The sequence below is a fragment of the Burkholderia perseverans genome (assembly GCF_022870505.1).
Classification (GTDB): Bacteria; Pseudomonadota; Gammaproteobacteria; order Burkholderiales; family Burkholderiaceae; genus Burkholderia; species Burkholderia plantarii.
The window spans coordinates 2995192-3051763 of the sequence record NZ_CP045093.1 but is presented as its reverse complement, the minus strand read 5'-3'; the positions used below and the strand labels follow the sequence as shown (position 1 = coordinate 3051763).

The following is a 56572-nucleotide window of genomic DNA, read 5'->3' as shown; positions in this document are numbered from 1 at the left end:
CCGAATTGTCGGAGCGGATGCAGCGCGGCGTGCTGCAGGCCAACGGCACGACCGCGAGCGAGCCGATGTTCGACGTCGCGCACGTGGCGGACGCGGTGGGCTACATGGCGAGCCTGCCGCTCTCGGCGAACGTGCTGAACATGACGGTGATGGCGAGCGGGATGCCGTTCGTCGGCCGCGGCTGAGGGTGTCGGCGGCGCGTGTGCCTGCTGCCGATGCCGGCCGGCAGGCAGATTGAAAGCCATACGCGCCGCATGATCCGGAAAGCCACCTCGATATTGCTTAATATCCGAAACGCCGTTCAATTATCTCCTGTCAGGAGTTAAATCGAATGAAATTCGTTCGATCGGGTTTCGGATCGAATTCGATTTAGTCTGATACCGAAGATTCTGATTTAGAATCGCCGTCGCGCGTTGCGAACCACGTTTTCTGCATTTCACGGGGATCTGCTGTCACTCGCTGGCGCCGCCCGCGCATGACATCGGAACAGAATTACAACATCGAGGCCAAGGTGAAATTCATTAAGTGGCTGATCGGCGACGCGATCAGGGATTTTCGCTTGAAAAAATTGAAAGCCGATTTCGACCGGCACTGCCCGAACGAGCGGATGGCCGGCACCATCGACGGCTACTGCGGCATCGGCATGATGATCGGGCGCGCCGAGCGCGACGCCGGGCAGGCCGCCCATGGCCACGCGAAGCTGCTCGACGTCTACAGCAGCAGCCTGGTGGCCGAGCTGGCGCAGCATCGGGAGTACGCGCGGCGCGCCTACCGGATCGGCGTCGAGAGCGTGCAATATTCGGGACGCAGGCCGTCGCGCGCGCTGCCCGAGGCGCGCCGCGAACGTCGCTGAGTGGAAAAAGATCCGCGCCGCTCGCGGCGCGGACCGTCAAGGCACTGGATAATGCCGCCGGAATACGGGCCGGCGGTATTTCCGTGCGACGTATCCACTACGCCGCGGCGGAATAATCGCACGAATGGAATAAAAAAAGTATGGCCGATTGTAAAATCCACTGCCATGACCGCCAGCCAATAACCACGCCCTACGGTTATTCGCAGTTGCCGGCTTTCTGCAATCGATTGCGCAAACGCTTGCGCCCGGATTAGTGGAGCCGGTCTTCGAAATATTCGCCGATGAACATCGCGGCGGCGCCGGCGCCGGCCCCGGTCCGACTCGAATCGGGCCGGCGCCGCGTTATTGCCCGGCGCGGATTGTCAGCCGGAACGCGGCCGGCGTGCCGCCGCCGGTATCGGGCGGCAGCGGCGAGGCCGCGCGCACGGCGCGCAGCACGGCGTCGTCCCAATCGGCGTTGCCGCTCGACTTCACGATCGCGGCCGACTGCAGCGTGCCGTCGGCCGCGCTGCGGATCTCCAGCTCCGCCGCGTAACGACCGGCCACGCCGTGCCAGGCGATGCGCGGCACGATCCGGCGCTGCACGCGCTCGAGATAGGCGGGCGTGGCGGCGTCGGGCTCGGGCGACGCGGCGGCCGCACCCGGCGTGCCCGGCGCGGGCACGGCAGACGAAGAGGATGAAGCGGACGGCGAGGACGAAGAGGGTGCGGCCGGCGCGGCCGTCGCGTCATCGGCGTGCAGCCGCGCGATCGCGTCGGTCTGGATCGAGATGAGCAGCCAGTCGCGCTGCGGCTGCGGCATCGCCATCACGGCGTGCTGCATGGTGCGCATGTTGTGGCACCAGGCGGCGGGCGGCGTGTTCTCCGGATCGGCGGCGGCGATCGCGAGCGAGCGCATCGCCTCGGGGTCGCGCTGCAGTTGGGCGGCGATCGCCGCCGACAGCGCCTGCTTGCCCTGGTTGCGCTGCTCGGGGTTGATGGTGGCGATCGGCGTCTTCAGCGCGGTGCGCTTCAGCGATTCATAGGTGATGCGGAAGTAGTCGTCGATCTCGTGCTCGGAGAGGTTCGCGAGCGACAGGTAGCGCAGCACCACGGCGTTCATGTTCTTCAGGCCGCCGCAGTCGGCGGGTGCGGCGTCGAGCACGCGCGTGCCGAGCGCGATGAAGGTCGAGCGGTCGGCCTGCGAGACGCGCAGCGAGCCCTCGCTGAACAGCTCGGTGCGCTGCATCGCGATCGAGCGGCCGAGTTCGTTGGGCCCGGCGTTGCCGAACAGGCGGCGGATGTCGGGGTCGTCGAGCATCATCTGGCGCCAGTGCGCGAGGATCGCGGCTTTCGGCGAATCGGGATCGATGCCGTATTGCGCGACGAACGCATCGGTGTTGGCGTGTTCGAGCGTGAGCGGCGCGGCGCCGGACAGCGGCGTGGCCGGTGCCTTGGGCGCGCTCGCGGTGGCCGGCGCGGCGGCGCCGCTGGTCGGGTGGCCGCCCTGCGCGCAGGCGGCGAGCAGCGCGAGCGCGGCGGCGCCGGCGGCATGGCGGGCGAAGCGAGCGATGCGGGCGATGCGAACGACGGAGCCGGGGAGAGTCGGCATGGCGGCCTCGGTGGATGCGGTGCAGGCAATCTAGCACGCCACCGGGGCGGCACGCAGGACTACGGCATCATCGTCACGCGGACGGTTTCGCCGGGGCAGGTCCGGGTGTTGGCCGCGGCGATCGTCTTCGGCAGCCGGTGCTTGTCGGCCGCGACGTTGGTGTAGTAGCGCATCGCGGCGGGCGCGGGCGGCGCGCCCGCTTCCCAGACGGCGGCCCACAGCCGGCCGCGGTCGTCGCTCATCAGCACCGACTTGGTATCGCAGGCGATGCCCTGCACGAACATCGAGGTGACGCGCGCGCCGTTGCCGTCGAGGTTGTCGGCCTGCGTATCGACGGCGCCGGCGGTGGCCACCATCGTCGCGTAATCCTTGCCGAGCAGCCGGTGCAGCGCCTCGTCCTCGGCGGCGCTGCGCGCCACGCCGAGCGAGAGCAGCGTGGGCGTGGCGTTCGGGTCCTTCGCGGCAGCCACGTAATCGCCGCTGTAGTAGACGCCCACGCCGGCGCCGCAGGCGAACGCGTCGCCCTGCTGGTCCACGTGCAGGCGGTTCAGCACGCGCCGGAACGTCAGCGTGCAGCCGCGCGTGTCCATCTTCGCGTTGCCGACGTAGCGCGCGAGGTCCGGCGACGAGAACGTGGCGGTCTCGGACAGCGCGCCCGAGTTCGCGCCCGTGACGGCGTCGAAGCTGAACGAGAAGTGCTGCGCGTCCACGTGCGAGATGTCGAGCTGAGCGCCGGCATGGCCGCTCGCGTCCACGCGCTGCCAGCGCGTGTCCCAGCGGAACGGCGTGCTCGCGTGGCGCAGCACCACGAGGCGGTCGGCATAGAGGTTGCGCAGGCAGACGGCGTCGCCGCAGGCGTCGCGCGAGGCCAGCCAGGCGCGCTGGTCGGCGCGCCAGTCGGGCGAATTGCCGACCTGCGCGTAGAGCGCCTGCAGCGCGTCGTCCTGCTTCGAGAGCCGCGGGTCGGCGCAGATGCGCTTTTCGGTCGGCGTCGCGGCCTTCGCGCAGTCGAAGCTCGCGGCCCGGGCGGTGGCGGGCAGCGCGCCGAGGGGCAGGGCGGTGAGGGCGGCGATCAGCAGCGTGCCGAGCGCCGCGGCCCGGTCGGTCGAGGAATTCATACGTCTCCGTGGGATGGGCGGCGCAGGCCGGCGCCGCGGGTCCGCGGGCGGACCGCCGGCTATCCTACGCGAAACCTGCCGCCGCGGGACACGGTAGACAGCGCGGGCAGATTGTTCGTTCAGAACGACGTGCCGATCTGGAACTGGAATTTCTGGTACTGGTCGCCAGTGTGCTTGACGACCGGGAAGCCGAGATCGATCTTGAGCGGGCCGATCGGCGAGATCCATTCGAGGCCGGCGCCGTAGCTGTAGCGCAGGCCGTTCGCGCCGATGCTGTTGCCTTCCGAGCCCCACACGTTGCCGCCGTCCACGAACGTGAACACGCGCAGCGTGCGGTCGTAGCCGGTGCCGGGCAGCGGCACCGTCAGTTCGATGTTGCCCACCACCATCTTCGAGCCGCCGACCGGGTCGCCGGTGGTGGCGTCGCGCGGGCCGAGCGAACTCGATTCGTAGCCGCGCACCGAGCCGATGCCGCCCGCGTAGTAGTTCTTGAAGATCGGATAGGGCTTGCCGCCGAGCCCCTTGCCGTAGCCGCCCTGGAAGTTCAGGCCGAGGATGAAGCCGCGCGCGAACGAGTAGTAGTACTGCGCCTGCAGGTCGCCCTTCGCATAGGTGGTGGTGGCGATCGGCGTGCCGTATTCGGCGTTGGCCTGCAGGAAATAGCCCTTGCTCGGGATCAGCGAGCTGTCGCGGTTGTCGCGCGACCAGCCCACCGTTACCGGCACGTTGTTCGAGACGCGGCCGAACGAGTTCACGTAGTCGATGTAGCTCTGCGGCGTGGTCGAATCCACGTCGAGCCGGTTCTGTTCGAGGCCGGCGCCGAAGAACACCGTGTCGGTCTCCGAGAACGGGATGCCGAACTTCATCGACGCGCCGTAGGTGATCACGCGGAAGCTGGTGTCGGTCGTGCTCGAATAGTAGAGCGGCTCGCTGGTGCGGTAGTAGACGTCGGTGATGCGGCGGATGCCGTCCACGGTGAAGTACGGATCGACCTGCTCGACCGCCAGCGTGCGGTAGGTGGTGGCCGTGTTGAGCGTGACCGAGAGGCTCGTGCCCGAGCCGAACACGTTGTCCTGCGAGACGCCGGCCGAGATGATCGGGCCTTCGCCCGAGCCATAGCCGAGACCAAGCGTGATCGAGCCGGTCGGCTTCTCGGTCACCTTCACGTTCACGTCCACCTGGTCGGTGGTGCCTTCCACCGGCACCGTCGTCACGTCCACGTCGGTGAAGTAGCCGAGGCGGTTGATGCGGTCCTTCGACAGCGCGAGCCGGCCCGAATCGAACCAGGCGCTCTCCATCTGGCGCATCTCGCGGCGCACCACCTCGTCGCGCGTACGCGAGTTGCCGACCACGTTGATGTGGCGCACGTACACACGATGGCCCGGATCGACCACCAGCGTGAGGCCGACCTTGTGCGTGGCCTGGTCGATCTCGGGCTGCGCGTTGACGGTGGCGAACGCGTAGCCGTAGGTACCGAGCCGGTCGACGATCGCCTTGGTGCTCTGCTGCAGCTTCTCGGCCGAGAAGCGCTCGCCGGCCTTCACCTTCACGAGCTTGCGCAGCTCGGCGTCGCGATCGAGCAGGTTGCCCGAGAGCTTCACGCTCGAGAGCGTGTACGGCTCGCCCTCATGGACCGTGAGCGTCAGGTACATGTCCTTGCGGTCGGGCGAGATCGATACCTGCGTGGAGTCGATCGAGAACTCCAGGTAGCCGCGGTTCAGGTAGTACGAGCGCACGTTCTCGAGGTCGCCCGAGAGCTTTTCCTTCGAGTAGAGATCGTTCTTCGTGTACCACGAGAACCAGTTCGGCGTGGACAGCTGCATCTCGTCGAGCAGCGTGCTCGACTTGAACGTGCGGTTGCCGATGAAGTTGATCTGGCGGATCTTCGCGCTCGGGCCTTCGGCCACCGAGAACAGGATCGCCACGCGGTTCGCGTCCACCGGGGTGATGGTGGTGGTGACCTCGGCCGCGTAGTAGCCGCGCGTCAGGTACTGGCGCTTCAGTTCCTGCTCGGCCTTGTCCACCAGCGACTTGTCGTAGTAGCGGCCGTTCGCGAGCCCGACCGCCGTCATCGCCTTGATCAGGTTGTCCTTGTCGAACTCCTTGATGCCGGCGAAATCGATCGAGGCGATGGCCGGGCGCTCCTGCACCTGGACGATCACCACGCTGCCCTCGGTGGCCACCTTCACGTCGTTGAAGAAGCCGGTGGCGTAGAGCTTGCGGATTGATTCGGAGGCCAGATCATCGGTGAACGTGTCGCCCTGCTTGACGGGCAGGTAGGCGAACACCGAGCCCGGCTCGATCCGATGCAGCCCTTCGATCCGGATATCTGTGACCGTGAACGGATCGAGCGCGAACGCGGGGACGGACGTGGCGCCGAGGCTGGCGAACGTCAGGATCCGCACGCGGCGGGACAACAGGGACGAGGCGTTCATGCGCAATGACGAAAGGGCCGCGAGGCCGGGAAAGCGAGGGTGGAAGGGCGCGCGCGCGGCGGGCGGCGCGGGCCGGCGTGCTATGGCGTGTTGTGACGTGTTATTGCAGCGAGCCCGCCGCGCGCGGCAGCGCCGAGGCGGGGCCGGTGGCGAGCGCGAGCACGTCGGCCATCTGGCCCGCCAGTGCGCGGGCCACCTGGAACGACAGCTCGGCGCCGCCGGGCAGGCGGAACGACAGGATCAGGTCGGGCGCGCCGCCGGCGTCGCGACCCACCGTCCAGGCCTCGCACGGCATCACGAACTTGACGCTGCGCTGCTTGTGGCGGATGCGTTCCGACGAGCCGATCGCGTTCGACAGCGCGGCCAGCAGCTCATGCATGACCGAGCAGTGCAGCGCGACGCGGTCCGGCTGGTTGCTGTTGAGCATCAGGTACTGGCCGTCCTCGGTCAGCTCGAAGCCATGCAACGCGTCGATCGAAAAAGCCTGGGGCGGCGCCATCTTCGCGCTCCGGTTGGAAAGCGGGAACGAGTATCACGGCGCGGCCGGAGCGGCGGGTTACCTGCCGATTACTGCATGTTTCTTTCCGCGCGCTGACGGGGCATGCGCGGCGCGAAGGCGGATGTAACGCGCGAGGTGAATGGCGCGAAAACGCGGCGCGCGCTGGCGAGGCAGGCGTTTTTCGCGCGCCGCGAGCGGGCCGTGAAGCGGCCGGTCCGCGCGAAATCGCGCCGTGGCGTGGCGCGATGCCGGCGATGCGGGGCGAATGCGAAGGCGATTCGTTCGGAAGACGAAAGGAACGTCAGCGCAGTGTTTCGCGAATTTTTGCGCCGTGTTACGGCGTGGCGAGCGGCGTGGGGAGAATCCGGACGGGCCGGCCGGCGGCCATGACGCGCCTGCCTTGCGCAGCGACGTTTCACCGGCGAGATATGCCATGAAAAGCATCGCGGTGTTTCAACCGGGCAATGGAAATGATTGAAATGTGCGATTCAAATGGCGTGAAAAATTCGCATGACCGTAATTTGACGGGAGTAGTATGGCGCGCGCCCGGTCGACATGAATCGGTGAACCGCCGGCGGGGATTCCGGCGAGGCCGTCGAAGCGGCGGCGACAGCGCAATTTCATCAACATGGAGCCATGAAAGGCATGCCTCAGGACGTCAGGAAATCCACTACGACCGTAGCGGAAGATCAGCAAGACGCATTGGCGCAATACGCGAAACTCGGACTGAATGTCGAGCCCGCGCCGGATGATTCCCATTCCAGTTCCGATTCCGGTGACGACGCGAAACGTTTGCGGACGAAGAAAAAGGAAGACGAAAACGAGCGGCTCGAAAAGCTGACCGACCAGGATTTCACCTCGAAGCTCGAGCAGCGCGAGCGCGAGACGAAGCAGCGGGGCAAGGAGGCGGCGGACCGCCGCTCGCAGCTGCTGAGCGCGGTGCGCGTGGCCGCGCCCGACATCAGCAAGCCGCTGGTCGAGACCTTCGAGAAGCTCAGCAACGCCGGCCACAGGTTCGCCGACAAGGAACTCGTCAGGCTGATGAAGAGCGACGCGCAGCTGCAGGATTCGCGCGATTTCTTCGACCTGAATCTCGCCGAGCGCGAGGATCTGCTGGATCGCGTGGGCTTCTACAAGGGCATCGTCATCGACCACAGCCTGTCGAATCCGGTCGAAAGCGGCTTTCGCGAGGTACTGAAGCGGCAGGACAGCGTCGGCGAGGAACCCGACGGCGGCCATTGCCAGGCGGCGAAGCTGCTCTATCGAAAGCCGAATTTCACCGGCTATTTCGAAAACTATTTCAGCACCTCGGAATCGCTTCACCAGCTTCAGCAAAACGGTGTGACCGATATCAAGGCGTCGATCGGCGTCGCGGTGGGCGGCTTCGGCGCGAAGGGCGGCGTGGGCGTCAGCGGCTCCTATTTCCAGTCCGAGCAGGAAAACTCGGGAAATATCGGCAAGCAGATCCACACCACGGCGAACTATTTCCTGCCGAAGATCGAATTGTCGTTCGACGATTTCAAGCCCTGCGCCAGCGACGACTTCCTGGAGGCCTGCGAGGCGGCGCTGAACCACCGGCACCTCGATCAGCGCTTCGCGGCGCTGCTCGGCGTGCTAGGCAGCTTCGGCCAATTCGTTTCCACCCAGACGCTGGTCGGCGGGCGCCTGTTCGCGACCGAAACCAAGACGTTCACCGGCAAGGAGAGCGACACCAACGTCACGACGCGTTTCGCCGCGAAGGTCAAGGCGAGCGTCAGCACCTATGCGGTGGACGTCGAGGCCGAGGCGTCGGCGGAGCACGGCAGGCAGACGCAGACCCGCAATAACGCCACCGACGAGCAGCAGCAGTTCACGGTGCAGGCGGTGGGTGGCGAGGGCGCGGTGGCCGAGCAGGCCGGCCGGTGGGCCGAGTCGCTCTACGATTACCGGCGCTGGGCGGCCGTGCAGCGCGAGAAGCTGATCCCCAGCATCAACGTGCTGCCGGTGCCGCTGCGCGAACTCGCGTGGGACACGCTGACGAGCTATGCGCGCCAGCGCAGCGCGATGCACCTGATCGATGAACACCACGCCTACTTCCTGTTCTACGGGTACTACAACCGCCGGGTGGGCAGCCTCACGCAGGCGGACCTGGTGGGAATCCGGCACGTCGACATGAACATGTTCCTCGCGGCCCGCACCGATCGCCGGCCGAACCGTGCCGACCTGTGCATGGAACCGGCGAGGATTCGGGAACTCGGCGAACACCTGCGTTACGTCTGGCGCCTGAGCCCGGATGGCCACATCGTCAGCATGGTCGAGCTGCCGGGAGGCATCGCCGGCCGCCAGAGCAATTCGCCGCTCGTCCTGACCGCGGAGGAAGGGACCCGGCTCGTGCTCGGCACCCAGACACCCTGTCACCCCGTCACGCTGAAGCCGCTCGGCGCCGCGAAGAACCAAACCTGGACCGTGACCGATTACGGCGAGATCCACTGTCATGCGTTCGGGCCGAATCACTTGCTCCAGTTCGAGTCGGACGGGCCGGCGCTGATCGCGCGCGGCGCCCAGAACGTCAAGGAGCCGTCGCTGTGGCAGATCACGCCGATCGTCGCCTCGGATCACCGCAAGCTGGCCGGGCGCGCCGCGATGGGCAGGTTCCGGCACATTGCCAGCGGGCTCGTGATGTCGATCGAAGGAGCCGAGGCCAGGACCGCGTTCAGCCGCTCCGAGCAGCGCCGGATCGTCGTGCAGCGCGACATCGGCGGGCGTCACCAGCTCTGGCGCCTCAACGACGCCGGAGAGGTCATGTCGGTGCTGTCGGCCGTCGAGGGCGTGGATGCCTCGGCGAAATGGGACGTCTACCTGACGGCCGACAACACCAACAAGCTGGTCGCGCAGCCGCCCAACCTGCTGTCGCAGGCGATGCGGTGGGACGACCGCGACCCGCGGCTGATCACCAACGGCTCTGACGGCAAGATCATGGATACGGTGGTGAACGGCGCGGACGGGCCGGCCACCAGCGCGGCCGGCTCCGCGGTCACCCAGTACGAAGGCGTTCGCCGCGACTGGCGGTTCGAGCCGCTCGGCGCCGACGAGCGCGTGATCAGCTATCGCGCGGTGACGGCGCCCGGCGAGCGGACCATGCAGCCGGGCACGCTGCAATCCATCGACGGGCGGGAACTGGTTGTCGACGGCTACCTGACCGGTATCGGCCTGACGTATCTGCACCGCGATGACGGCAGCATTGCGCTGAGCCTGCGGGCCTTGGTGGAGCGATCGCGCGGCGTGGACGAAGTCGACCTGAGGTTCGACGGCGAGCACGGGCCGCATGCGGAGCGCTTCATCGATTGCGACCGGACCGTCGTGGACGAGCGCTTCCTGATCCTGCCCGCCGAATCGATCCACAGCATCCGGCTCAACGTCGACTTCGAAGCGCGCCGCCGTCTCGGCCTCGAATACCGGCTGACGCGGGGCGGCGGATGGTTTGGGCTGTCGTCCGACTACGGCGGCCGCGCGATCGTGATGCGGCCCGACGGCATCGAGATCGGGATGGACATGGCGGAGAACGAGGGCAGCACGCTGCGCGTCACCGCGATCGGTCTCGAGTACAGCGACGGCCCGCAGATCCTCAAGCCGAAGGTGCTGCTGCGGATGCCGGGCTGAGCGCGGGCGGCATGGACGTGATGGCGGCCGGCAGGCCGCGCATCACGCACGATATGGTTGAAAAGAATCGAATATGACTATTTTCGAACAGTTGGGCAGGTTTGAAATCGCGCGGGTATTCCCGGGAGAGGAAGCGGACAAGTTACCGCGAGGTTTCACCGATAAGGTCAGGAACGCGCTGCTGGCGGCGCTCCCCCGCTGCGACGTGAAATTGCAGGTCGAACAGTTCGACTGCCCGTATTGCGGCGTTGCCAAGGGGCGCGCGGCGATGCAGATGGACCACATCATCCCGCGCGATCTCTACATGAAGTATCAGGCGATGAAGCAGTGCAAGACGCTGATCCCGTACCTGAAAAAAGGCACGACGAAGATCCGGACCTTCCTCGAAACCCAGGCGACCGACCTGTCGAATCATGTGCTGGCCTGCGCGAGCTGCAACCGCGAGAAGTCGGATCAGCTTTACAGCCCGAAAAAGTTTCTGGAAATCGCCGAGCGTATCGCTGTCGGCAACCCGGTGCGCGAGAAGATGCTGAAGGCGCGCGAGATTTCCATGGAGATGAGGCGGGTCTTCACCCAGAACCGGCACCTGTACACGTTCATCGTCCGCCAACATAGCTGGAACCTGCGGCGCCCGCCTCCGTACAACCTTTACAGCCAAACCCTGCATCGCGCCGGCCCCGCCAGCGGCGTCGGCCTGGCATTGCGCCAGACGATCGGCGAATTCGTGAACGTGGTCGCCAATTTCATGATCGAGTGGATCCCCCAGACCCCGCCGGAGAGCTGGAACGAACTGCAGGATGCCCAGATGCATACCGTTGAACAGCACCTGAGAGGGTATCTGTGCCTCTACTGCCTGGGGCTGCACGACGACGAAGAAGCGTTCGAAATCGATCATATCCGGCCGCAGCCCAAGCCCGAATTCAGGACCGTCGCGACCAACAACGAGGCCGGCAACCTGATCCCCGTGTGCAAGAGCTGCAACGCGAGCAAGGGTAACCGGTATCGCATGGTGCGTGACTTTTTCCCGATGCGTGTTGCCGAGCGGCTGGACAAGCGGATCGCCGGCATCGAAAGCTTGCGCGACGGCGGGTCTATCGTTGACGCCCTGCGCGCGGCCCATGGCAGGCAATTCGAGGTATTCAAGGGGCACGTCGAGCCGGAGTCCGCGACGCTCCCGCGAAGTTTCGACCGGTGGATACGGATGGGAATGGAAATCGAGGACGCACCGACCTGAGTCGCGGAGTTGCCACGGACAGGACGCTTTTCAAACACGCCGCCGGGCTCACCGATGCACCGGCGGCGCACTGGCTCACCCGCATTCCCGGCGTCGCGTTCAGCCCTGCGCCGCCAGTGCCGCCGCCGGCGTGTTGCGGAAGCTGATCGCGAGCCGGTTGAACGTGTTCATCAGGCCGATGGCGATCGTCAGGTCGGCCAGTTCCTTCTCGCCGAACACGCCGGCGGCGGCCTGATAGTCGCTGTCGGGCACGCCGGTCTGCGCCACGCGCGTGACCGATTCGGCCCAGGCCAGCGCGGCCTGCTCGCGCTCGCTGAACAGGCTCTTCGCCTCGTGCCAGACAGGCACCAGCACGATCTTCTCGATCGCCACGCCGCGCTTGCGCAGGTCGCTCGTGTGCATGTCGATGCAATAGGCGCAGCCGTTGATCAGGCTCACGCGCAGATAGACGAGATCGACGAGCGCGGCGTCGAGCCCGCACTGCGAGACGTAGCCGTACACGCCGACGAGCGTCTTGTAGCCGGCCGGCGCCGCGTGTTGATAGTTGATGCGTTCGCTCATTTCGACACCTTCGGTTGGTCGTTGATGGTCAGGGCTCGATGATCGCTGTCGACGACGAACACCGCGAGCAGCTTGGCGGGTTCGGTGCGGCTCGCGTTGCGGCTCACGACGTGATGCGCGCCCGGCATTTCGTAGAACGATTCGCCGGCGTGATAGACGCGCTCGGGCTGTCCCTCCACCTGGCTCGCCACGCTGCCCGACACGACATAGGCGTAGATGAACGCCGACTGTTCGTGATGGTGCGGCCGCGACGCGCCGTTCGGCGGATACGACACTTCCACGGCCACCAGCGACTTGCCCGGCACGGTCGGGATCGCGTGCGAGAAATTGGGCTTGACGCTGTCGCCGGCGGGGCCGGCTTCCGGGTCCGCGATGGCGGGGCGGCTCAGCACGGCGGCGGTGGCCAGCAGCAGCGGCAGGTAGCGATGCGCGCGTTTCACGGGGTTCTCCTCGACAGATCAGACGGCCATTCTGCGCCGTTCGCGGTCCATGAAAAAGCACCGAAAAGCTGTTTTTTCCTTGTACCATGGCCGCATGTCGAAACCCCTGAACCTCGCGCTGGACCGCTCGGCCGCGCTGCCGCTCACCGAGCAGATCCATCTCGGCATCGCCGCCGCGATCGACAGCGGCGTGCTCGCGCCGGGCGCGCGCCTGCCGTCGTGGCTCGATCTCGCCGCGCAGCTCGGCGTGGCGCGCGGCACCGTCAAGGCCGCCTACGAGCGGCTGGTGGATGCGCAGCTGGTGGTGGCGTCGCGCCCCGGCGGCACGCGCGTGACCGGGCGCCCGGCGCGGCTCGCGAGGCCGGACGCCGCGCTCGGCGCGGCGCAATTGCCGGGGCCGTTCTGGGATTTCTTCCCGTCCGCGCCGACCGTGTTCCAGAACGGCGTGCCGGCCTCCGACTGTTTTCCCGCGGCGCTGTTCGCGCGGCTGCGTTCGCGCGCCGCGCGCGCGGAGGCGACGGCGCCCGCCGTCTATCCCGATCCGCGCGGCGAGCCGGGCCTGCGCCGCGAGATCGCCGCGCATCTGGCGATCGCGCGCGGCATCGAGTGCCGGCCGTCGCAGGTGTTCGTGACGGCCGGCTTCTCGGGCGCGCGCCAGTTCGCGCTGAGCGTGCTGCGCGCCGAGGGCCGGCGCGCCTGGTTCGAGGATCCCGGCTTCGTGCCGAGCCGCCGCGCGTTGTCGCTGGCGCGCATCGAGCCAGTGCCGGTGCCGGTCGACGAGGACGGCATCGACGTCGATTACGGCCTGCGGCACGCGCCCGACGCGACGCTCGCGCTGCTCACGCCGGGCCAGCAGGCGCCGCTCGGCCCGACGCTGTCGCTGGCGCGGCGCCGCCGGCTGCTCGAATGGGCCGGCGACACGGGCGCGTGGATCATCGAGGACGACTATCTCGGCGAGCTGCAGCTGCGGCGCCGCGCGGCCCCGGCGCTGGCCTCGCTCGACACGGCGGGGCGCGTGATCCACATCGGCTCGTTCAGCAAGACCATCAGCCCGGCGCTGCGGCTCGGCTTCCTGGTGGCGCCGGCGCCGCTCGCGGCGCGCTTCGGCGAGGCCGCCGCGTGCTTCGCGCCGGCGCCCGACGTGGCCGTGCAGCTGGCCGCCGAGGCGTTCATGCGCGAGGGCCACTACATGCGCCACCTGCGCCGCATGAAGCGCGTGTATGCCGCGCGCGGCCACGCGCTGCAAACGCGGCTCGAGGCGCTCGGCTATCAGGTGCATCCGGCCGGGCTCGCGATGCTGCTGCGGCTGCCCGACGGCACGCGCGCCGGCGACGTCGAGATCGCGCTCGCAGCCGGCCGCGAGGGGCTCGCGCCCGGGCCGCTGTCGCCGTGGTTCGCCGCGACGGGCGGCGGCGCGACCTCGGGGCTGCTGCTCGGCGTGGCCACCACCAGCGAGGCGCGGCTGGCCGACGCCTGCGGGCGGCTGGACCGGTTGATTCGTACCTATGCCTGAGGCGGCCGGCGACGGCGCCAAATGGAACAGCAAAAGGGAAGCGGGCGAAGGGAATGGGCAAAGGCGCCGTTCGTCGATGCTCGACGGGCGCCGTTTGCGTATCGATAACGTGAGGGCGCGTCGCCGCTCACCGATTGCTCCGCCGTCGGGCACCCGCGAACCGTGCGCAGAACACCTTGACGACGTGCGCGCCGGTGAGTTTGGCGATTTACCTGGTGGCCGGTGGTGACCGATGCACCGGGTCACGCGGTCCCCGCCCAGCGGGGCGACGACCGCCTTGAAGCCGCCCGGGCGCAGTGACCGGCCCGGGCGGCTTCCGTAGCCGCAGCGGTCTCAGCGACCGCGGCGCACGCCGATCTTCAGCCAGCGCAGCCAGTGCATCAGCATCGGTTGGCGCGGGTCGAGCGAGAGCATGGCGTCGTAGTGGGCGCGCGATTCCGCGACGTGCGGGAGTTTCGAAAGCAGAAGGCCGAAGTTCATGAGTTGGCTCCGTGCGGCGGCGCGCGATGCGCTCGCCGCGTAATCGGGCGCGGAGCCGTTCCGGCGGGGCGAGCGGGTCGCGTCAGCAGGCCGGAGCGTCACCGCTGCCCGGATGAATGGGGATCAGGCGGCATACGTTGGATAAGGGATGACTGTCACAGTCGGTCATGCTGGCTCCTGTCTCGGGCATCCCGAGGATGAGTGGCCGCGTGGCCGGACGCGCCGCGCGCGACGGCCCGCAAGCACGGGCGCGCGAACGCGGCGGGACGCCGGATGGCGGCGGACCCGGAGCGCGGATGCGTGACGGCATCGCGCGTTCCGGCGCGAAAGCGGTGCGTGAGGAGCAGGACTGCGGAAAACGTTGCTGCGCGCACCGTCGGCCTGAGCGGCTGACGGTGGCCGGGGAGACGGCGGGTGTCGGTCGTTCAGGCGGGAAGGTTGATCGAAGATCGACTACTGCAAGTGTCCAAGACATTTGCCCCGTTGATGAAGATGCCGGATTTTAGGAAGCGCGCGCGTGTGGCGTCAACCCCGTTTGCCAAGGTTTCCTCATTATTTTTTCAGTATTTTTCATTCCGGCCGCGCGCGGCCCGCGTGGCGGGGTGCGAACCCCGTCTCGGCGCGCCTGGCCGGGGCGTGACGATCGCGCCGGATTGCCTCCGAAGCGGCTGCGTCGCGGCGCCGTCCACGCTTCGTTGACGGACGACCACGATCGCGCGGCGCGAACGCGGTATCCTTCCGGCGCCGCCCGTTTCCGGCGGTGCTCCCGCCCGCTGATTTGCCGATCCGCCGACCCGACATGCCGCCCACGCTTCCCCCCGCCGCCGACCTCGCCGCCCGATCCTCCCCCGACCACGTCACGCGCTACGCGTGGAAGGCGCTCGCCGGCTCGGCGATCGGCTATGCGATGGACGGCTTCGACCTGCTGATCCTCGGCTTCATGCTGCCGGCGATCTCGGCCTCGCTGCGGCTCGACGCGCAGCAGGCCGGCGCGCTCGTCACCTGGACGCTGGTGGGCGCGGTGGCGGGCGGGCTGATCTTCGGCGCGCTCAGCGACCGCTACGGCCGCGTGCGCGTGCTGAGCTGGACGATCCTGCTGTTCGCGGTGTTCACCGGGCTGTGCGCGCTGGCGCGCGGCTTCACCGACCTGCTGGTGTACCGCACCGTGGCCGGCATCGGGCTGGGCGGCGAGTTCGGCATCGGCATGGCGCTGGCCGCCGAGGCGTGGCCCGCCAGCAAGCGCGCGCGCGTGTCGTCCTACGTCGCGCTCGGCTGGCAGGTGGGCGTGCTGCTCGCCGCGCTGCTCACGCCGGCGCTGCTGCAGGCGATCGGCTGGCGCGGCATGTTCGCGGTGGGCGTGCTGCCGGCGCTCGCGGCCTGGGCGATGCGCAACCGGCTGCACGAGCCCGAGCCGTTCGTGCGCGCGCGCCGGCCGCATCCGGACGGCGCCGGGGCGGCAGGAGCGCCCGGGTTCGGCCACCGTTTCCGGATGCTGTTCGCCGACGCGCGCACGGCGCGCACCAGCCTCGGCATCGTGATCCTCTGCGCGGTGCAGAACTTCGGCTACTACGGGATCATGATCTGGATGCCGACCTTCCTCTCGAAGCAGCTCGGCTTCTCGCTGACGAAATCGGGCATGTGGACGGCCGTGACGGTGCTCGGGATGATGGCGGGCGTCTGGAGCTTCGGCCAGCTCGCCGACCGCATCGGCCGCAAGCCCACTTTCCTGATCTACCAGGCCGGTGCGGTGGTGATGGTGTTCGTCTACGCGCGGCTCGCGGACCCGGCCGCGATGCTGTGGGCCGGCGCGCTGATGGGGATGTTCGTGAACGGGATGGTGGGCGGCTACGGCACGCTGATGTCGGAAGCCTATCCGACCGCCGCGCGCGCCACCGCGCAGAACGTGCTGTGGAACGCGGGGCGCGCGCTCGGCGGGCTCGGGCCGCTGGCGGTGGGTGCGCTGGCCGCGCGCTACTCGTTCCCGGTGGCGATCGCGGCGCTGGCGGCGCTGTACCTGATCGACATGATCGCCACGCTGGTGCTGATCCCTGAACTGAAGGGCCGCGCGCTCGATTGAGGCGGCGCGGCGCTCGCGGGGAGGTTCCGCAACCACGGTGCCGCGCGCGGCGGGTTCAGTCCGCCGCGTCGGCGTCGATCCCGGCGGCGTCGATCCCCAGTTCGCCCGCCATCCGCTCGACCAGCACGCGCAGCCGCGCGACCTCGCCGGCGAGCCGGTCGTGATCATCGCGCAGCGCCTCGAAATCGGCCGCCGAGATGCCGGCGAGTGCTTCGCCGCCGGCCTCGCCGGCACCGCGCGCGGCGGCCGGCGCATGGGCGGCGAGGTTGACCTCGCCGCACAGCAGGTGCATCCAGCGGCTCTCGCGTTCGCCCGGCGCGCGCGGCAGCTTCACGACCAGCGGCGGGGTGCGCTCGGCCAGCTCGTCGAGGAAGCTCTCCACCGACGAGACGTCGGCGAAGCCGTGCAGCCGTGCCGAATTGAGCCGCAGCTCGGCGCCCGTCTGCGCGCCGCGCAGCAGCAGCACGGTCAGGAGCGCCACGGCCTGGCTCGGGATGCCGAGCACGCGGTTCAGGTTGTGCTCGAAGCGCGGCACGCGGCTGCTGCTGCCCTCGAACACGAGGCTCACCTGCTTCAGGTCCTCGATCGCGTTCAGCACCTCGGCCTCGCTCACGCTCATCACGGGCGAGCGCGCGGTCTTCTGGCTGCAGCCGGCCGCGAGCGCGTTCAGCGACAGCGGGTAGGTGTCGGGTACGGTGTGCTGCTTCTCGATCAGCACGCCGACGATGCGTGCCTCGAGCGGGGTGAGCGCGCGCAGCGGGCGCGGGGTGGGGGCTTCGGTCGGAGTGGTCATCGGGCTGCGTCGGTCGAAAGTGGCGGAAAGGAAGGAATGCGCTGCCGCGATGATATACGCTTGCGCGGCCGGCCCATGAGTGCTCGATCGCGCGCGGCCCACATGTGAGGCGGGCCCGATCGCTCGACTTCGCCGCGCGTCCCGTGTCACTGGAGGCATGACGCAGGCGAGCAGCTCGAGCCAGGCGGTGGGGAATCGCGAGGCATGCTCGGGGAGCAGGCTCCGGCGCGGCGGCGCCTTTGCCGTGCGGCCTCGCCTGGTCGCCCTGGACGCTCACCATCGGACGCGCCTTGCAGGGCGTGACGGCCGCCATCATGGCGCCGCAAGCACTCGCCCGGTCCAGGTGATCGTTCCGGAAGCGGAAAAGCCGCTCGCGCCTAGCCTTTACGGCGCCGTATTCGGCCCGGCCTCGGTGATCGGGCAGGCGCCGGGCGGCATCCTGATTTCGCCGAACCTGTCCGGCATGGCCTGGCGCACGATTTTCCTCGTCAACCTGCCGGTGGCGATCCTGGTCGTGCTGTTCGGCATCCCCCTCCTGAAGGAGACGCGTGCGGAACACGCCCGCGAATTGGATCTGGTCGGTACGGCCCTGTCGATGGCGACGCCGGGCGCGCCGATCCTGCCGCTGATCGAGGGGCGTGAAGCGGGCTGGCCGCTGTGGTCATGCCTTGGCCTGGCCTCGGTGCCGGCATTGGCATGGCTCTTCTGGCGCTACGAGAGCCGGCTCGCCGGCAAGGGCGGCGCCCCGCTGCTCGATCCGGCCGCCATCACACACGCGTTCGTCGTCGCGGCGCTCTGCATCGCCTTCCGCCTTGCCGGCGGCGCAACGCTGAGCCTCGCTCGCGCCCGGAAACCCGGGATGCGGAGTGCGACGGGAGCCCGACTCGAGCCGGGCACGCGATCCTGGTCGAGGCCCGGAACCTCTCATCCCGGGCGCCCGGCTGATCGGGAGGCGGGCGATTTTCAACGAGAGGCCGCAGGCATTCCGACGGCGGACTGTCGTTGATCGCCCCCCGCGCGCGCGATGGCGATGCCTCAGCCTCCGCGCTGATGACCTTCGGCCGCCCTTTCGTCGCGAACTCGCCTCAACAGATCTATCGTCCGCTCGATGTCGAGGGCTTCCGTTCGCCACGACGAGACGCTCAGCCGGAACGCCGGCCGCCCGTCCCACACGGCGGGGCCGAACCAGGCCTCCCCCGAGCTTTCGACGCCCTGGCGGATCGACGCGGTTTCGGCGTCGTCCTTGCCACGGACCAGCACCTGATTCAAGACCACCCGATTGAGAATCTCGAAGCCTGCGTCGCGCAGGCCGTCTGCGAGACGCGTCGCTTGCGCGCAATGCCGATCGACCATCTCTGCCACGCCCCGCCGCCCAAGAGTGCGCAGTGCCGCCCAAATCGTAATGCCACGGGGACGCCTCGAAAATTCAAGCGTCAGATTCTTTTGCGAAAAACGTGATCCCGTCGCATAGACCGCGTCGCTGCTCAGCGTTTCTGCAAGCGCGTCGGGATCTCGACATATCGACACCGCGCAATCGTAAGGAGTGTTGAGCCACTTGTGCCCGTCCGTGGTCCAGCTATCGGCGGCTTCGATGCCGTCGGTTAGATACCGCCGTGCTTTCGACGCCCGCGCCCACAGACCGAACGCGCCGTCCACATGCACCCAGGCGCCCTGCAGATGGGCTTTCGGAATGATGGACGAGAATGGATCGAACTCGCCGGTGTTGACCTCGCCCGCTTGCAGGCAAAGGATCGTGAGCGCATTCAGCGGCGGCAGGCGCTGCGGATCGACCCGCCCGAAGGGATCGGTGGGCGCCTGGACGATTTGGGCCGCGCCAAACCCGAGCACCCGAAGCGCCTTCTGTATCACCACGTGGATTTTCGCCGACACGACGACCCGGATCTCCGGCGCACCGTTCAATCCGTTCGTGTCGATATCCCAGCCGGCGCGCTTGAGCAATGCCCGCCGCGCCGCGGCCAGACAGCCCAGTCCGCACGCGGTGGCGGATGTCCCGAAGCCGACCGCGCTGTCTCTCGGCAGGTCGAGCACGTCCAGAAGCCAGTTGCCGGCGACAGCTTCGATTTTCGCGCTGACCGGCGAGGCCATCGCCAACGGCGCGCCTTGATCCCATGCCGTCATCAGCCTCTCGGCAGCCGCCGCGCCGGGCAGCGACGCGCCGACGACGAAGCCGAAGTAACGCGGGCCGTTGGACGTCACCGTCGCCGGCGAGCCGGCGTCGTCCAGCAAAGCCAGTGTCTCGGCGGCCGGCGTGCCTTGCTCCGGTAGTGGCTCCTCGAAGGCGGAAAGCGCCGCGATTGCGTCCGGCGTGGGAAAAACGCGGCGCGACTCCACGGACCGCAGATAGTTGGACGCGCGCCGATCGGCATCCGCCAATAGCGCCAGCTCACCCGCTTTCATGTCGCCAGGCGTGGAAGAATTTTTATCGTTCATACGGCAGCCAGTGATATGTACGAGATGGTCAAACCGCTTGTCAGGCGACGGGGGCAGCAGGCAGTTCGGTATCCGTGTCGGAGGAAGACACCGCCGCGATCGTCTCCGCCTTGGCGGGCGGGGCGCTCACCGCGTCGAGTCGTTCCATATGCTCGATCGACAACGAGAGCGTGGCGCCGCCGAGGTTGCTGAGCAACTGCTCCGGAGAGCGCGGGCCGATCACCGGCAAGCCGCCGCGGCTGGCGGTCCACGCGATCGCGACCTGGTCGGGCGTGGCGCCGACCTGGCGGGAGATGTCCAGCACCGCGTCGAGGACGTCCGATCGCTGACGTGAATTCTCCGCCTGGAACACCGCGCCCCCGAAGGCCTCCAGACGACCCGCCTCGCCTTTCCGGTATTTGCCGGTCAACATGCCGCCGCCGAGCGGCGACCAGGTGACGGCCTCCAGCCCCAGTGCGCGACAAGCGACAAACAGATCACCCTCCGGCTCGCGGTGAACCAGGCTGTATTCGAATTGCGCGGCGGCAATCGGCGTGGCGCGGGTGTATTCGGCTATCGTCGCGGCTCGCACGAGCCGCCATGCCGGGAAGTTGGAGAGGCCCGCGTAAAGGATCTTGCCGGCACGAGCGAGGTCATCCAGGCCTCGCACGATTTCCTCCGAACGCGTGAATGCGTCGGGATGATGTACCCAAAGCAAATCGATCCTGTCCGTCTTCAATCGAGTCAGACTGGCTTCCACCGAGGCGATCATTGCCTTTCGGCTATTGCCCGTCACGAGCCTGTCCGGCGTGGGCGTGGCGCCGCTCGAGAACTTGCTCGCGAGAAAGAAGTGATCGCGTTGCCCCTGCAGCAGAGCGCCCAGAACCTCCTCCGACTGACCGAACTGATACACGTCGGCCGTGTCGATGAAGTTGCCGCCGGCCTGCGCGTACGCCTCGAAAATGTGCCGGCTTTGCGCTTCGTCGGCTCCATGGCCCCAGCGCGTGCCGAAGTTGGCCGTACCGAGAACGATGCGTGAAACGCGAACACCCGTGGTGCCGAAATTCTTGTATTTCATGATGAGACGTCATCCTTCGTAAGAGGGTATATGCCCGGATTAAATAGATGATTGAAATTCGCAATATGAACGCGCGGCCGACGAGCCGATCAGCAGCTCGCTGCCTGATCGGACCCGCTTCGCTTCCGATCTCGCGCGTGATCTCGATCCGCCGTGTGCCGACTGTTCCAAGACGGGCGACATCCCCGACGACCCTGAATCACCGGGCCAGGTTCCACGAGAACGGTCCCTTCCGTTGCCTCATGGCTTGCGGCTGCCACCCGACGTCGACCGGCGATTGACAGCCTCCGCGGGTATGCACGCATCGGAGTTTTCATCGGGAAGCGAGCATATACCCGCAATTTCTCGCACGCAAGCAGCCGGCTATCTCGCCTTGCGGCAACAGGATCAACAAAGGTTACCTGGTGAGAAAAAACTGCCTTCTTGTTTCGGAAAGTTAGATTCCATAATCTATCGAGGTATCAGGTTGAGACCGAGGTGACGATTCGAGACCTTGCAGCACGGTGACTCGTCTTGCCGCAAGCGGTCTCTTTAGCCACGGCTTCACGCACTCCCGGTTTCCGCACGGTGTCGGGATGGTCGAACCACACGCGACGACGCGCATTTTTGTTTCATCGAGGATTTTTCGCCATGACAGACGTTCTCTTCACCCCGTTCTCCATCAACGCGTTGTCGTTGAAGAACCGCATCGTGATGTCGGCGATGACGCGGGGCTTCAGCACGGGAGGCGTGCCGGGCAACGATGTCGCGGCCTATTACCGTGCCCGTGCCGAAGGAGGCGTCGGCCTGATCATCACCGAGGCCGTGGCGATTCGACGTGCCGCCGCCGCCGAAGTGGCCGGGATCCCGACGTTCGACACGGCCGAGTCGCGAGCGGGCTGGTCCGCGGTCGTCGATGGCGTCCATGCAGCGGGCGGCCGCATCGCCGCGCAATTGCATCATGCCGGTGCGCTACGAGACCCACGGGAAATGGGGGCACCCGATGTACCGAATGACGAGCCGAACACCATGACGCAGGGTGACATCGAGGACACGATCGCGGCGTTTGCGCAAGCTGCCGCCACGGCGCGTTCGCTCGGCTTCGACGCGATCGAGATCCATGGCGCGAACGGCAACCTGATCGATCAATTCCTCTGGGCCGGTCGTAACGCACGCTCGGATCGGTGGGGCGGCAGCCTGCTCGCCCGCACGCAATTCGCCGTCGAGGTCGTGCGAGCGGTTCGCCTGGCCGTGGGACCGAGGTTCCCCGTGCTGTTCCGCATTTCGCAGTTCAAGCAGAAGGCGTTCGATGCGCGCATCGCGAACGATCCGTATGAGTTCGGCACCATTCTGAACGTCCTGTCGGACGCCGGCGTCGACATGTTCCACGCGTCCCAGCGCCGGTTCTGGGAGCCGGCCTTTGCGCCTTCGCCGTTGAATCTGGCGGGTTGGGCGCGACGTTTGAGCGGCAAGCCGTCGATCACCGTCGGCTCGGTCGGCCTCGACGGCCCGGACGTCACCGATTTGCTGACCGGCAAGGGGGGCAATGCCGGCCCCGGCGGCCTTGACGAACTGCGTGCGCGCCTCAACGACGGCGAGTTCGACCTGGTCGCGGTCGGCCGCGCCTTGCTGACTGATCCCGCATGGCCCGACAAGGTTCGTGAGGGACGTCTGCAAGATTTGCGGGGCTTCGATTTGCGCTCCCTCGGCAGCCTGGTCATCGCCGATCCGGCCATCGGTGCCGCGAGCGAATCCGTCGAAACCGGCGCAGCCGGTAGCTGATGCCTGCACCGGAACGGGAGTCATTGATGAACGAATCTTCCTCGCGCCATCCTTTTCTTGACGACCTCGCCGACGACGTCGTATTGGAATCCTCGGTATTGCGTCAGGCCGTGCGGGGCCGGGACGTCGTGCTGCGGATCGTCAAAGCCGGGGCGGCTCAATATGCAACGCAGAAGCCGCGCTTTCTTGGCCATGTCGGCGAGCGTAGCTATTTCGAGTATGACGTTCGATTGCAGGACGGCAAGCCGGCCGCCGGACTCGTTTCGATCGTTCGAAATGCCGACGCGCAGGTGACGGCCCTGCACATTGCGTTCAGTCCACTTGACGCGGTGCTGTCACTCGCCGCGGGCCTGCGCGATCGATTGGCGCCGGAACTCGACGAACACTGGTTTCTGGGGAAGGAGACGGGCGCATGAAAGCCGCACGTTTGACATCGTACGGCGAGCCGCTGGCCGGCATCGCGCTGCATGACGTGCCCGAACCTCCCGCTCCCGGGGCGGGAGAAGTGCTGGTGCAGATGCGATATGCTCCGGTCAATGTCAGCGACCTGATGGTCGCGCGCGGAATATACGATTGGCGCCCGCAGCTTCCCGCCACGCTCGGGAACGAGGGCGCCGGCGTGATCGTCGCCACCGGAGAGGATGTCGAGGGAATGCGCCCGGGCACGCGCGTCGTGCTTCCGTTCATGGCGCAGACCTGGCGGGAGCGCCTGACCGTGAAAGCCGGGCAATTGACGGTGATTCCCCCGAACGTCACGTTGCAGCAGGCCGCGATGGCGACGATCAACCTGGTCACGGCCGCGATGTTGCTGGACGACTATGTCCCGCTTGCCCCAGGAGACGTGGTCGCCTATAACGCCGCGAACTCCGGGCTGGGCCACTGCGTTGCGGGCCTTGCGTCCCGCCGTGGTCTGCGCACTCTCGGGTTCGTGCGCGCGGCAGCGGATATCGGGCGAGTGCGTGAGGCGGGCTGCGAGATCGTCCGCCTCGATGACGGGCTGGATCCGACCGGCGACGCGGAATTGAACGGTTCGCGGGTGCGACTGGCGCTGGACGGCGTGGGTGGCCCGTCGGCCGGCCGCCTCGCGGCCTTGCTCGTGTCCGATGGTGCATTGGTTGCCTATGGCGCGGCCAGTCATCTACCGATGGAAGTATCGGCGCAGCATCTGATTTTCAAGCGCGTCTCGGTGCATGGATTCTTCGAAGGCCGGCCGGAGAACGTGGCCCGGATCCGTCCCACGCTAGAATCAGTGCTCTGCGCCCTGGAGCCGGGCGGAATCGAACAACCCGTTGCGGCATGCTATCCCCTCGGACGCGTCAGCGACGCGATCGCGCACGCCATGCGGGGTGGAAAGATCATGTTGACATTTGGCGAGACCCGCGACGACGCAGCCTGATCTCGGGCGGCCCCTCACATCGAGATCTTCAATGTCGGATACCCATGATGTCGTGATCGAAAGCTACAAGCGCTGGGTCGCGATGCCCGTTATCGAGTCACATTGTCCGGTGCGCGATGTTCTTGATCGTCTCGGCGAGAAATGGACCACGTTGCTCGTGATGGCGCTTGCCGAGAAGCCGCGCCGCTTCGCCGAATTGATGAAAGCAGTGCCTGATATCTCGAAGCGCTCGTTGACTCATTCACTGCGCAACCTCGAGGAAGACGGGATCGTCATTCGCGAGGTGTTCCCTACCAAGCCACCCTCGGTCGAGTACAGGCTATCGCCCCTCGGCGAGTCGCTGCTCGCGCCGCTTGCCGAATTCATCTCGTGGGCCGAGAGAAATCACGGCGAGATCAGGCTGGCGCGTCAACGCTACCGTGATGGCGAAGCCTGAACCGTCCCGGATTCGTCTGACAGGCCGACGGCGGCCGGCATTGCCTGGGCATTCCAGGCTTCGCGCGCGGCGTTTGATCGGCCGCCCCCTCGAAAAGGCGGTCACGGGACAGGCGCCGCGGTCAGCGCCGGCTTCGCGCTGACCGCCGCGGAGCGAATCCGGCGCGTGCCTTTCATCATGTTCCCGGTGTCGATTCGATCGGGCCGCAAGCATCGATGCCACGTGGCGTGGCCGCAAGCCCGCGTCCTCAGCGAAACGCCCGCATCTGCCCCGTCATCATCTGCAGCATCTTGTTGGCTGCCACCGACAGCTTGCGCCCGACGCGCGTGACCATGTGCGCCTCGGCGTTCTCGAGGATCGGATGCGCGATCTCGATCGCGAACAGCTCCCTGGCCTGCAGCTCGGCCGCCACCGCGAACGCCGGCATCACCGCGATGCCGAGCCCCGACTTCACGAAATCCTTTAGGATAGCGAACGAATTAGTCGTGACCACGGGCGCGAGCCGCACGCGCTCGGCGTATTCGACCGCCTCCAGCATCTGCCGCGTGTCGTAGGACGGATGCGTGGCCGCGAGCGGGTAGCCGGCCAGCTGCTGCACCGTGAGCACCTTGTGGGTGCGGCGCGGGAAGCCGGGGCCGACGATCGCCATCATCGGCTGGCGCTGGGTGGCGCGCGACACCAGCTTCGGCTCGTCGGGCGGGTTGTAGACGAGGCCGATCTCGCCCTCGTCGTTCGAGATCTTGCGGATCACGTCGTTGGTGCTGCCCACGTCGAGATTGACGTGGATGCCCGGGTACTGCCGGCAGAACTGCTGCATCGGCCCGGCCAGCAGGTCCGAGACGAAGCCCTCGCCGAGCACCACGGCGACCTGCCCGGTCTTGAGCCCGCGCAGCTCCTGCAGCTGCGAGAGCAGATCGTCGCGATGCGCGAGCTGCTCGCGGAAATACTCGATCACGCAATGCCCGGCCGCCGTGGGCGTGACGCCGCGCGCGTGGCGCTCCACCAGCGTGGCGTCGAGTTCCTTTTCGAGCAGCCCGATCTGGCGGCTCACGGCCGACGGCGCCACGTCGAGCCAGTCGGCCGCCGCGCGGATCGTGCCGCAGCGCACGGCCTCGTAGAAATAGACGATGCGGCTGTCGGTGAGGGTATCGGTCATCGTTCGCGCGTTCTAAAAAACAGAACAGTTTCAATATTGGCGTTGATTGATTATACGAGTCGGCCACCGCAACATCGTATCGACATGCGGTGCCGGCACGGCTCGACGAGGCGGCCCGTTCCACTTCATAACGGGAGTTCGTCTGATGAAAACGATCGGCGTGATCGGCTTGGGCAACATGGGGCGCGGCATGGCGGGCTCGCTGCGGCGCGGCGGCCACGCGGTGCTTGGCTACGACGCGGCGCCCGGCGTGGCGGCCGCGCTGGCCGCCGGGGGCGTGATCGAGGCGCGCGAATCGGTGGCCGCGATCGCGCGCGACGCGGACCTGCTGCTGCTGTCGCTGCCGACCTCGGCGGTGGTCGAGGCGGTGGTGCTGGGCGAGGACGGCGTGCTGGCCCATGCGCGGCGCGGCACGATCGTGGTGGACACCACCACCGCCGATCCCGACAGCACGCGGCGCGTGGCGGCGGCGCTGGCCGAACGCGGCATCGGCTTCGTCGACGGCCCGGTCAGCGGCGGCCCGAAGGGCGCGGCCACGGCCACCATGACGATGGTGCTCGGCGGCGCGCAGGCCGACGTCGACGCGGTCGAGCCGGTGCTCGCCGCGATCAGCGCGAAGCGCGTCCACGTCGGGCCGGTGGGCGCCGGGCACGTCACCAAGCTGCTCAACAACCTGCTGACCGGCATCCACCTGCTGGCCGCGAGCGAGGCGGTGCGCGCCGCGCGCGCGGCGGGCGTGGACCCGGAAAAGCTGGTGGAGGCGCTCAACGGCGGCTCGGGCCGCAACAGCGCCACGCTCGTCAACTACCCGACCTGGATCTTCAACGGCGCGTTCGATTCGGGCTTCACGATGAAGCTGATGCGCAAGGACGTGCGGCTCGCGCTGGGCCTGCTCGACCAGCAGGGCGGCGCCGCGCCGGTGGCACGCGAGGCCGCGCGCCTGTGGGCCGCGAGCGAGGCCGTGATCGGCGACGCCGAGGATTTCAACCGCATCGTCGAACTGCCCGACCGCGCCTGAGCTGCGCTGTCCCGCATTCTTATTCGAACCGCATTCGAACCTCCTACCGGAACCGACTCCATGACCCAGCACGCAGACCAGCTTCTCGCCGCGTTCGCCCACTTCTTCCCCGCCGCCACCACGATCGGCTCGTATCTCGACGGCGCCTTCGTGGAAGGCCAGGGCGAGCCGGTGCAGCTGCACGACGCGGCCACCGGCGAGCCGACGCTCGCCTACCGCGACGCCGGCGCCGCCGTGATCGACTACGCGGCCGGCGCCGCGCAGCGCGCCCAGCGCGAGTGGTGGGCGCTCACGCATGCCGCGCGCGGCCGCGTGATGCACGAGGTGGCGCGTGCGATCCGCGCCGAGACCGAGGCGATCGCGCGGCTCGAGGCGCTCGGCTCGGGCAAGCCGATCCGCGACTGCCGCGGCGAGGTGGCGAAGGTCGCCGAGATGTTCGAGTATTACGCGGGCTGGACCGACAAGTTCTACGGCAGCGTGATCCCGGTGCCCACCTCGCATCTGAACTACACGCGCCGCGAGCCGGCCGGCGTGGTGCTGCAGATCACGCCGTGGAACGCGCCGGTGTTCACCTGCGGCTGGCAGGTCGCGCCGGCCATCGCGATGGGCAACGCCGTGCTGCTCAAGCCCTCCGAACTGACGCCGTTCACCTCGCTCGCGGTGGCGCGGCTCGGCGAGCGCGCCGGGCTGCCGCGCGGGCTCGTCAACGTGCTGGCCGGCTACGGCCACACGGTCGGGCAGGCCGCCATCGCGCACCGCGCGGTCAGCAAGGTGGTGTTCGTGGGCTCGCCGGCCACCGGCGCGCGCATCGCCGAGGCGGCCGCGCGCCGCGTGCTGCCGTGCGTGCTCGAACTGGGCGGCAAGTCGGCCAACATCGTGTTCGCCGACGCGGACCTGAAGCGCGCGGCGCTCACCGCGCAGGCGGCGATCTTCGCCGGCGCTGGGCAGAGCTGCGTGGCGGGCTCGCGGCTGCTGGTGCAGCGCGCCGTCTACGACGAGTTCGTGACGATGGTGGCGGCCGGCGCGCGCAAGATCCGGGTGGGCGCGCCACTCGATGAGTTGACGGAGGTCGGCCCGATCAACAATCGCAAGCAGTACGATCATGTGCTCGCGATGATCGCGCGCGGCGTGGAGGCCGGCGCGACGCTCGCGGCCGGTTCGGCCGAGCGCGCGCCGGGCGGCGGCTACTACGTCACGCCCACGGTGCTGGCCGGCGCCAGCAACGCGATGGAGGTGGCGCGCACCGAGATCTTCGGGCCGGTGGTGGCCGCGATTCCGTTCGATTCGGAAGACGAAGCGATCGCGATCGCCAACGACAGCGACTTCGGCCTGGCCGGCGCGGCGTGGACCACCGACGTGGCGCGCGCGCACCGCGTGGCCGCGCAGGTCAATGCCGGCACGTTCTGGGTGAACGGCTACAAGACGATCAACGTCGCGTCGCCGTTCGGCGGCTACGGCATGAGCGGTTACGGGCGCTCGAGCGGTGTCGAGGCGCTCCACGAATACACGCAGACCAAGAGCGTGTGGGTCGAGACGGCCGAGGCCCCGCCCACCGCGTTCGGATATCTGTAAAACGGTCCGGCCTCGCGACGAAGGCCGGGCGCAACGGGAGACGGAAGATGGCACAGGCACTGGGAATGGAACGCCATGCGTTCGGCGGCGCGCAGAGCGCGAAGGTATTGCTGTACGCGGCCGGCATCCTGCTGGTGGCGGAATGGATCGGCGCGTTCGCGTTCAGGATCGGGCCGGGCAAGGTGGTGCTGCTGCCGATGATCTGGGCGCTGCTGCTCGGCGCCGCGGTCGGGCTGGCCGGCTCGCGCTGGCGCAGCAGCGCACGGCTCGACGTGTCGGATCAATTCTTCGCCGCCGCGATCCTGCAGCCGGCGCTGCTGCTGTTCGTCGCGAAGCTCGGCCTGATGGTGGGCAGCGCGCTGCCGAAGCTCGCCGCGGCCGGCTGGGCGCTCGCGTTCCAGGAGTTCGGCCACTTCGTCGGCACGCTGCTGCTCGGCCTGCCGCTCGCGCTCGTGCTCGGCATCAAGCGCGAGGCGATCGGCGCGACGTTTTCGGTGGGCCGCGAGCCGAGCCTCGCCATCATCGGCGAGAAGTACGGGATGGACTCGGCCGAGGGCCGCGGCGTGCTGGCCGAATACCTGACCGGCACCGTGTTCGGCGCCGTGTTCATCGCGATCTTCGCCGGCTTCGTCACGAGCCTCGGCATCTTCGATCCGCTCGCGCTGGCGATGGGCTCGGGCGTCGGCTCGGGCAGCATGATGGCGGCGGCCTCGGGCGCGATCGCCGCGCAGCAGGACGCCGAAACCGCCAAATCGGTGCTCGCGTTCGCGGCGGCCAGCAACCTGATCACCACCACCATCGGCACGTATTTCACGCTGTTCATCTCGCTGCCGCTCGCGGTGTGGGGCTACCGCGTGCTCGAACCGCTGATCGGGCGCACCACCCGGGCGTCGGGCCAGGCCGCGGCCGCGGCCGGCCCGTCGCTCGGCGAGGTGCGCACCGAGGCGCCGAAGCTCGGCTACGGCGGCTACCTGCTGGCGTGGATCGCGACGGCCGCGATGGCGCTCGTCTGCGACTGGATCGCCCATGGCACCGCGCCGCTCGCCGGCCTGCCCGGCATCGCCATCATGGTGGTCGCCACCATCATCGGCGAAGCGCTCGCGCGCGTGACGGGGCGCCGGATTCCGGCCGTCTGCTGGGTGTCGGTGGTGGCGATGTTCCTGACCTCGCCGTGGTGCCCGTGGGCCACGCAGATCGCCGCGTTCAGCTCGCACAACGATTTCCTCGGCGTGACCACGCCGATGCTCGCGTTCGCCGGCCTGTCGATCGCCAAGGACATCCCGGCGTTCCGCCGGCTCGGCTGGCGCATCGTGGTGGTGTCGTTCGTCGCGAACGCCGGCACCTTCATCGGCGCCACGCTGGTCGCCCAGCTGTTCCACATCTGAGCGGCCCGCTCGCCCGCGAGCGACAAGACATCGAGGACCCCGCATGACACTGATCGAATCCATCCAGGCCGACGCGGCCGAACTGCAGGCGATCCGCCGCGATATCCATGCCCATCCCGAGATCGGCTACGACGTGTTCCGCACCGCCGAACTCGTCGCCGCGCGGCTGGAGGGCTGGGGCTACGTGGTCACGCGCAATGTGGGCCGCACCGGCGTGGTGGGCACGCTGCGGCGCGGCACCAGCCCGCGCGCGATCGGCCTGCGCGCCGACATGGACGCGCTGCCGGTGCAGGAGGCGAACCGCTTCGCGCACCGCTCGACGGTGGCCGGCGCGATGCATGCGTGCGGCCACGACGGCCACACCGCGATGCTGCTCGGCGCGGCCCGCCATCTGGCGCGCGAGGGCGGCTTCGACGGCACCGTCCAGCTGTTCTTCCAGCCGGCCGAGGAGGCCGGCGGCGGCGCGCGCGCGATGATCGAGGATCGCCTGTTCGAGCGCTTTCCGGTGGATGCCGTGTTCGGACTGCACAACTGGCCCGGCATCGCGGCCGGCGATTTCGCCGTGCGCCCCGGGCCGCTGATGGCCTCCACCAGCCTGTTCCGCATCACGCTGCGCGGCGCCGGCTGCCACGCGGCGATGCCGCATCTGGGCCGCGACCCCGTGTTCGCGGCCGGGCAGGTGCTGGCCGCGCTGCAGGGCATCGTCACGCGCAACCGCAATCCGATCGACGGCGCGGTGCTGTCGGTCACGCAGATCCACGCCGGCGAGGCGATGAACGTGGTGCCCACCGACGCGTGGCTCGGCGGCACCGTGCGGACCTTCTCCGACGCCACGCTCGAGCTGATCGAGCGGCGCATGCGCGCGGTGGTGGCCGCCACCGCGGCGGCGTTCGAGTGCGAGAGCGAGGTGGAATTCACGCACCAGTATCCGGCCACCGTCAACGACGCCGCGCAGACCGCGTTCGCGGCCGGCGTGATGCGCGAGCTGGTGGGCGACGAGCACGTGAACGCGACGGCCGAGCCCACCATGGCCGCCGAGGATTTCTCGTTCATGCTGCGCGAGCGGCCCGGCTGCTACGCGTTCATCGGCAACGGCGCCGGCGAGCATCGCGCGATGGGGCACGGTGGCGGCCCGTGCCTGCTGCACAACGCGAGCTACGACTTCAACGACGCGCTGCTGCCGGTGGGCGCCAGTTATTTCGTGCGGCTGGTGGAGCGGTTCCTGGCGCCGGTGCAGTGCTGAGCGGCGCGCGCGGGGCCGGTTCATTCGCCTCGGTTTCGATTCGGCGTTTTTCGGGTTTTGTCGTTGGTTTGTTCGGGATGCTGAATAAAAGATGACGTCAATCAAGCTCCCGATTGAACGAGGCCTCAAACTTTCTAGTTGAAAGCAGAACCGCCGGCGCGAACCGCCGGCGCGAACCGCCGGCGCGAACCGCCGGCGCGAACCGCCGGCGCGAACCGCCGGCGCGAACCGCCGGCGCGAACCGCCGGCGCCAATTGTTGAGGTGGCTTTGCGATCGGCTCCATCGGTTTTCGCCCAGCAGTCCCGGTTGTGCCGGCATCAATGCGCGACGCATCTGCAGAGGTGGGTCACCGGGCTCATCGCGGTAGTCCGCCGGGCATGGCTTCGCATACCGTGGACGCGGGCCCTCCTGTTGAGCGGCTGCCTGCCGTGCCTGTTCGCCCATGAGTGGGCGCGAGCCTCGGAATTGACGATCACGGCGACCTACAAGGGCAGCGTGACGAGCACCGGCGGCCAGTTCACCAACACCACACCGCAAAGCGGCATTTGTGTCGACCTGCCCGGCATGTGCCCTCAGGGCTATTTCAGCATCCTGTTTCCATGGGCCGGGAATCAAGGCGGGAACGTCGGCACCTATGCCGTCCGCTACGGCATGACCGTGTCCTCGAACCGTAGCGTGAACATGGAGATCGATGCCGTCGACCGCACGGTGCCGGTCTATAACGATCACGGCATGGCGCGCACCGTCGTGCTCAAGGTGGATGCGATCGGATTCCTTAACGATCCGGCGTCGGGAGGCGGATACACCCCCTATACGCGGCCCTACGGCATCAACTGCCGGGGCATCGGCTGGCGAAGCACGAGCGAAGGCGGAGCCTATGCGCTCTGGACCGGAACGAATCCGGGCTACAGCCTCTGTTGGGTCTTTCCCGTGCCTGGCCAGCAAACGGTCACGATGGGTGACGTCAGCTTTCGTTATCTCCTGAAGCTCGACAAGCCGTGGACCTGGCCGCCCGGCATCTATCGCGGCACCTACCTGTACGGATACGGGTCCGGGCGCGATCTCTATTTCGGGCCGAATTTTTCCGGAAGCGTGGACGACGTCTCGCTCGATTTCGTGCTGACCGTGCTGCCCGACATGTACGTTCACTTTCCCGGCGATCATGGCGGCGTGGTCAGCGCCGATCTGGCGCCGCCGGGCGGCTGGTTCAACTGGCAGGGCAGGATGCCGCCCACGCTCACGGCCGAGGTGCCGTTCGATTTCGCCACGCTCGGGCCGGTGAGGATCTCGCTGCAATGCCAGAATCCGGCCGGCGACACCTGCGGTATCGTCGATTCGACCGGTGGGGCGCCGCTGGCGGTCGATACGCTGCTGACCGACAACCATCTGAATGACGACAGCGGCAGGGCGGCGATCAGCAGCCGGCTGACGACGACCGCGCGCGTGTTCACGCCGCTGGCCGGGCAGCCCGTCGGCGTCGCACCTGCGCGATTGACGTTCCGGACTCAACCCGGCGCGACGCAGCAGATGCAGGCCGGGCATCAGTACGGCGGCCTGGTGACGATCGTGTTCGATTCCGGTACCGATTGAATGGCGCGGCCTGCGCCGACGCTGACCCGAAGGGTGTGTGGCTCCTGGCCGGCGCCCGCGAAGCGGTGTTGTGTTGCGGGCGTGGGTCGTCAAAAAGCCGGCGATGCGCTGGGCGTTGGGGCATGGAGCTACCGGTGAAGATGCCGGAATCCGGCCCGCGCCTTCAGCACTTGATCAGGTTGAACAGCTCGCGCATGGTCCGGCAGGCCAGCCGCCGCATCAGCGCCGGATTGAGCCGCTGCGGCGGCCCGCTCGCGCCGAGCGCGGCCACCGTCCGTCCGCTCAGGCGCAGCGGCAGCGCGAAGCAGTTCAGGTTCGTCTCCGAGGCCTGCAGGTCGAACGCGAAGCCCCATTCGCCGATCGCGGCCAGCTCGGCATCGAGCGCGCGCGGCAGCGACCGTTCGCGCCGCAGCCGGCGCAGCAGCGACGGATGGTGCGCGAGGAACACCTTGCCGATCGCCGAGGTCGCCAGCGCGTCGCGCCGTTCGTTGACGCGATGCGCGAAGCCGTGACCCTCGCCGTCGAGCGCGTCGAGCGTCAGGTAGGCACGGGTGCCGCACGGCACCGCCAGGAAGCAGTCCTCGCCGCACAGCTCGTTGAAGGCCCGCAGCGCCGGCGCGAACGCCGCGCGCAGCCGCTCGCCCTGCGGCGCGAGCGGCCGGGCCGTCATCTCCAGCCGCAGCCCGAGCGCGTAGCGGTGCTGGTCGCGCGTGACGTAGCCCATGCCGATCAGCGTGTCGAGCACGCCGTGGACGGTGCTCTTGCTGAAGCCCGTGGCCTCGGCCACTTCCGTCAACCGCGCGGCGCCGCCATGCGCGCTCAGCGTTTCGAGCACCGCCATCGCGCGTTCCACCGACTGGATTGCCTTGCTGCCATGCTCCATCGCGGGTCCTCTTCAATGCGTTGATCCAAGGCCGCAGCCGGCGTGCCCGCCACGGCGCCGGGGCTGTCACGCGGCGCATGTCGGGCGGCCCGCCTCCACCGCGCTCACGATTCAGGCCATGCATGCCGCGCCCGCATCGCCCGCCCCCGCCCGTGTTCGGCCCTGCCGAACTTTCGCGACTTTCGGCGCCGCGCATGCCGCGCCGCGCGCGGCGTCGGCTATCGTCCGGCGATTCCCTCAACCGGCAAGGATACCAACATGGATCTTCAACTGAGTGGCGCGAAGGTGCTGGTCAGCGGCGGCACGCGCGGCATCGGCCGTGCGATCGTCGAGGCGTTTCTCGCGGAAGGCGCGCGCGTGGCGTTCTGCGCGCGCGGCGAGGCCGGCGTGCAGGCGGCGCAGGCCGAACTGGGCGGCGCCGCGTTCGGGCAGGTGGTGGACATTACCGATCCGCGCCAGGTCACGGCCTGGGTGGACGCGAGCGCGGCGCGCCTGGGCGGGATCGACGCGATCGTGCCGAACGTCAGCGCGCTGGCGGGCGGCGGCGATCTGGCCGCGTGGCGGCGCGCGTTCGACACCGACCTGCTCGGCACGGTCGGCTTCGTCAACGCGGCGCTGCCCTACCTGCGGCAGTCGCGGGCCGCCTCGGTGGTGCTGATCTCGAGCGTGTCGGGCCGCGAGGTCGACCGCTTCGCCGAGCCCTACGGCGTGCTGAAGGCGGCGCTGATCCACTACGGCAAGACGCTGTCGGCGCGCCACGCGCGCGAAGGCATTCGCATTAATACGGTGTCGCCGGGCAACGTCTATTTCGAGGACGGCGTGTGGGGCACGATCGAGCGCGAGCAGCCCGGCACGTTCCAGGCCTGCCTCGCGGCCAACCCGATGGGGCGCATGGCGCGGCCCGACGAGGTGGCGCGCGCGGCGGTGTTCCTCGCGAGCCGCGCGGCGAGCTTCACGACCGGCACCAACTTGCTGGTGGACGGCGGCCTCACGCAGGGCGTGCAGTTCTGAGGCCACGGCGGTCGCGCGCCGCCGATCCGGCACCTGAAACGGGCAGGCATGCCCCGTGCCGGCGCCGCGGCGCGCCGCGGCGGTGCGGCGCCGGCCGCCGCGCGAGGCCCGGCGCGGGCCTCCAGCTTTTTCCTAGCCAGCGACCACAAAAAACATCATTTCGCGAATCCCCGGCTCTGAACAGAATTCCATTCATGCGAGCCACGGTGCCGACGCCGTGGACGGAAACAGCATTTCAGAGGAATTCGCGATGACAGTCGAGAACACAGTCGTAGACACGCTCGTCGTCGGCGCCGGCCAGGCCGGCGTCGCGATGAGCGAACATCTGGGCAAGCTCGGGGTGCCGCACCTGGTGCTCGAGCGCGACCGGATCGCCGAGCGCTGGCGCACCGGCCGCTGGGATTCGCTGGTGGCGAACGGCCCGGCCTGGCACGACCGTTTCCCCGGCCTCGAATTCGACGATCTCGATCCCGATGCGTTCGCCTCGAAGGATCGCGTCGCCGAGTATTTCGAAGCCTATGCGAAGAAGTTCAATGCGCCGGTCCGCACCGGCGTCGAGGTCACGAAGGTGGTGCGCAACCAGGGCCGCCCCGGCTTCACGATCGAGACCAGCGACGGCACGATCGAGGCGAGCCGCGTGGTGGTGGCCACCGGCCCGTTCCAGCGCCCGGTGATTCCGCCGATCGCGCCGGTCACGTCCACGCTCACGCAACTCCACTCGGCCAGCTATTACAACCCGCAGCAGCTGCCCGCGGGCGGCGTGCTGGTGGTGGGCGCGGGCTCCTCGGGCGTGCAGATCGCCGACGAGCTGCAGCGCGCGGGCCGCGACGTCTACCTGTCGGTCGGCCCGCACGACCGCCCGCCGCGCGCCTACCGCAACCGTGACTTCTGCTGGTGGCTCGGCGTGCTCGGCAAGTGGGACGCCGAGGCCGCGCAGCCGGGCCGCGAGCACGTGACGATCGCCGTCAGCGGCGCGCGCGGCGGCCACACCGTCGACTTCCGCCGCCTCGCCAACCAGGGCGTGAATCTGGTCGGCCTGACCCGCGCGTTCGACGGCGAGGTCGTGAGCTTCGAGGCCGACCTGGCCGCCAACATCGCGCGCGGCGACGAGAACTACCTCTCGCTGCTCGACGAGGCCGACGCCTACATCGCGCGCAACGGCCTGGACCTGCCCGAGGAACCCGAGGCGCGCGTGATCCCGGCCGATCCGGCCTGCCTCACGCAGCCGCTGCTCGAACTCGACCTGGCGCGCGCCGGCGTCACCTCGATCATCTGGGCCACCGGCTACGCCGTCGACTACCGCTGGCTGCAGGTGGACGCGTTCGACGCGAAGGGCAAGCCGAAGCACCAGCGCGGCGTGTCGAGCGAGCCGGGCATCTATTTCCTCGGCCTGCCGTGGCAGTCGCGGCGCGGTTCGAGCTTCATCTGGGGCGTGTGGCACGACGCGAAGCACGTGGCCGACCACATCGCCACCCAGCGCAAATACCTGTCGTATCGAGACGGCGCCGAGCGCCACGCGCAGGCGGCGAGCGAATCGCGCGCCACGATCGCCGGCGCGCAAGCGTCGAGCCCCAGCGAAATCGGAGTGAACTGATGCCCACCCATACCCGTATCCGGATGTTCAACACCAAGGATACCTACCCGAACCAGTCGCTCGACAACGACCTGTGCCAGGCCGTGCGGGCCGGCAACACCGTCTACGTGCGCGGCCAGATCGGCACCGACTTCGACGGCAACCTGGTGGGCCTTGGCGACGCGCGTGCGCAGGCCGAGCAGGCGATGAAGAACGTCAAGCAGCTGCTGGAGGAAGCCGGCAGCGACCTTTCGCACATCGTCAAGACCACCACCTACCTGATCGACCCGCGCTATCGCGAGCCCGTCTACCGCGAGGTGGGCAAGTGGCTCAAGGGCGTGCATCCGATCTCGACCGGCCTGACCGTGGTGGCGCTGGGCCAGCCGGAATGGCTGATGGAGATCGACGTGATCGCCGTGATCCCGGACGGCTGGACGCCGGACGCGGCAGCCTGAGGCCTCAGGTCCGGGCACCGGCCCGGACCCGACTGGCGCCGCCGGATTTCGATCGCGGCGGCGCGGCTTTTTATCGAATCGCAATCGACGAGGTGGATTCATGAGCGAACCGACGCACACCCGCATCCGGATGTTCTATACGAAGGACACGTATCCGAACCAGACGCTCGACAACGACCTGTGCCAGGCCGTGCGCGCCGGCAACACGGTCTACGTGCGCGGCCAGGTGGGCACCGATTTCGACGGCAACCTGGTGGGCCTCGGCGACGCGCGCGCGCAGGCCGAGCAGGCGATGAAGAACGTCAAGCAGCTGCTGGAGGAATCGGGCAGCGACCTCTCGCACATCGTCAAGACCACCACGTTCCTGATCGACCCGCGCTATCGCGAGGCCGTCTATCAGGAAACGGGCAAGTGGCTCAAGGGCGTGTTCCCGATCTCGACGGGGCTGGTGGTCAGCGCGCTGGGGCAGCCGCAATGGCTGATGGAAATCGACGTGATCGCGGTGATCCCGGACAACTGGGCGCCCGCGCGGGCATAAGGAGACGGACATGACTTTCTCGATCGTCGGACGGTGTCAGGAAACCGGGCAGCTCGGCATCGCGATCAGCTCGTCGAGCATCGCGGTGGGCGCGCGCTGCCCGTGGGTGCGCGCCGGAGTGGGCGCGGTGGCCACGCAGAACGTCACGCTGCCCGCGCTCGGCCCGCAGATCCTCGACCTGCTCGAGGCCGGCCAGCTCGATCCGGCCGCCGCGCTGGACCGCGCGCTCAGCGCGAACGGCTGGAGCCAGTACCGGCAGGTGACAGTGATCGACGGCCAGGGCCGCACCGCGCTGTTCAGCGGCAAGGAATCGCTCGGCCTGCATCACGCGGTGGCGGGCGAGCAGTGCGTGGCCGCCGGCAACCTGCTGTCGGCCCCGAAGGTGATCGAGGCGATGGTGCCGGCCTTCGAGAACGCGCCCGGCGCGCTCGCCGACCGCCTGATCGCGGCGATGCAGGCCGCCGTCGCGGCGGGCGGCGAGGCGGGGCCGATCCACTCGGCCGCGCTGAAGATCGCCGGCGACGTGACCTGGCCGATCGTCGACCTGCGCGTGGACTGGGCCGAGGCCGACCCGATCGGCGAACTCGACGCGCTGTGGCAGGCCTACCGCCCGCAGATGGCCGACTACCTGACCCGCGCGATCAATCCGACCGTCGCGCCGAGCTACGGGGTGCCCGGCGATGAGTGAAGCGGCGCATCCGGCGACCGGGCCGATGAGCAGCCGCGAACTGCTCGCGCGGCTGATCGGCTTCGCCACCGTCAGCCGCGATTCGAACCTCGAGCTGATCGAATTCGTGCGCGACTACCTGGCCGGGCTCGGCGTCGAGAGCGAGCTGTTCCACAACGCCGAGCGCACCAAGGCGAACCTGTTCGCGACGATCGGCCCGCGCGAGCGTGGCGGCATCGTGCTGTCGGGCCATACCGACGTGGTACCGGTGGACGGCCAGGCCTGGAGCGTCGAGCCGTTCCGGTTGACCGAGCGCGACGGGCGCCTGTACGGACGCGGCACGGCCGACATGAAGGGTTTCCTGGCCTCGGCGCTGGCAGCGGTGCCGCGCTTTCTCGAGCGCGAGCTGACGCTGCCCGTGCATCTGGCGTTCTCCTACGACGAGGAAGTGGGCTGCCTCGGCGTGCGGCCGATGCTGGCCGAGCTGGAGCGGCGCGAACACCGGCCGCGCCTGTGCCTGATCGGCGAGCCGACCGAGCTGAAGCCGGTGCTCGGTCACAAGGGCAAGCTCGCGATGCGCTGCCACGTGAAGGGCGCCGCCTGCCACTCGGCCTACGCGCCCTACGGCGTGAACGCGATCGAATACGCGGCCAAGCTGATCGGCCGGCTCGGCGAGATCGGCAGCGATCTCGCCGCGCCCGAGCATCACGACGCGCGCTTCGATCCGCCGTTCTCGACCGTGCAGACGGGCGTGATCCACGGCGGGCGCGCGCTCAACATCGTGCCGGCCGAATGCGAATTCGATTTCGAGGTGCGCGCGCTGCCGGGCTTCGAGGCGCAGCAGGTGGCCGACCAGCTGGGCCACTACGCCGAATCGGAACTGCTGCCGAGGATGCGCGCCGTGCAGCCCGACACCGGGATCCGCTTCCAGCCGCTGTCGGCCTATCCGGCGCTCGCCACGCCGCCCGACAGCGAGGCGGCCGAGCTGCTCGCGCTGCTCTCCGGCTCCCGCGAGTTCGGCACGGTGGCGTTCGGCACCGAGGGCGGCCTGTTCGAGCGTTCGGGGATCCCGACCGTGGTGTGCGGGCCGGGCAGCATGGACCAGGGGCACAAGCCCGACGAGTTCGTCAGCATCGAGCAGCTCGAACGCTGCGACGCGATGCTGGCGCGGCTGGCCGGGCATCTGGCGGCGGCCGGTTGAGTTCGGCTGACTGAGCTTGGCTGACTGAGCTTGGCCGACTGAGCCTGCTCGATCGGGCCGCGCACCGCGCAAGCGGGCGCGGCCCGTTTCATTCGTCGTCCGGTTCCGCGTGGCGCGGGCGCGCGCTCAGCTCGGTGAGCCGCTCGCGGCAGAAATCGACGAACAGCTGCGCCGGTTTCGTCAGCTGGCCGCGCTTGAGCCGCGCGCTGACGAGCCCCGAGGTGGCCACCGGCTCGGCGATGCCGATCGTCACGACCTTCTTGCCGTCGTAGGTGCATTCGGAATGCGGGCGCGTGACCAGCAGCGAGAAGCCGAAGCCCTGGCCCACCATGCCGCGCACCATCTCGATCGACGGCGAGCCGAACACGATGTTCGGCGTGAGCCCGAGCGCATGGAACAGGCTCACGAAGTAGGTGCGGCTCGGCTGCACGTCGAGCAGGATCATCGGCTCGACGCAGAGATCGCGCAGCGACACCTGCGTCTGTTCCGCGAAACGGTGGTTTTCCGGCAGCAGCACGTAGGGCCGCTGCGGCGGCATCAGCGGTTCGGTCTCGATCGTGCCGTCCAGCTCGTGGTCGTAGAGGAACGCCACGTCGAAGGTGCCGGCCGTGAGGCCCTGCACGAGTTCCTGCTGGTCGCCGTCGCGAATCCGGATGTGGACGCCCGGGTAGAGTTCGCGAAACCCCGCGATCAGCTGCGGCAGGTAGAGCGGCGCCACCGTCTCGAAGCAGCCGATGTCGATCTGGCCCGTCACCACGTCGTTGTCGGCCAGCGCGTTCTGCTCGAACTCGTGGGCCATCCGCAGCAGTTCCTGCGCCTTGCGGTAGAAGCGCGTGCCGCTCGGCGTGAGCGACACGCCCTGCGCGTGATGGCGGATGAACAGCTTCACGCCGAAGCTTTCCTCCAGGCCCTTGATCGCGTTCGAGATCGAGGGCTGCGCGATGTACAGCTGGCGCGAAGCCTCGGCCACGCTGCCGGCCTCGACCGTGGTCACGAAGTATTTCAGTTGTCGCAATGTATAGAAGGCCACATCCACCTCTGCTGCCCGGCCGCGCACGGGGCGCCGGGCCGGCGTTCGTCGTTCCGGTTGGTACCTTACCGCAGGCCGCGCGCCCGGATGCGCGCCGGCGGCCGATTTTTATCATATGGCGCGAGCATAAATTTTATTTTTGATCGCCGCCGCGAATGTGCTTCGGCGCGCGCGGCGGGCGGTACCGGTTCCGCCCGCCGCGCACCATGCGCTCCCTGGGAAACCCGGGCGCAAACGAAAGATCGTGAAAACCCGCGTGTCTCGCCTCGTGCCGCACGCGCCGCTGGCCGCCCCGAGACGCTCTCCGTCACGCGAAAACCCACGCCGGACAAGGCTGGCGGCCCGTTTTCAGGTCCGTTCCGGTGCATTCCGGCACCGTTTTTGTGCCGTCCGTGTCTCAAAAACGAACATAGCAAAAAGCTTTGCAAGACCCACTAAAACGATATTTCTCAAATATTATCGGCTTCGCTAAATTTGTTTCACATCAAACGGCTGGCGGATGAAGCGAGTATGGCGGCGCGGTGGCGGACTCGCAGGGGCGAGCGCGACAGCGGCGTCGAGCGGCCTTCATCGGGCGGGCCAGGCACCCGGAAAAGCGGGGCGGTATCGAGCGGGGCGGCATGCGAAGGCGTGACGACGCCGTCGAACCGTGCCGCCGCCCATGGGCGCCGCGCATTCGCAATTGATTCGGATTTCGAAGCAAGACACGGATTCGGGGCGGCCTCGCGGCGCCGCGTGCCGGCCGATGATTGATGCAGGGGTTCAGGCAAGCCTTGAACCGGTAACAGCGCGCGGTCACCCGCGCAGGCAAGGAGACTTCATCGTGACCACCCCGGATCGCACCGCGTCCCCGTTGATTGAAAAACATACGATCGGCTATGTGCCGCCCGAGGATCGCCACGGCAAGGTGCGCGATCTGTTCACCCTCTGGTTCGGCGGCAACATCGCGCCGCTGCCCATCGTGACCGGCGCGCTCGGCGTGCAGATCTTCCACCTGAACCTGTTCTGGGGGATCGTCGCGATCCTGGTCGGGCAGGCCGTGGGCGGCGTGCTGATGGCGCTGCACTCGGCGCAGGGCCCGCAGATGGGCATCCCGCAGATGATCCAGAGCCGCGCGCAGTTCGGCTCGTGGGGCGCGCTGCTGGTGACCGTGATCGCCGGCGTGATGTACGTGGCGTTCTTCGCCTCGAACATCGTGCTGGCCGGCAAGTCGCTGCACGGCATCACTTCGGCGGTGCCGGTGCCGGTGGGCATCGTGATCGGCGCGGTCGGCTCCGGGCTGATCGGCATCATCGGCTATCGATTCATCCACATCCTGAACCGGATCGGCACCTGGGTGCTCGGCATCGGCATCGCGATCGGCTTCATCTACATCTTCACGCACGTGCAGACCGCCGATTTCGCCACGCGCGGCGGCTTCAACTTCGCCGGCTGGCTCGCCACCGTGTCGCTGTCGGCGCTCTGGCAGATCGCGTTCGCTCCCTACGTGTCGGACTATTCGCGCTACCTGCCGGCCAACGTGCGGGTGTCGTCGACGTTCTGGGCCACCTACCTCGGCTGCTCGATCGGTTCGTCGCTCGCGTTCGTGTTCGGCGCCGTGGCCGCGCTCGCCGTCGCGCCGGGCGTGGACACCATGGACGCCGTCAAGCAGGCCACCGGCCCGTTCGGCTCGCTGATGCTGGTGCTGTTCCTGCTCAGCGTGATCAGCCACAACGCGCTGAACCTGTACGGCGCGGTGCTCTCGTCGATCACCTCGATCCAGACCTTCGCGTATCGCTGGATTCCCACCGCCCGCGCCCGCGCCGGCTTCTCGATCGCGATCCTGCTGGCCTGCTGCTACGGCGCGATCGGCGTGTCGACCAACTTCGTGTCGAACCTCGTGGACCTCGTGCTCGCGCTGCTGGTGGTGCTGGTGCCGTGGACGGCGATCAACCTGATCGACTTCTACGTGATCCACAAGGGCGACTACGACATCGACTCGATCTTCCGCGTGGACGGCGGCATCTACGGCCGTTTCAACCCGCAGGCGCTGATCGCCTACGCGGTGGGCATCGCGGTGCAGATCCCGTTCATGAACACGCCGATGTACGCCGGCCCGGTGCCGGCCCATCTCGACGGGGCGGATCTGTCGTGGCTGGTCGGGCTGGTGCTGACTTCGCCGCTTTATTACTGGCTGGCCACGCGTGATACGGCTTATCGTCGGCGGCAGAAGCCCGCTGGCGCCGCGGCGGGAGTGACGCGCTGAGGTTGGTCGGGCTGGATTCGAGTGGTTGATGCGCGCGGTGCCGGCGGATGATGCTGGCGCCGCGCGATGTTTTTTGGGGTGGCTCGCGCTGGGAGGCGCCCGCCCTCGCGCCGCGGTTTCGTCATTGACCGTGACGTCTGCCATGCATGGCGGCAGGGCCGGTTCACACTGGATCGGCTTGACGATCCATCCCGGTGGCACCGTCGCGCTCTCTCCAGTGTCGATGCGCGCGCGCGATGATCGACTCGCGGTCTACCAGGAGCATTCCCTGGTCTTCCCGGTGCTCGATCTCTTCCGCTTTCGCCCACTCGCGCACGACGTCGAGGTCCACCCCGCTCTCATGAGCGGCACGGCCCGCGGGGATCCAGTATCGCTTTGGCGCGGGATGAGTGAGGCCGACGACAGCGGGAGAGCGATTCGGTAATCGAGCGGACGTTGACCGAACCACGAAGTCCACTGACTCGAACAGGAGCGGCTTGCACGCGCGCAGCAGTTCCTCGGGCCAACCGTCGATATCGATGTCACGGTCCTGAGCACGCAGTGTCAGGGCGCCGCCGGAGTTCGGTCGTGAACCCGGTGCCAGCCGGACCAACTCGCCGGATAGAGCGAACTCCATAGTCCCGGGAGGCCGAGCCGATACGGTTTCGCCGCGGTGCCAATGCAACAGCGAGAACGCGGCGATTTGAAGAGGATCGCCTTCCGCAACGGCGGAGTGGAGCAAAGCGGAAAGATCGGCAGTGGTGGCGCTCCACAAGCGACTGCGGTCGTCTGCACGGCTTTTTGCGATCTCCTGTTTCAGGACACGCGCGAATGCGTCGACAATCAAGTCGTCGAATGCGGCGTCGGAGACGGTGCTCGCAACAAGCGACATGTCTTCATCCGGGGAGGGCGGAGACATGTCATCTCGCATATTCGGCCAGGATGCCAGCGCTTCGATGCATTGCAGGAAACCTCATTGATTGACTGTTCCGCTTGCCCGGCGTTCTCTTACGAGCTGAATCATGTCGGGCAGGTGAACGGCTGCGATTTCATAAGCTTCAACCCATCCGAAAGAAGACATGCGAGTCTCCCGTTGCCGGAATTGCCAATTCGCGCGTCGAGATTTTAAAGACGGCGAATATCGCGCTCGCTGTTTTTATCATCATTCGAGTCTCTGACCGCGAATCGCGAAACGGTCATTTTTATTGCGTTGAAATCAAATGCAATCGCCATGAAGGCGGGAATAAAAAGGGTAGTGCGACGTATGGATTCACCGCACGACCAGACCGCTTGAAGAAGCATCGGATTTTTCCAAGCGGGGCGCGAGAGAGACCTGAGAGAGCCCCGCGCCGAGAGAGACAATGAAGTCGCGGCTCGACATGGCATGCACAGGACGAGCCGCAACTTGTTTGAATATCGCTGGATGACTACGACTTGTTTTTCAGCTTGTAACGCGGGGCGGATCTGACACTGCGGTCCAGTTTGGCCCAGGACAATCGGGCAGGGTCGGTCGCGATGCCGTCTTCCGTTCTGGCGATCAGGATCGCTTCGGCAATGGGCTCGAAGGCGGCACGGAAATGGACCGAACTCTTGTTGACCAGAATCGACATGGTTTCGGGCTCGATGCCGAACAGCCGATAGAGATTCAGGTCGAGCATTTGGGTCTTCGCGGTGCTGACCGCCACCTGGATACCATCGACGCTCAGGCATGCACAGGGGCCGAGACGCATTTCGGCGTTGCGCATCATCGGCCCTTCGAGACGGCAAATGCCGTCGGACAAATGCTCGACGACGAACCTTGCCCGTAACGCGCGTGGCGTTCGAGCCGCCAGCGTCAAATCGAGCGTCGCGCCTACTCCCGCCGCGTGGGCGGCGGCGGCGGCCGACGGATCGCAGAGAATTCCCAGGGCAGTGCGCTCGACGCCATGCCGCAACAGCGCCGCCAGCATCTCCGTCGTGTTCGAATCGGCACCGGCGCCTGGATTGTCGTGCGTGTCGGCGATGACCACCGGCCGGCTTGCCGGCTCCGCCAGTGCAATCGCCTTCAATACCGCATCGTCGGCGCTCAGATAGTCGACACCCCAATCATCTTCGTGGGAGGTCAGTTGCCGGTACAGTTGATTCAACGCCGAGTAGAGCGCCGCGTGGTCCGTCCCGTAGCCCCAGATGGTCGGGCCGCACTCCGGGATGTCCGCGGCGGGAAAGCCCATCGCGATGGAAAGGTCCACGTCGTGCCGTGATTCGAGCATGGCGAGTGCGTCGTAAAGTTCCGCCGCGGGCCGCGCGAACGTCGTCATCGCCTCGATCGGGATCAGAAACGGGCCGTGCCGCATGCCGCGATGGTAGAGCTTCCGGTCCGCGGCGATCTTCATCAGGAGCCTTGCCGCACGCACTCCCGTATCGAACATGTCGACATGCGGATAGGTTCGGTACGCCACGAGCGCGTTGGCGCTTTCGAACATCTGCGCGGAAACGTTGGCATGCAGATCGAGCGTGGCGACGACGGGGACGTCCGGTCCGACTACGTCGCGCACGCGTCGCAGCAGTTCGCCTTCGGCGTCGTCCACGTGCTCCGCGACCATCGCGCCGTGGAGATCGAGAAACACCGCGTCCGCCCGGGATTCGCGCAGACCATCGATGATTTCCCCGACGATTCGCTCGTAGGCGTCGTAGGTCACCGGCCCCGACGGCGTGGCATGTGCCCACAGGCCCGGAATCAGGATGTCGGTGGACGCTTCGAATTCGCTGATGAACCCGCCGATCGCCAGATTGGCGCCCTGCAGTGCGAGTATCGCGTTGCCCCTGACGATGGGGCCGTTGGCACCGCTCGTGAAGTCGATATAGCTGGCCCGGGACGAGACGAACGTATTGGTTTCGTGGAGAAATCCGGAGAGGAAGATTTTCATGATGTTTCGCCTCCCGAACGGCGATCGGAGCCGGTCAACAGCAGTAGAGCACCCAGCGCGAGCAGGGCAACGATGGCGAACAGTCCGGCGGCCGTGTTGCCGGTTGCGTCTTTCAGCTCGCCGATGATCACGGGACTCAGGAAACCGCCGAACAGGCCGATGGAGTTGATGAGCGCGGTGCCGCTCGCTGCGACGGATGGCCGGAGATAGTCGGCCGGGATCGACCAGAAAACCGCGTAGGCGGCGTAGGCCAATGCCGTCGCGAGAGTCGTCGTGACCAGGGCTGCTTCGAACCGGTTGACGAACAAGGCGGCGATCGTGAGCGCGATCGCGCCTCCGGCGGCGGCCATGCCGGTATGGCGACGCCGTTCGAGCAACCGGTCCGACCGTTTTGCGAGCCAGTACATTCCCGCCACGGCGCCGATGTAGGGAATGGCGGAGTACCAGCCGATCGCCACCGCACTCTTGACGCCGCTGGCTTTCAGGATCGACGGGAACCAGAAGCCCACCACGTACACGCCGCAGATCAGGCAGAAGTAGATCAGCGCCAGGCGGTACACGCCAACATCGGTCAGCACGATCTTCAGCTCCTTCCAGCCTTCGCGGCGGGGTTGCCGATCGCTCAGGCGCGCCCGTACCCATTCCCGTTCCGATGGCGTAAGCCACGATGCCGTGTCGGGCGATTCGCTCAACCAGATCAACGCGCAACATCCAAGCAGAACCGCCGGAATGCCTTCGACGAGGAACATCCACTGCCATCCCGCCAGGTTTGCCACGTTGTTGGCATGCACCAGCAGCCAGCCGGAGACTGGTGCCGCAACCACCCCACCGATCGGGGCGGCACCGAGGAGCAGCGCGATCGCACGCCCAAGGCGCTCGCGCGGGTACCAGCGCGAGAGATAGAACAGCATCCCGGGCGCGAACCCGGCCTCGAATACGCCAAGGCAGAAGCGGGCGATATAGAAGCCGGTCGAATTCGTGACGAGCAGCGTCGACATGGAGGCCAGTCCCCACAGCACCATGATTCGACCCAGTGTCAGGCGGGCGCCGATCCGTGTCAGGAGTTGGTTGCTGGGGATCTCGAACAGCATGTAGCCGAGAAAGAAGACGCCGGCTCCGAAGCCGTATGCGGCATCGTTAAGTGAAAGCGCCTGCTGCATCTGCAGTTTCGCGAATCCGATATTGACCCGATCGACATAGGCGACGGCATAAGCCGCGGCAAGGAACATCAACACATGCCGGTCGATCTTTCGATAGGTACCGGCGACTTCCGTGGAATCAGCGGCTAACACGTTGAACATCCATGCCCTCGATATTCAGAATCGCTTTTCAAGCATTGCGATTGCAACGCAGGCGTCAACTGTAGCGATAATTAGAGGATGGATGCATATCATCTGACGGGCCTGGGTGTTGCGCAATCACGCAACACCCGGCATGGATAACATAATCAATTCAAAAAGAGAGATGGAAGCTCCCACAAGCAGGCAATTGGAATATTTTGAAGTGGTGCTTGCCGAAAGATCCTTTCGAAAGGCTGCTGACAGGATGCAGGTTGCAGCATCGGAAGTGAGCCGGCAGATTCAGCGCCTGGAAGCGCAAACCGGCTTGCACCTGTTCGATCGCGGTCCGACGGGAGTCGCACCGACGGAACAGGCTGCTTGCCTGGAGCGGTATCGTCGCGGATGCGAAGCGACATATGAATCGCTGCGGAGCGAACTCGACGCGCTGCGTTCGATGACCAGCGGCCACGTGATTCTTTCCGCCAGCGAAGGCGTCATTCCAGCGTTGACCGAGGAGATACTCTGGGCCTTCAGGCGGCAACATCCGCACGTCAGGTTCACGCTGAACCTTCGCGCCACCGGTGAAATCGTGGAGGATGTCAGGCGGGACGCGGCGCACATCGGGATTGCCTACAATCCGCCGTCTTCCGAGGGGATCGCGGTCCACCGCACCGCCATTCACCATGTCGTCGCAGCGATGCGGCCTGATCATCCGCTCGCCGGGCATTCCGGGCCGGTCACGTTCGGCCGGGCGATTTCCTATCCGTTCGCCACCATGCCCGTGATGTACGGCCTGGGCGGAACGATCGAGATGCTCGCGCGCGGAGAGACGGTGCGATACCAGCCGAGCCTGGTGGGAAATACATTGGATATCCTGCGGCGCTTCGCTCTCGCCGGTATGGGATTGTCGTTTTTGACGGATTATTCCATCACGGATGAGGTCGCCGCCGGTCGTCTGATCGGCAAGAAAATCGATCACCCGTCGCTGGGCCGGCAAAGCGTGCAACTTCTCGTGAACTCACAGAGAACGCTGCCCTATGCCGCGCAAAATCTCTTGCGGTTTATCGAGGCGAGGATGTCCACGTTCGAATCAAGCGATGATTGATTCATGTGCGCGCCGTGAGATCGGTTTTTGAATCGACACGTGCCGCACTCGACACGGTGATCGTCTCTGGTTCGCCCATGCAGCGCGTCAGCCGCTCGGCTAACGTGTGCGGTCGTGCCCGCCCAGCAGTTCCTCCCGCAACCCGCGCGCCCGCGTGCGCGGATCGAGCCAGATGCCGAAGAACGCGCGCGCGAACGCCGGGTCCGCGATCTCGGCGGTCGGCTTGTCGTTCGCGTAGAAGCGGACACCGTGGCCGGGCAGGAACACGCCGCACAGCGTGTCGCCGGCCTCCACGTCGCCGATCGCGCCGCGCAGCTCGGTGCGCCACGCATCGAGCGTCGCAGGAGGCAGCTCGCTGCCGCCGAGCCGGCGCATCTCGGCCGCGCCGGCATCGGCGATGCGCGCGCCGCTCAAGTGCCGCCGATAACTCAACGAAAGCGCAAACGGCGCATCCCACGACAGCATCGCGCTCGGCGCCACGAGCCGCGCGTCGTACAGGCAGAAGCCGAGTACGCAGAACGTGCCGGCGCCAAGCGTGCGCGCGTCCGGCACCGCGTCACGGCAGCCTGCCGCGTGAGCGGCGGCCAGCGCCGCGAGCAGCAGGCTCGCGACGGCGCAGCGCGGCACGGCCGCCAGCCACATCGCGCGCCCCTCACACCGGCCGGCCGACCACGAAATGCATCACGTCGGTCTTGCGCTCGGCGAAGCCCGCCTCGCAATACATCAAATACAGCCGCCAGGTGCGGATGAAGAACTCGTCGAAGCCCTGCGTGCGTACCGCGTCGCGGCGCGCGTCGAACGCCTGCCGCCAGGCGCGCAGCGTGAGCGCGTAGTCGGCGCCGAACGCCAGCGTGGGCGCGGCGGCGAGGCCCGCCGCGCGCGCGGCGTCGGCGAAGCGCTCGGGACTCGGCAGCATGCCGCCGGGGAAGATCGTCTCGCGGATGAAGTCGCTGGAGGCGCGGTAGGCCGCGAAATGCGCGTCGTCGATCGTGATCGACTGCACCAGCGCACGCGCGCCGGGCGCGAGGCAGCGGTCCAGCGTCGCGAAGTACTCGGGCCAGAAAGCCTCGCCCACCGCCTCGAACATCTCGATCGAGACGATCGCATCGTACTGGCCGTGCGCGTCGCGGTAGTCGCGCAGTTCGAGCCGCGCGAACGCGCCGAGCCGCGCATCGTGGATGCGGCGCTGCGCGAACGCGTGCTGCTCGGCCGAAATGGTGAGCGCGTGGACGTGGATGCCGAGCCGAGCCGCATGCTCGGCGAAGCCGCCCCAGCCGCAGCCGATCTCGAGCACGTGCATGCCGGCGCGCAGGCCGAGCGTGTCGACGATGCGCTGGTACTTGGCGGCCTGCGCGACGTCGAGCGCGCGCGTGGCGTCGCCGTCGTAGAGCGCGCCCGAATAGGTCCAGGTGGGATCGAGCCACAGCCCGTAGAACGCGTTGCCGATGTCGTAGTGCGCATGGATGTTGCGGCGGCTGCCGGTGCGCGAGTTCGCGCGCAGCCGGTGGCGCAGCGCATACCAGAGCCGCGCCGCGTGGCCGCCCGTGACGGCCGGCGCGAGCGCGGCCTCGTTGCGGATCGCCAGGCGCAGCAGCGCGACCGGGTCCGGCGAATCGAGCCACGACGCGCGCCACGCATCGGCGAAGCCGATGTCGCCGGCCCGCAGGATCGCGCGGCAGGCGCGCCAGTCCAGCATCTTCAGCGCCGCCGCGGGCCTCGCGTGCGGATCGCCGAACAGGTGGTGCGCGCCGTCGGGCGTCTCCAGCGTCAGGTGCCCGACCCGGATGCGCGCGAGCAGCGCGAGGAACAGGCGGCCCGCGACAGGGACGTGGGACCGGAACGTCAGGGTGCGCAGCAGGTTCATGAGCGAGCCTCGGGATCGGAAAGGGACGGACGGTGCGGCGCCGGCGGCGTGGCGGCGGGCGTGGTTTCGGGCGTAGTGGATGCGGGTGACGGATCGATGGGCGGCGCGCTGCCGAAGAACGGCACGCGCTTGAGCGCGAGCCGCAGCGCCTGCCAGTGGATCCGCACCAGCACCGTGAACATGCCGAACGGCTGGCCGAGCAGCGCGCGGGCGACGCGCGCGGCCGTGAGCGGCTCGGCGCGCATCGCGAGCGCGGTGCGGATCAGCAGGCCGTGGCGGTCGTGATAGTCGATCTCGACCACGCTGCGCGCCGCTTCGCGCCGCACGCGGAACACGTAGTGGCCTTCGACGCGGCAGAACGGCGAGACGTGAAAGGTCTTGCGGCAGGCGAGCGGGCGGCCGTCGCCGATCGGCGCGTGACCGGGCGCCGAGAGCAGATAGCCGTGCCGGGCGCCGAAGGTGTTGCGCACCTCGGCGTACAGCGCGCGCAGCCGGCCCTCGCGGTCGTGGCAATACCAGAACGCGACCGGGTTGAACGCATGGCCGAACACGCGCGGGATGGCCTGCAGCCGGATCGCGCCGTCGGCCGGGATGCCCGCGTCGGCCAGCGCGCCGCGCAGCCATGCATCGAGCGGGCTGCCGTCGCGCGGGCCATGGTCGCGCTGCCACAGCGCGACGGGCGCGGGCCGGTCGACGCCGAACCAGCGGCGCGGCAGCGCGTCGAGCCGGGCCACGTCGCAGTCGATCTGGAACAGCGGATAGCGGAACGCGTGGCGCACCGGGCGCAGGCGTTCGTGAACGACGCGGCCCGTCAGCAATCGCGCGTCGGTGTCGGCGGCGCTCGTGGTGTTCGTGGTCGCGCCGCAGTCGGGCGCCGGGCGCGCGCGGTCCTGCCCGGCACGGGGCCGCACGTCGAGCGTCGTGCCGCGCGGCCGGCCCGGCTTCACGGCACCGCCCAGGCCGGCAGCGTGCCGAAGTCTTGCGCGACGCGCAGCGCCGAGCGCAGCCCGTCCTCGTGGAAACCGTAGCCGGTCCAGGCGCCGGCGAACCAGGTGCGGCGGCGGCCCTGCAGGTCGGGCAGACGCTGCTGCGCGTCCACGGCCGCGCGATCGAGCAGCGGATGCTCGTATTCGTAGCAGCCGAGTACGCGGCCGGGCTCCGGATCGTCGATCGGGTTCAGCGTGACCACCACCGGCGTGTCGAACGGCAGCGGCTGCAGCCGGTTGATCAGGTAGCTGACGCAGACGGGCCGCGCCTCGTGCGCGGCGCCCGCGCGGCCCAGGTAGTTCCAGGCCGACCAGACGCGGCGGCGGCGCGGTAGCAGCGCCGCATCGGTATGCAGCAGCGCGACGTTGCGCTGGTAGCGCACGGCGCCCAGCACGGTACGCTCGGCATCGCTCGCGTCCTGCAGCAGGCGCAGGCTGGTGGGCGCGTGGCAGGCCAGCACGAGCTGGTCGAAACGCTCGGGGCCGACCGCGTCGGTATGCACCACCACGCCGTCGTGGTCGCGGCGCACGGCGCGCACCGGCGAGCGCGCGCGCACGTCGTCGAGCATCACCGCGATGCGCGCCACGTACTCGCGCCCGCCGCCCGCCACGGTCTTCCATTTCGGCCGGCCGTTCACCTGCAGCAGCGCGTGGTTGAGGCAGAAGCGCAGGAACGTCTCGGCCGGGAAGCGCAGGATGTCGTTGACCGCGCTCGACCAGATCGCGGCGGCCATTGGCAGCAGATAGTGATCGCGGAACGGCACGCCGTATCCGCCGGCCGAGAGCAGCTCGCCCACCGTGAGGCCGCCGCGCTTCGCGCGCGCGAGGTTGGCGTCGGCCGTGCGGTTGAAGCGGGCGATGTCGCGCAGCATTGCGATGAACGGCGGCGAGAACAGGTTGCGGCGCTGCGCGAACACGGTGGCGAGGTTGGTGCCGGCCCATTCGAGGCGGCCGTCGCCGATCGACACCGAGAACGACATGTCGGTGTCGTGGGTTCCCACGCCGAGCTCGTCGAGCAGCGCGATCAGGTTCGGATAGGTGCGCTCGTTGAAGACCAGGAAACCCGTGTCGACGGGATGGCGCTGCCCGTCCAGCTCGATGTCGACGGTATGCGTGTGCCCGCCCAGCTTCCCGTTCGCCTCGAACAGCGTGACCCGATGGCGGCGCGCGAGCAGATAGGCGGCGGCGAGCCCGGCGATGCCGGCGCCGACCACGGCGATCCGTTGTCCGGCGGGGACGGGGGCGTGCACGAGTGACATCGGCTGCGATCTCCTGAGGCGGGTGGCCGGCACGATTGCCGGCGTCGGGAGATATACGGGCGCGCGCGCCGGATGGATGCAGGAGCGGTGGGTTCGGGGGAGCGGGGGGAGCCGGGAGCGCGAGGCAGGCCAGCGCGGGCTTGCTACCGGGGCGCGGGCCACGGCGGCGCCGGACCGGCCTCGCGCCAGGCGGCGTGGCCGCGGCATACCGGGGGGCGGGGCGTTATCCGCGCAAGCCGCAGCCGCTCGGCGCGACGTCAGCCGGCAACCGCCTCGAAGCCCTCCCTCCCGAGCTGCTCGCGTTTCTGCGGCACGCGCAGAAAGCGCGAGGTGTCGTAGCCGAACGCGTCGAAGCGCGCGAGCAGGCCGTGGTAAGTGGCGTCGTCGAGTTCGGGCTCGCGCGCGAACACCCAGCCGAGGTGCTTGCCGCGATAGCCGAGCAGCGTGGTGCGATAGTCGGGATCGACGAACAGCGTCAGCTGGCTCACGTGGATCGGCCAGAGCAGCCGCACGCGCCATTCGCCGCCGCCCGGCAGCGCGGTATCGACGAAGTGGTAGCGGCGCTCGGGGCCGTCGAAGCCGCGCCGCGCGATGAAGCGGTCGTCGATTCGGCCGTCGGGGCGCAGCGTCCACTCGGCGCGGCTCGCCACGAAGCCGCGCTCGGCCCAGTACGGCAGGTGCGCGATCACGTACCAGCGTCCCATGTAGCGCGGCAGGTCGACCGGCACCGGCACGAGCGGCAGGCCGGCGCGCGGATTCGGATTGGGTGGCGCGTCGTGGCAGGCGGCGCCGAGCACGGCGGGCGCCGCCGCCAGCGCAAGCAGCGCGCGGCGCCGGGCGGGATCGGCTGGTGCTCCCACCGCTCCCGGCGGCTCCGGCGGCTCCGGCGGGCGCGTCATGGCCGCTCCAGGCAGGCGGTTGCGCGTGCCGTCACCGTCATTCAGCGGCCGCGCTCACGCGCCGAGCGCCGAGCGCTTGTCGAACAGGTAGTGCGCGACGCCCCATTCATGGCCGCGCCGGAACCCGAACAGCCCCGCCACGGCCATGTAGAACATGCGCCAGCGCTGGAACACGATCGGCGCGTCGTCGCCGAACGCCTCGCGCAGCTCGGGCATGATCTGCTCATGCGCGGCGTCGAGCGAGGCGAGCCAGTGGTTCGCGGTGCGCGCGTAATGGGTGCCGTCGAGCCACCATTGCCGCTGCACGTGCAGGTGATCCTGGAAGCGCAGCAGCAGGTCCGCCGACGGCATCGTGCCGCCGGTGAAGAAGTGGCGCGACATCCAATCGCTGCCGTCGCGCGCGGTGAAGTGATAGGCCACGAGCCGGTGCGCGAACAGGTGGACGAACAGCTTGCCGTCGTCGTCGAGCCAGTGCGAGATCTTCGCCAGCAGCGCGCGGTAGTTCTTCATGTGCTCGAACATCTCGATCGACAGCACGCGGTCGAAGCGCGCGTCGGCCGCCGCGAATTCGAAATCGACGATGTTGCCGGTGACGATCTTGAGGTTCGTCAGGCCGCGCTCGGCCGCGCGCTGCTCGATGAACGCGCGCTGGCTCTGCGAGTTCGACAGCCCGACGATCTGCGAACCCGGATAGCGCTCGGCCAGCCACAGCGACAGCGCCCCCCAGCCGCAGCCGAGATCGAGGATGCGCTGGCCGTCGGCCAGCTCGGCGCGCTCGGCGTAGAGCGCGAGCATGGCGTCCTCGGCGTGCGCGAGCGTGTCCTCGCCGGTCGGGAAGTAGCAGCACGAGTACTTGAGGCGCGGGCCGAGATGGGCCGCGAAGAAGCTGGCCGGCATCTCGTAGTGCTGGCGGTTGGCCGCCTGCGTGTCGATCGCGATCGGGCTGCGGTTCAGCTCCTCGACGAACGCGTTCAGCGCGTTGGCGCGCACCTCGTCGTCGTCGACGTGCTCGGCACGCAGCCGCTGCCACAGCAGCGCCGCGATGCCGCCGCGGATCACCGAATCGGACACGCGACCGCGCTCGCAGTAGCGGATCAGCCAGCTGTCGCGGTCGGCGGCGGATTTCGAATCGAGGGTGGTCGCTGTCATGATCGTGGGCTCCGTTCTTGTGGGTCGTTATGGTCGGCCGCGCGCGGCGGCCACGGGATGAGCGCGCTCGTCGTGCGGATGTAGTCGCGATAGCCGGCTCGCGAGCGTTGCAGGTGGGCTTCGAGCATCGGAATGCCGGACACGCGCAGCAGCAGCCACGCCATCAGGCACGGCGGCGCGAGCGTGAGCCAGCCCCATGGCAGCCCGATCGCGAGCGCCGTGTAGGCGAGCCAGTGCAGGCATTCGAAGAAGTAGTTCGGGTGCCGCGAATAGCGCCACCAGCCGGCGCGGCACACCTGGCCGCGGTGCGCCGGATCGGCCGCGAAGCGGCGCAGCTGGCGGTCGGCCGAGGCTTCGCCGGCCACCGCCGCGAGCCAGATCGCGACGGCCGCGACGAATGCCGCCGGCGTTGGCGTCTCGGGGCGATAGGCCGGCACCAGGAATGCGATCGCAAGCAGCATCGACACCACCGCCTGCAACTGGAAGAAGCCGAACATGCGCGCGGGCGCGGCAGCGCCCCATTGTTCGCGCAGCGCGTGGTAGCGCGCATCCTCGGCGTGGCCCGCGTTGCGGCGCAGCAGATGCGCGGCCAGGCGCAGGCCCCAGAGGCCGCCCGCGATCGCCACGAACGCGCGGCTGGCCGGCGCGCCGGTGCCGGCCACGGCGACGTAGACGGCCACCGCGCCGAGCATCGCGGCCCAGACGGGATCGATCAGCCCGGCGTTGCGCGAGCGCAGCTGGTGGAGCCAGACGGCGGTGAAGGCGGCGCTGGTGGCGATGAAGGCCAGCGCGACGGTGGCGGCGATGGGCATGCGAACTCCCGCGGGTGAAAACGGGGAGATACGGAGCCGGGGCCGGCCCGGATGCGGGGCGCAGGGCGTCAGCGTGCGTGGCGCGCGGTTCGCTTCGGGTGAAATGAAAACGCTGCGCATCGCCTCTCCTGGCGAAGGAATGCTTCCATTTTCATTAAGTGCAGCCGGAGGTCAATACGGGGGAATGCTCAGCCGAAAGCGGCAGGATCGGCCGCGCCGTTGACGGGGACGAAACAGCCCGGCGATTGATTCGGGGTGCGATCGGTGGATCGGGCGGTTGATTGGGTATCCGTAACAGTTGGCGTGCTGCGGCGCGGTATCGCCGCGCGGCGAAGCGGGGGGGAGGGGCATGCGGATTTTACGGGCGTGGCTTGTGGCGGTGCGGCAGGCACTGGCACACTGGCCGGCGCCAAATTTCATGGCCGCGACGGGAGGCAGGCGACGCGTGCCGTCGAGGAAAATGCGTCAGCGGTGGCGGAGACGGATAGCAATAAAGATACCGACCGTGACGGGACGCAGCGGGAGAAAACGCTGCTCGACGGCATACGGGGGCGCCCACCGGAAACCCAATGTGGACTGGATCGGGGCCCGCGAGAGGCGCCGTCCTTCAAGCCTCGTGCATCGTCCCCGTGGCGATCACCGGCCCGGTCGGCTGGCCGGTCGGCGAGCCGCCCACCGGTTCGACCGACACCGCCAGCACCGCGCGCGCGCTCAGCTGCGCGACGATCTCGGGCGGCAGCGCCACCGCGGCCGGCGCGTCGGCCGCGAACACGCCGAGCGGAATCGGTTTCGCGTTCGGCGGGATCAGCCAGAGCTCGGTCGAGCGGTTCGCCGCGATGGTCGGCTTGTCGGCCGGCACTACCAGCATCTGCGCGCGCCGCAGGTCGACCGTGGCGGTCCAGTGCGCGACGCCGTCCGGACGCGCGATGGTGGCCACCATGTAGCCGGCGCCCGGCCGGGCGGCGGTCTGCGTGCCCGGCACCGTGGCTTCGTGGCGCGCGGTGGTCAGCGTCACGGCCACCAGCGCGACGGTGGCGAGGCTCGCACCGATGCCGAGCCAGCGCCAGAAGCCGAGGTGGTTCCACCAGCCGCCCGCGCCGCGCTGGCCGTCGCGCGCGGCGGCTGCATCGCGCGCCGGCAGGAAGCCGAGATCGCGCCGGATCCGGGTCCAGACACGCGGCGACGGCACGATCGGCAGCACGTCCTCGGCCAGCGGCGCGAAGCGCGCCTGCCAGCGCGCCAGCATCGCCGCGAGCGAGGGATCGGCGGCGGCCTCGTGTTCGAGCGCGCGGCGCGCGTCGGCGTCGAGCACGCCGAGCGCGTATTCGGCGCAGCGCAGCTCGGGATCGGAGTGGGCGGGCGTATTCATCGTTCGAGGCACAGCTTCAGCTGCGTCAGGCTGCGCCGGATCCAGCTCTTCATGGTGCCGAGCGGCACGCTGAGCCGTTCGGCCAGTTCCGCGTAGGTCGCGCCGCTGAAGAACGCGTCGCGCACGGCATGGCGCTGCGGCGCGCCGAGCTGGTCGAGGCAGTCCTGCAGGCGGCGCCGTTCCTCGCTGGCTTCGGCGAGCGCGGCGGGCGAGGGCGTGTCGTCGTCGGGCAGGTCCTGCGCGGCGCTATCGTCGAGCGGGGTTTCGCGGTGCTGGCGCAGCCGGTCGATCGCGCGGTTGCGCGCCAGCGTGACGAGCCAGGTCATCGCGCCGGCGCGCGCGGGATCGAAGCTGTCGGCGCGGCGCCATGCGCTGGTGTAGACCTCCTGCAGGATGTCCTCGGCCTCGCCGGTGTCGTGCAGCATCCGCACGATCACGCCATAGACGCGCGACGAGGTCAGGCGGTAGAACTCGGCGAATGCCTGCTGGTCGCCCTGCGCCACGCTCAGCAGCAGCTGGTTCAGGCGTTCGCGGCGCGCGGCGCCGGCATCGCGGGCGGCGTCGTCGGGATCGGGACTCTCGGCACGGCCGGGCGTGTCGTTCATGGAGGGCGGGACGCGCGGCGCGCGTGAGCGGACAGGGCTGTCGAAATATAGCACTCCGGCCCCCGTTGCAGGGCCGGATATTCGGCAGGCGAGTCGCGCGTGGGCGGGCATGGTCGGTTTCGCTGAAGGTTGGCCTGGACAGATACGGACGCCGAAACGAGCGGGATGCATGCGCGGCGGGGAATCGCTGCGAGGCGCGGCGTTCGAGGACGGACGAGGCGGCCCCGGGGCGTTCGGGGCGCAGGCACCATGGCGCCGACTGCCGACTGCCGACTGCCGACTGCCGACTGCCAAGGGAGGCGCGATGCGGGGCACCACGCGCCGACGGCGTCGATCGGCCGGTGCGCGACGGGAATGGACAGCGGCCGCGCGGGCAAGCGCCGTTCCCGCCGTTGCCGGCTCCCGACACGCCGCGTTTGCGCCCGGCCGACCGGGACGACGCATCGACCACTGCCATC

At 68.3% G+C, this 56572-nt stretch carries 51 protein-coding genes (1 of these 51 cut by a window edge); 24 read left to right on the top strand and 27 right to left on the bottom strand.

All coding sequences use genetic code 11. The features are described from left to right. Positions 1 to 185 carry the 3' end of an SDR family oxidoreductase gene (locus tag BpN12_RS12725; RefSeq protein WP_246792937.1) on the top strand. It extends 592 nt beyond the left edge of the window, so only the last 185 of its 777 coding nucleotides appear in the window; its start codon lies off the left edge, out of view; its stop codon occupies positions 183 to 185. Positions 186 to 559: 374 nt separating this feature from the next. After that, positions 560 to 853, top strand: coding sequence for a hypothetical protein (locus tag BpN12_RS12720; protein WP_246792936.1), 294 nt, complete (start codon positions 560 to 562; stop codon positions 851 to 853). A 342-nt stretch (positions 854 to 1195) separates the two neighbouring features. Here the strand turns inward: BpN12_RS12720 and BpN12_RS12715 are convergent, their stop codons facing one another. The 5 genes from BpN12_RS12715 to BpN12_RS12695 form a co-directional block, all read right to left on the bottom strand. Beyond that, positions 1196 to 2443 (bottom strand): energy transducer TonB, encoded by a 1248-nt coding sequence (locus BpN12_RS12715; RefSeq protein ID WP_246792935.1) that lies wholly within the window; start codon positions 2441 to 2443, stop codon positions 1196 to 1198. Between the two features lie 59 nt (positions 2444 to 2502). Beyond that, complete coding sequence (locus tag BpN12_RS12710) at positions 2503 to 3561, bottom strand: lysozyme inhibitor LprI family protein (protein ID WP_246792934.1); 1059 nt, start codon at positions 3559 to 3561, stop codon at positions 2503 to 2505. Between the two features lie 119 nt (positions 3562 to 3680). After that, complete coding sequence (gene bamA / locus BpN12_RS12705) at positions 3681 to 5996, bottom strand: outer membrane protein assembly factor BamA (protein WP_246792933.1); 2316 nt, start codon at positions 5994 to 5996, stop codon at positions 3681 to 3683. A gap of 100 nt (positions 5997 to 6096) precedes the next feature. After that, complete coding sequence (locus BpN12_RS12700) at positions 6097 to 6495, bottom strand: hypothetical protein (RefSeq protein ID WP_042628900.1); 399 nt, start codon at positions 6493 to 6495, stop codon at positions 6097 to 6099. Positions 6496 to 6948: 453 nt separating this feature from the next. Continuing rightward, positions 6949 to 7254, bottom strand: coding sequence for a hypothetical protein (locus tag BpN12_RS12695; RefSeq protein ID WP_246792932.1), 306 nt, complete (start codon positions 7252 to 7254; stop codon positions 6949 to 6951). Between the two features lie 33 nt (positions 7255 to 7287). Here BpN12_RS12695 and BpN12_RS12690 point away from each other — a divergent pair, with 33 nt between their 5' ends. Continuing rightward, positions 7288 to 10134, top strand: coding sequence for a hypothetical protein (locus BpN12_RS12690; RefSeq protein WP_246792931.1), 2847 nt, complete (start codon positions 7288 to 7290; stop codon positions 10132 to 10134). 73 nt (positions 10135 to 10207) lie between these two features. Then, positions 10208 to 11368, top strand: a complete 1161-nt coding sequence (locus tag BpN12_RS12685) for an HNH endonuclease signature motif containing protein (protein WP_246792930.1) — start codon at positions 10208 to 10210, stop codon at positions 11366 to 11368. Positions 11369 to 11467: 99 nt separating this feature from the next. Here BpN12_RS12685 and BpN12_RS12680 read toward each other — a convergent pair whose 3' ends face one another. Next, the gene (locus BpN12_RS12680; protein WP_246792929.1) at positions 11468 to 11929 is read right to left on the bottom strand and encodes a carboxymuconolactone decarboxylase family protein; all 462 of its coding nucleotides are present in this window, start codon (positions 11927 to 11929) and stop codon (positions 11468 to 11470) included. Further along, the gene (locus BpN12_RS12675; RefSeq protein ID WP_246792928.1) at positions 11926 to 12369 is read right to left on the bottom strand and encodes a cupin domain-containing protein; all 444 of its coding nucleotides are present in this window, start codon (positions 12367 to 12369) and stop codon (positions 11926 to 11928) included. Before BpN12_RS12675 ends, BpN12_RS12680 begins: the two co-directional genes overlap by 4 nt. A gap of 94 nt (positions 12370 to 12463) precedes the next feature. On the opposite strand from BpN12_RS12675, the gene BpN12_RS12670 reads away from it, so the two are divergent. Then, positions 12464 to 13882, top strand: a complete 1419-nt coding sequence (locus BpN12_RS12670; protein WP_246792927.1) for an aminotransferase-like domain-containing protein — start codon at positions 12464 to 12466, stop codon at positions 13880 to 13882. A 333-nt stretch (positions 13883 to 14215) separates the two neighbouring features. Here the strand turns inward: BpN12_RS12670 and BpN12_RS12665 are convergent, their stop codons facing one another. Continuing rightward, on the bottom strand, positions 14216 to 14362 hold the full coding sequence (locus BpN12_RS12665) for a hypothetical protein (protein ID WP_246792926.1): 147 nt from the start codon (positions 14360 to 14362) through the stop codon (positions 14216 to 14218). Positions 14363 to 15161: 799 nt separating this feature from the next. Between BpN12_RS12665 and BpN12_RS12660 the strand changes: the two genes are divergently transcribed. Further along, entirely contained in the window at positions 15162 to 16439 is a 1278-nt protein-coding gene (locus tag BpN12_RS12660) for an MFS transporter (protein WP_280529118.1), read from the top strand. Positions 16440 to 16494: 55 nt separating this feature from the next. Here BpN12_RS12660 and BpN12_RS12655 read toward each other — a convergent pair whose 3' ends face one another. Further along, a complete protein-coding gene (locus BpN12_RS12655) occupies positions 16495 to 17232 on the bottom strand; it encodes a YceH family protein (protein WP_246792925.1) in 738 nt (245 codons plus the stop codon). 343 nt (positions 17233 to 17575) lie between these two features. On the opposite strand from BpN12_RS12655, the gene BpN12_RS12650 reads away from it, so the two are divergent. After that, the gene (locus BpN12_RS12650; protein WP_246792924.1) at positions 17576 to 18238 is read left to right on the top strand and encodes an efflux MFS transporter permease; all 663 of its coding nucleotides are present in this window, start codon (positions 17576 to 17578) and stop codon (positions 18236 to 18238) included. A gap of 29 nt (positions 18239 to 18267) precedes the next feature. Here BpN12_RS12650 and BpN12_RS12645 read toward each other — a convergent pair whose 3' ends face one another. Both BpN12_RS12645 and BpN12_RS12640 read right to left on the bottom strand, forming a co-directional pair. Then, positions 18268 to 19683: a pyridoxal phosphate-dependent decarboxylase family protein gene (locus BpN12_RS12645; protein ID WP_246792923.1), complete on the bottom strand. Its 1416-nt coding sequence runs from the start codon at positions 19681 to 19683 to the stop codon at positions 18268 to 18270. 40 nt (positions 19684 to 19723) lie between these two features. Continuing rightward, positions 19724 to 20740: an aldo/keto reductase gene (locus BpN12_RS12640; RefSeq protein WP_246792922.1), complete on the bottom strand. Its 1017-nt coding sequence runs from the start codon at positions 20738 to 20740 to the stop codon at positions 19724 to 19726. Between the two features lie 630 nt (positions 20741 to 21370). On the opposite strand from BpN12_RS12640, the gene BpN12_RS12635 reads away from it, so the two are divergent. The 4 genes from BpN12_RS12635 to BpN12_RS12620 are packed head-to-tail and all read left to right on the top strand — an operon-like array spanning position 21371 to position 24333. Beyond that, positions 21371 to 22501, top strand: coding sequence for an oxidoreductase (locus BpN12_RS12635; protein WP_246792921.1), 1131 nt, complete (start codon positions 21371 to 21373; stop codon positions 22499 to 22501). Between the two features lie 26 nt (positions 22502 to 22527). Beyond that, on the top strand, positions 22528 to 22917 hold the full coding sequence (locus BpN12_RS12630) for a hypothetical protein (protein ID WP_246792920.1): 390 nt from the start codon (positions 22528 to 22530) through the stop codon (positions 22915 to 22917). Beyond that, complete coding sequence (locus BpN12_RS12625) at positions 22914 to 23897, top strand: MDR family NADPH-dependent oxidoreductase (protein ID WP_246792919.1); 984 nt, start codon at positions 22914 to 22916, stop codon at positions 23895 to 23897. The genes BpN12_RS12630 and BpN12_RS12625 overlap by 4 nt, the downstream gene beginning before the upstream one ends. 31 nt (positions 23898 to 23928) lie before the next feature. Then, positions 23929 to 24333, top strand: coding sequence for a winged helix-turn-helix transcriptional regulator (locus BpN12_RS12620; RefSeq protein WP_246792918.1), 405 nt, complete (start codon positions 23929 to 23931; stop codon positions 24331 to 24333). Between the two features lie 247 nt (positions 24334 to 24580). Here BpN12_RS12620 and BpN12_RS12615 read toward each other — a convergent pair whose 3' ends face one another. Then, on the bottom strand, positions 24581 to 25489 hold the full coding sequence (locus tag BpN12_RS12615) for a LysR family transcriptional regulator (protein ID WP_246792917.1): 909 nt from the start codon (positions 25487 to 25489) through the stop codon (positions 24581 to 24583). A 145-nt stretch (positions 25490 to 25634) separates the two neighbouring features. Here BpN12_RS12615 and BpN12_RS12610 point away from each other — a divergent pair, with 145 nt between their 5' ends. From BpN12_RS12610 to BpN12_RS12590, 5 genes are all read left to right on the top strand, one after another. Then, entirely contained in the window at positions 25635 to 26507 is an 873-nt protein-coding gene (locus BpN12_RS12610) for an NAD(P)-dependent oxidoreductase (protein WP_246792916.1), read from the top strand. A gap of 60 nt (positions 26508 to 26567) precedes the next feature. After that, on the top strand, positions 26568 to 28079 hold the full coding sequence (locus BpN12_RS12605) for an aldehyde dehydrogenase family protein (protein WP_246792915.1): 1512 nt from the start codon (positions 26568 to 26570) through the stop codon (positions 28077 to 28079). Positions 28080 to 28126: 47 nt separating this feature from the next. Beyond that, positions 28127 to 29464 carry a DUF3100 domain-containing protein gene (locus tag BpN12_RS12600; protein WP_246792914.1) on the top strand — a complete coding sequence of 446 codons (1338 nt, stop codon included), beginning with the start codon at positions 28127 to 28129 and terminating at the stop codon, positions 29462 to 29464. Between the two features lie 43 nt (positions 29465 to 29507). Continuing rightward, positions 29508 to 30707, top strand: a complete 1200-nt coding sequence (locus BpN12_RS12595; RefSeq protein WP_246792913.1) for a M20 aminoacylase family protein — start codon at positions 29508 to 29510, stop codon at positions 30705 to 30707. Between the two features lie 412 nt (positions 30708 to 31119). Beyond that, positions 31120 to 32298, top strand: coding sequence for a hypothetical protein (locus tag BpN12_RS12590; RefSeq protein WP_246792912.1), 1179 nt, complete (start codon positions 31120 to 31122; stop codon positions 32296 to 32298). A gap of 163 nt (positions 32299 to 32461) precedes the next feature. Here the strand turns inward: BpN12_RS12590 and BpN12_RS12585 are convergent, their stop codons facing one another. Then, a complete protein-coding gene (locus tag BpN12_RS12585) occupies positions 32462 to 33181 on the bottom strand; it encodes an IclR family transcriptional regulator (protein WP_246792911.1) in 720 nt (239 codons plus the stop codon). Positions 33182 to 33439: 258 nt separating this feature from the next. On the opposite strand from BpN12_RS12585, the gene BpN12_RS12580 reads away from it, so the two are divergent. The 6 genes from BpN12_RS12580 to argE all read left to right on the top strand — a co-directional run bounded on the left by BpN12_RS12580 (position 33440) and on the right by argE (position 38626). Beyond that, positions 33440 to 34192: an SDR family NAD(P)-dependent oxidoreductase gene (locus tag BpN12_RS12580; RefSeq protein WP_246792910.1), complete on the top strand. Its 753-nt coding sequence runs from the start codon at positions 33440 to 33442 to the stop codon at positions 34190 to 34192. Between the two features lie 250 nt (positions 34193 to 34442). Beyond that, positions 34443 to 35786, top strand: coding sequence for a flavin-containing monooxygenase (locus BpN12_RS12575; protein ID WP_246792909.1), 1344 nt, complete (start codon positions 34443 to 34445; stop codon positions 35784 to 35786). Next, positions 35786 to 36220 carry a RidA family protein gene (locus tag BpN12_RS12570; protein ID WP_246792908.1) on the top strand — a complete coding sequence of 145 codons (435 nt, stop codon included), beginning with the start codon at positions 35786 to 35788 and terminating at the stop codon, positions 36218 to 36220. The genes BpN12_RS12575 and BpN12_RS12570 overlap by 1 nt, the downstream gene beginning before the upstream one ends. Before the next feature lie 100 nt (positions 36221 to 36320). Further along, a complete protein-coding gene (locus tag BpN12_RS12565) occupies positions 36321 to 36758 on the top strand; it encodes a RidA family protein (protein ID WP_246792907.1) in 438 nt (145 codons plus the stop codon). Between the two features lie 10 nt (positions 36759 to 36768). After that, entirely contained in the window at positions 36769 to 37446 is a 678-nt protein-coding gene (locus BpN12_RS12560; RefSeq protein WP_246792906.1) for a DUF1028 domain-containing protein, read from the top strand. Positions 37447 to 37471: 25 nt separating this feature from the next. Continuing rightward, complete coding sequence (argE, locus tag BpN12_RS12555) at positions 37472 to 38626, top strand: acetylornithine deacetylase (protein WP_246792905.1); 1155 nt, start codon at positions 37472 to 37474, stop codon at positions 38624 to 38626. Between the two features lie 88 nt (positions 38627 to 38714). On the opposite strand, the gene BpN12_RS12550 is transcribed toward argE, so the two are convergent. Continuing rightward, positions 38715 to 39656: a LysR family transcriptional regulator gene (locus BpN12_RS12550; protein WP_042629632.1), complete on the bottom strand. Its 942-nt coding sequence runs from the start codon at positions 39654 to 39656 to the stop codon at positions 38715 to 38717. Positions 39657 to 40479: 823 nt separating this feature from the next. Here BpN12_RS12550 and BpN12_RS12545 point away from each other — a divergent pair. Further along, complete coding sequence (locus BpN12_RS12545) at positions 40480 to 41901, top strand: purine-cytosine permease family protein (protein WP_246792904.1); 1422 nt, start codon at positions 40480 to 40482, stop codon at positions 41899 to 41901. Positions 41902 to 42064: 163 nt separating this feature from the next. Here the strand turns inward: BpN12_RS12545 and BpN12_RS12540 are convergent, their stop codons facing one another. The 4 genes from BpN12_RS12540 to BpN12_RS12525 all read right to left on the bottom strand — a co-directional run bounded on the left by BpN12_RS12540 (position 42065) and on the right by BpN12_RS12525 (position 46087). Continuing rightward, positions 42065 to 42799, bottom strand: a complete 735-nt coding sequence (locus BpN12_RS12540; protein WP_246792903.1) for a hypothetical protein — start codon at positions 42797 to 42799, stop codon at positions 42065 to 42067. A gap of 206 nt (positions 42800 to 43005) precedes the next feature. Continuing rightward, the gene (locus tag BpN12_RS12535) at positions 43006 to 43182 is read right to left on the bottom strand and encodes a hypothetical protein (RefSeq protein WP_246792902.1); all 177 of its coding nucleotides are present in this window, start codon (positions 43180 to 43182) and stop codon (positions 43006 to 43008) included. A 125-nt stretch (positions 43183 to 43307) separates the two neighbouring features. Continuing rightward, entirely contained in the window at positions 43308 to 44786 is a 1479-nt protein-coding gene (locus tag BpN12_RS12530) for a M81 family metallopeptidase (RefSeq protein WP_246792901.1), read from the bottom strand. Then, positions 44783 to 46087, bottom strand: coding sequence for an MFS transporter (locus tag BpN12_RS12525; RefSeq protein WP_246792900.1), 1305 nt, complete (start codon positions 46085 to 46087; stop codon positions 44783 to 44785). The genes BpN12_RS12530 and BpN12_RS12525 overlap by 4 nt, the downstream gene beginning before the upstream one ends. Before the next feature lie 133 nt (positions 46088 to 46220). Between BpN12_RS12525 and BpN12_RS12520 the strand changes: the two genes are divergently transcribed. Continuing rightward, positions 46221 to 47171: a LysR family transcriptional regulator gene (locus tag BpN12_RS12520; RefSeq protein WP_246792899.1), complete on the top strand. Its 951-nt coding sequence runs from the start codon at positions 46221 to 46223 to the stop codon at positions 47169 to 47171. 99 nt (positions 47172 to 47270) lie between these two features. On the opposite strand, the gene BpN12_RS12515 is transcribed toward BpN12_RS12520, so the two are convergent. The 9 genes from BpN12_RS12515 to BpN12_RS12475 all read right to left on the bottom strand — a co-directional run bounded on the left by BpN12_RS12515 (position 47271) and on the right by BpN12_RS12475 (position 56114). Beyond that, a complete protein-coding gene (locus BpN12_RS12515; RefSeq protein ID WP_246792898.1) occupies positions 47271 to 47813 on the bottom strand; it encodes a chalcone isomerase family protein in 543 nt (180 codons plus the stop codon). Positions 47814 to 47823: 10 nt separating this feature from the next. Next, positions 47824 to 49035, bottom strand: a complete 1212-nt coding sequence (locus tag BpN12_RS12510) for an SAM-dependent methyltransferase (RefSeq protein WP_246792897.1) — start codon at positions 49033 to 49035, stop codon at positions 47824 to 47826. Continuing rightward, on the bottom strand, positions 49032 to 49853 hold the full coding sequence (locus BpN12_RS12505) for a DUF1365 domain-containing protein (RefSeq protein ID WP_246794708.1): 822 nt from the start codon (positions 49851 to 49853) through the stop codon (positions 49032 to 49034). Before BpN12_RS12505 ends, BpN12_RS12510 begins: the two co-directional genes overlap by 4 nt. A gap of 125 nt (positions 49854 to 49978) precedes the next feature. Beyond that, the gene (locus BpN12_RS12500) at positions 49979 to 51280 is read right to left on the bottom strand and encodes an NAD(P)/FAD-dependent oxidoreductase (RefSeq protein ID WP_246792896.1); all 1302 of its coding nucleotides are present in this window, start codon (positions 51278 to 51280) and stop codon (positions 49979 to 49981) included. A gap of 257 nt (positions 51281 to 51537) precedes the next feature. After that, entirely contained in the window at positions 51538 to 52179 is a 642-nt protein-coding gene (locus BpN12_RS12495; RefSeq protein WP_246792895.1) for a lipocalin family protein, read from the bottom strand. 54 nt (positions 52180 to 52233) lie between these two features. Further along, positions 52234 to 53328, bottom strand: a complete 1095-nt coding sequence (locus BpN12_RS12490; protein ID WP_246792894.1) for an SAM-dependent methyltransferase — start codon at positions 53326 to 53328, stop codon at positions 52234 to 52236. Next, positions 53325 to 54140: a DUF1295 domain-containing protein gene (locus BpN12_RS12485; protein WP_246792893.1), complete on the bottom strand. Its 816-nt coding sequence runs from the start codon at positions 54138 to 54140 to the stop codon at positions 53325 to 53327. Before BpN12_RS12485 ends, BpN12_RS12490 begins: the two co-directional genes overlap by 4 nt. A 607-nt stretch (positions 54141 to 54747) precedes the next feature. After that, complete coding sequence (locus BpN12_RS12480) at positions 54748 to 55509, bottom strand: anti-sigma factor (protein WP_246792892.1); 762 nt, start codon at positions 55507 to 55509, stop codon at positions 54748 to 54750. After that, on the bottom strand, positions 55506 to 56114 hold the full coding sequence (locus BpN12_RS12475; protein ID WP_246792891.1) for a sigma-70 family RNA polymerase sigma factor: 609 nt from the start codon (positions 56112 to 56114) through the stop codon (positions 55506 to 55508). The genes BpN12_RS12480 and BpN12_RS12475 overlap by 4 nt, the downstream gene beginning before the upstream one ends. Between the last annotated feature and the right edge of the window lie 458 nt (positions 56115 to 56572).

What these genes read in the sequence shown, in the direction of transcription:
- BpN12_RS12715 (WP_246792935.1), bottom strand. Translation starts at nt 2,443, where the DNA reads ATGCCGACTCTCCCCGGCTCCGTCGTTCGCATCGCCCGCATCGCTCGC.
- BpN12_RS12710 (WP_246792934.1), bottom strand. Translation starts at nt 3,561, where the DNA reads ATGAATTCCTCGACCGACCGGGCCGCGGCGCTCGGCACGCTGCTGATC.
- bamA (WP_246792933.1), bottom strand. Translation starts at nt 5,996, where the DNA reads ATGAACGCCTCGTCCCTGTTGTCCCGCCGCGTGCGGATCCTGACGTTC.
- BpN12_RS12700 (WP_042628900.1), bottom strand. Translation starts at nt 6,495, where the DNA reads ATGGCGCCGCCCCAGGCTTTTTCGATCGACGCGTTGCATGGCTTCGAG.
- BpN12_RS12695 (WP_246792932.1), bottom strand. Translation starts at nt 7,254, where the DNA reads ATGGGAATCATCCGGCGCGGGCTCGACATTCAGTCCGAGTTTCGCGTA.
- BpN12_RS12685 (WP_246792930.1), top strand. Translation starts at nt 10,208, where the DNA reads ATGACTATTTTCGAACAGTTGGGCAGGTTTGAAATCGCGCGGGTATTC.
- BpN12_RS12680 (WP_246792929.1), bottom strand. Translation starts at nt 11,929, where the DNA reads ATGAGCGAACGCATCAACTATCAACACGCGGCGCCGGCCGGCTACAAG.
- BpN12_RS12670 (WP_246792927.1), top strand. Translation starts at nt 12,464, where the DNA reads ATGTCGAAACCCCTGAACCTCGCGCTGGACCGCTCGGCCGCGCTGCCG.
- BpN12_RS12665 (WP_246792926.1), bottom strand. Translation starts at nt 14,362, where the DNA reads ATGAACTTCGGCCTTCTGCTTTCGAAACTCCCGCACGTCGCGGAATCG.
- BpN12_RS12660 (WP_280529118.1), top strand. Translation starts at nt 15,162, where the DNA reads ATGCCGCCCACGCTTCCCCCCGCCGCCGACCTCGCCGCCCGATCCTCC.
- BpN12_RS12655 (WP_246792925.1), bottom strand. Translation starts at nt 17,232, where the DNA reads ATGACCACTCCGACCGAAGCCCCCACCCCGCGCCCGCTGCGCGCGCTC.
- BpN12_RS12645 (WP_246792923.1), bottom strand. Translation starts at nt 19,683, where the DNA reads ATGAACGATAAAAATTCTTCCACGCCTGGCGACATGAAAGCGGGTGAG.
- BpN12_RS12640 (WP_246792922.1), bottom strand. Translation starts at nt 20,740, where the DNA reads ATGAAATACAAGAATTTCGGCACCACGGGTGTTCGCGTTTCACGCATC.
- BpN12_RS12635 (WP_246792921.1), top strand. Translation starts at nt 21,371, where the DNA reads ATGACAGACGTTCTCTTCACCCCGTTCTCCATCAACGCGTTGTCGTTG.
- BpN12_RS12630 (WP_246792920.1), top strand. Translation starts at nt 22,528, where the DNA reads ATGAACGAATCTTCCTCGCGCCATCCTTTTCTTGACGACCTCGCCGAC.
- BpN12_RS12625 (WP_246792919.1), top strand. Translation starts at nt 22,914, where the DNA reads ATGAAAGCCGCACGTTTGACATCGTACGGCGAGCCGCTGGCCGGCATC.
- BpN12_RS12620 (WP_246792918.1), top strand. Translation starts at nt 23,929, where the DNA reads ATGTCGGATACCCATGATGTCGTGATCGAAAGCTACAAGCGCTGGGTC.
- BpN12_RS12615 (WP_246792917.1), bottom strand. Translation starts at nt 25,489, where the DNA reads ATGACCGATACCCTCACCGACAGCCGCATCGTCTATTTCTACGAGGCC.
- BpN12_RS12610 (WP_246792916.1), top strand. Translation starts at nt 25,635, where the DNA reads ATGAAAACGATCGGCGTGATCGGCTTGGGCAACATGGGGCGCGGCATG.
- BpN12_RS12605 (WP_246792915.1), top strand. Translation starts at nt 26,568, where the DNA reads ATGACCCAGCACGCAGACCAGCTTCTCGCCGCGTTCGCCCACTTCTTC.
- BpN12_RS12600 (WP_246792914.1), top strand. Translation starts at nt 28,127, where the DNA reads ATGGCACAGGCACTGGGAATGGAACGCCATGCGTTCGGCGGCGCGCAG.
- BpN12_RS12595 (WP_246792913.1), top strand. Translation starts at nt 29,508, where the DNA reads ATGACACTGATCGAATCCATCCAGGCCGACGCGGCCGAACTGCAGGCG.
- BpN12_RS12585 (WP_246792911.1), bottom strand. Translation starts at nt 33,181, where the DNA reads ATGGAGCATGGCAGCAAGGCAATCCAGTCGGTGGAACGCGCGATGGCG.
- BpN12_RS12580 (WP_246792910.1), top strand. Translation starts at nt 33,440, where the DNA reads ATGGATCTTCAACTGAGTGGCGCGAAGGTGCTGGTCAGCGGCGGCACG.
- BpN12_RS12575 (WP_246792909.1), top strand. Translation starts at nt 34,443, where the DNA reads ATGACAGTCGAGAACACAGTCGTAGACACGCTCGTCGTCGGCGCCGGC.
- BpN12_RS12570 (WP_246792908.1), top strand. Translation starts at nt 35,786, where the DNA reads ATGCCCACCCATACCCGTATCCGGATGTTCAACACCAAGGATACCTAC.
- BpN12_RS12565 (WP_246792907.1), top strand. Translation starts at nt 36,321, where the DNA reads ATGAGCGAACCGACGCACACCCGCATCCGGATGTTCTATACGAAGGAC.
- BpN12_RS12560 (WP_246792906.1), top strand. Translation starts at nt 36,769, where the DNA reads ATGACTTTCTCGATCGTCGGACGGTGTCAGGAAACCGGGCAGCTCGGC.
- argE (WP_246792905.1), top strand. Translation starts at nt 37,472, where the DNA reads ATGAGCAGCCGCGAACTGCTCGCGCGGCTGATCGGCTTCGCCACCGTC.
- BpN12_RS12540 (WP_246792903.1), bottom strand. Translation starts at nt 42,799, where the DNA reads ATGTCTCCGCCCTCCCCGGATGAAGACATGTCGCTTGTTGCGAGCACC.
- BpN12_RS12535 (WP_246792902.1), bottom strand. Translation starts at nt 43,182, where the DNA reads ATGCTTCTTCAAGCGGTCTGGTCGTGCGGTGAATCCATACGTCGCACT.
- BpN12_RS12530 (WP_246792901.1), bottom strand. Translation starts at nt 44,786, where the DNA reads ATGAAAATCTTCCTCTCCGGATTTCTCCACGAAACCAATACGTTCGTC.
- BpN12_RS12525 (WP_246792900.1), bottom strand. Translation starts at nt 46,087, where the DNA reads ATGTTCAACGTGTTAGCCGCTGATTCCACGGAAGTCGCCGGTACCTAT.
- BpN12_RS12520 (WP_246792899.1), top strand. Translation starts at nt 46,221, where the DNA reads ATGGATAACATAATCAATTCAAAAAGAGAGATGGAAGCTCCCACAAGC.
- BpN12_RS12515 (WP_246792898.1), bottom strand. Translation starts at nt 47,813, where the DNA reads ATGTGGCTGGCGGCCGTGCCGCGCTGCGCCGTCGCGAGCCTGCTGCTC.
- BpN12_RS12510 (WP_246792897.1), bottom strand. Translation starts at nt 49,035, where the DNA reads ATGAACCTGCTGCGCACCCTGACGTTCCGGTCCCACGTCCCTGTCGCG.
- BpN12_RS12500 (WP_246792896.1), bottom strand. Translation starts at nt 51,280, where the DNA reads ATGTCACTCGTGCACGCCCCCGTCCCCGCCGGACAACGGATCGCCGTG.
- BpN12_RS12495 (WP_246792895.1), bottom strand. Translation starts at nt 52,179, where the DNA reads ATGACGCGCCCGCCGGAGCCGCCGGAGCCGCCGGGAGCGGTGGGAGCA.
- BpN12_RS12490 (WP_246792894.1), bottom strand. Translation starts at nt 53,328, where the DNA reads ATGACAGCGACCACCCTCGATTCGAAATCCGCCGCCGACCGCGACAGC.
- BpN12_RS12485 (WP_246792893.1), bottom strand. Translation starts at nt 54,140, where the DNA reads ATGCCCATCGCCGCCACCGTCGCGCTGGCCTTCATCGCCACCAGCGCC.
- BpN12_RS12480 (WP_246792892.1), bottom strand. Translation starts at nt 55,509, where the DNA reads ATGAATACGCCCGCCCACTCCGATCCCGAGCTGCGCTGCGCCGAATAC.
- BpN12_RS12475 (WP_246792891.1), bottom strand. Translation starts at nt 56,114, where the DNA reads ATGAACGACACGCCCGGCCGTGCCGAGAGTCCCGATCCCGACGACGCC.